The following is a 56,914-nucleotide window of genomic DNA, read 5'->3' as shown; positions in this document are numbered from 1 at the left end:
CGTCGGAGAAGACGGTGAATGATGCTGCAGTAGCGCAGATGCGGCGGCAGAATCCGGATAAGATCGAGCGGTGTTAAAGAATGTGGTTATATTCAATGCGGTGGCACGGCAATAGCAGATGAATTCACTGATTCAGGTAAGACTCAAGCCACTCCACTACATCTTCTGCATCAGAAACAAGAAAATAACTTAACGTTTCCACTCTCCCTTTCGCTGGAGAGGTTGATAGAACCTGCTCCACTGCCTGCAAAGCACGTGGTTCCATACGCTTAAACGGCGTATAAACCAATAAAATTTCGTTATCAAATCCATATGATTCTTTAAAGTGATCTTCAGGAGATAGAAAATAGACATAAATATCAGTATTATATTCTTTTCTTTTACGCCCCCAAGTAACATAAAAGCCGCTAAGAAACGGGATCAAGAAATCCCTTTGCTCCGGATAGTCATTCAGCAATCCATCTCTTACATCCGCCTTTATTTGACCCACACTCAACTTCCTTATAAATATTAAACAAACACCAAGAACTAAAACCCCTAAAAAACAGAACCCGGATATACTTAAGCACTAACTCAAAAGCCCCCAATGTATAACATTCGGCCATAAAAATTTTAGGAATTTTTATACGTTATTAAGAGCTCCCTTTTATCATTGTTCCTCAAATATAGCGAGCGCTCAAAAACTCACTGCCTACTCTTTGAACAAATCCGGCATGCCCGCTTCAATATTGATGCGGACATGCCTTCAATTTACCTACATCAGGTTGTAAACAAACACCACCAGTACTGCAGCCGGAGTCACGAAGCGCAGGATAAACATAAACAGTTTAAACGCTGCGCCGTTACCGATAGACAGTTCGTTTTCAGTTGCCTGCTTGGACATAAACCAGCCCATAAACAGTGCGATGAACAGACCGCCCAGAGGCATCATCAGGTTCGCGGTTACGTAGTCCAGCAGATCGAAGATGGTTTTACCTTCGAAGCGCTCGAACATACCCAGTGGGTGGAAGCCGGACCATTCGTTCAGGGACAGGATGGTCAGTACACCCAGTGCCCAGATGCTCCAACCACCGATCAGTGCACCCTTGGTACGGTCGATGCCCTTCTGCTCTTCAAACCACTCTACAACCGGCTCCAGCAGGGAGATTGCGGAGGTTACCGCTGCAACTACCAGCAGTACAAAGAACAGGGTGCCGAACAGTACACCACCCGGCATCTGGCCGAAGGCGATTGGCAGGGTCTGGAAGATCAGGCCCGGACCTGCACCCGGCTCCATGCCGTTAGCGAATACCAGTGGGAAAATCGCCAGACCGGCCAGCAGCGCAACCAGAGTATCGACGATGGATACGGTGAACGCGGTTTTTACGATGGATACATTTTTCGGCAGGTAGGAGCCGTACGCCATCATCACACCCATACCCAGGCTGAGGGTGAAGAACGCGTGACCCAGTGCGGTCAGTACACCTTCTGTGGTCAGCTTGGAGAAGTCCGGGCTGAACAGGAAGCTGAAGCCCGCACCAAAGCTGTCGGTGCTCATGGCGTAACCCACCATCACCAGAATCAGCGCAAACAGGATCGGCATCAGGATGTTGATCGCTTTCTCCATACCGGAGCTGACACCACGTGCCACGATCATCACTACCAGCACCATGAACAGGGAGTGCCACATCAACAGGGTGTACGGATCAGACAGCAGACCACCGAACATCTCACCGATGGACTCGGAGCTCGCGCCCACAAACAGGCCACCGGCAGAGTTACCCACATACGCCAGCGCCCAACCGCCGATTACGGAGTAGAACGACAGGATCAGGAACGAGGCGATCATGCCCATACCGCCGAGCCATACCCAGCGTTTTGATAGACCATCCCGCGCAGCCAGTTTACGCATGCTGTTGATCGGGCTGGAACCACCGCGGCGACCGATCGCCACCTCGGCCACCATAATCGGGATACCGATCAGGGCGATACACAGCAGGTAGACCAGCACAAACGCACCACCACCGTTCTCACCGGTGATGTATGGGAATTTCCAGATATTCCCCAGGCCAACGGCGGAACCACTGGCCGCCAGGATAAAGGCCAGTCGGGAAGACCACATTGGGTGGCCAGCATTTGAGTCATCAGACGCTGCAGATCCGGCAGCCGGATTCTGAGTCAATTCAGTCATTTGAAGTCTCCATCTTATTTTTATCTTCAGAGAGGTTTAGTTTTTTAATAAATACGCAGCCCACAAACGGCCCGCAGGCTGCGTATTCTTGGATCAGAATGGGTTAGTTCATGAAGTGCTATTTCATGAAGCGCTCTTCAGCCAGCTCATCTGCGATCTGGCCAGTAGGACGACCGCTCGCATCGGAACGTTTGAAGATCTCTTCCAGGGTGTCTGCAATGGTTTCGATGTGCGCACGCACTTTCTCGTGCTCGTGTCCCACGCGCTCGTAGTAGACGTCGATGATGCCACCGGCATTCAGCACGTAATCCGGTGCGTACAGGATGCCGTGATCCATCAGCAGCTGGTCGTGGCGCGGATGCGCCAGCTGGTTGTTAGATGCACCGGCCACCACTTTTGCCTTGATTTGTGGGATGCTCACGTCGTTCAATACCGCACCCAAAGCACACGGTGCCAGCACGTCCACATCCAGAGACAGGATCTCGCTCTGCGGTACCGCGGTTGCGCCCAGCTCGGTCACGGCCAGCTGCACGGACTCTTCGTGGATATCGGTCACGAACAGCTCCGCACCGGCGTATTTCAGGTGTTTAGCCAGACGGTAACCCACGTTGCCCACCCCCTGGATCGCCACTTTCAGACCGGTCAGGTCATCACGGCCCAGCTTGTGTTTCACCGCAGTTTTCAGACCGATGAAGGTGCCGTACGCGGTTGCTGGAGACGGGTCACCGTTACATGGCAGACCATCAATACCGGTACGCTCGGTCACACCCGCTACGTTTTCAGTGAAGCGGTTCATCACCTGCAGATCCGGTACGCTGGTGCCGGAGTCTTCCGCCGCGATGTACTGACCGCCGGTACGTTCCAGGAAACGGCCCATCGCCGCCAGCAGCTCTTCGGTCTTGTGCTTGCGTGGGTCACCGATGATCACGGACTTGCCGCCGCCCAGCTTCAGGTTGGCCAGCGCGGATTTATAGGTCATGCCCTTGGACAGACGCAGCACGTCACACAGTGCTTCCTCGTCGCTGGCGTATTCCCACATACGGCAGCCGCCCAGCGCCGGACCCAGGTTGGTGTTGTGTACGGCGATGATCGCTTTCAAGCCGGTCTCTTCGTCGCAGAAAAACGCCAGCTGTTCGTGGTTATCAAATTCCGGATGGCTAAAAACAGACATGTTGGATGTTTCCTTCGTGTTCAGTGCTTCTTTCATCAATGCATTCATACCCCAACCTCCTGCAGGTTGCTGGTGTTGTGGGAGGTTTGGGTAACTCGGCTCAGCAGATCCTGACGCTGCGGCTGGGCTTTTTCGTAAGCCGCATCTTTCACCGGGCCGTAACCGCGGATAGAGCCCGCCAATGCTGCCAACGCACAGGCATCGTCATAGGTAACAGAACTCAGGTTGCTGAGGATTGTGTTGATATCGCTTTCGTATTCGCTGATCAGGCGGCGTTCCAGACGGCGGTCAGCGGAGTAGCCGAAGATATCCAGCGGCGTGCCACGCAGGTTGCGCATCTTTGCCAGTTTCTGCAGCATCGGCAGCATCTTGCTGGAGAACTTACGCTTACGCGGACGACCGGTGGCCGGGTTGATCTTGGAGATCAGTGGCGGCGCCAGGTTGAACTCCAGCTCAAACTCACCTTCGAACTGAGCTTCCAACTGCTGCTGGAACTTCTCGGAGGTGAGCTGACGGGCCACTTCGTACTCGTCTTTGTAGGCCAGCACTTTGCTGTAGTTCTCGGCAACGGCCATGGTCAGGCGATTGCCCTTGGTAAGTGCTTGCTGCCCTTGTAACGCTTTCTCGCTTGCCTGCACCTTGTCCACCAGCGCCTTGTAACGCTGTGCCAGCGCGTCGTTCTGGTATTCACGCAGGTGCTGCATCTCACGCTCGGTAACGTCACCCAGGCTTGGGATCATCTTCACCACCTGAACCGCGCTGTCTGGTGTTACCAGCGCCTCAACAGCTGGCAGATCAAAGGCTGCACGACGGCCCCAGAGGAACGCCTGCTTATTGGCATCCACGGACACACCGTTCAACTCGATCGCTTTTTCGATCGCTTCTCGGGTCAGTGGGATCAGGCCTTTCTGCCAGGCATAACCGATGCAGAACAGGTTCACCGCCATGCCGTCACCCAGCAGTTTGGTTGCCAGTTTGGTAGCATCCAGGCAGTGACTGCCGCCTTCGATCGCGGTATCCACGATCACCTGCTGCATGTCGGTGGTAGGTACTTTCAGGTCTGGATCGCGAGTAAAAGCCGCCGGCATGGTTTCGTGGTTGTTCACCACCACACGACTGCGGTTCCGGTCCAGTTTGCCCAGCGCTTCTTCGCTGGCGCCCACCATCAGGTCAAAGCCGATCATCAGGTCGGACTCGCCTGCCGGGATACGCACGGTATGGATCTGGTCCTGGGAGTTGGCGATACGGATGTGGCTCATCACGGCGCCGAATTTCTGCGCCAGACCGATCTGATCGAGTACCGCCGCGCCCTTGCCTTCAACGTGGGCCGCCATGCCCAGCAGTGCACTCACGGTTACCACACCGGTACCACCTACGCCGGTCAGCATGATGTTGTACGGCTGGTCGCTGGTTGGCAGATGAGGTTCCGGCAGTTCCGGGAAGGTGACATTTTTTGCCAGTGCTTCCGGCTTACGCAGCTTGCCACCTTTTACGGTGACAAAGCTTGGGCAGAAACCACGCACACAGCTGAAGTCTTTGTTACAGGCGGACTGGTCGATGCTGCGTTTGCGACCGCGTTCGGTCTCTTCCGGCAGCAGGGATAGACAGTTGGACTGCACACCGCAGTCACCACAGCCTTCGCAGACTTCGGTGTTGATAACTACGCGCTGATCCGGGTCGACCATGCTGCCGCGCTTGCGGCGACGGCGTTTCTCAGCCGCACAGGTCTGGTCGAAGATCATCACGGTACAACCCGGAATGTCACGCAGCTCCAGCTGAACGGCATTCAGGTCGTCACGGTGGTGGAACGTTACTCCGTCAGCAAAGTCGGCGCGGCTTGGATATTTGTCCGGCTCATCACTCACCAACGCGATGCGGCGAATACCTTCGCCGTAGAGTTGATGGGTAATCTGCTGCACGGTCAGGGTGCCGTCGATCGGCTGACCACCGGTCATCGCCACGGCATCGTTGTACAGCACCTTGTAGGTGATATTTACACCCGCCGCCACAGAGGCACGGATTGCCAGCAGACCGGAGTGGAAGTAGGTACCGTCACCCAGGTTCTGGAACACGTGACCGTTGTCGGTAAACGGTGCCTGACCAATCCAGGTTGCACCCTCGCCGCCCATCTGGGTGAAGGTGTCGGTGCCACGGTCCATCCAGGTCGCCATGTAGTGACAACCGATACCACCCAGCGCACGGCTACCGTCCGGCAGTGTGGTGGAGGTGTTGTGCGGGCAACCGGAACAGAAGTGTGGCGTGCGCTCCAGCAGTGCACGCGGCTGTGCCAGCTCTGCCTCTTTGTCATCCAGGAAGCTCAGACGGTGTTTCATCTGCTCGCTGCTGTAGAACGCTTTGATACGGGATGCGATCGCACGGGCTATCATCGCCGGGGTCAGTTCACCCAGGGAGGTCACCAGTTCGCTCTGGTTTTCATCACGTTTGCCGACCACGCGTGGACGTTTATCATCCTGCCAGCTGAACAGTTGCTCTTTCAGCTGATCTTCAATCAGGCCACGCTTCTCTTCGATCACCAGCACTTCGTCGAGGCCCTGGGCAAATTCGCGGATGCCTTCCGGCTCCAGCGGCCAAGGCATTGCCACCTTGTAAAGGCGGATACCCAGAGATGCAGCCAGCTCGTGGCTGATGCCCAGATCTTCCAGCGCCTGCAGTACGTCGAGGTAGGACTTACCGGTGGTAACGATACCGAAACGTGGCTGTTCCGGCTCGATGATCACACGGTCCAGTCGGTTAGCTCGGCAGAAAGCCTGTGCAGCGCGGATCTTATACTTCTGCAGACGCTCTTCCTGCTGCATCGGTTTATCCGGCCAGCGGGCGTTAACCCCATCTTCCGGCATCTCGAAATCGGTTGGAATCTTGATCTCCAGACGGTCCTGATCCAGGTTGGCGGAGATCGCAGAATCCATCACCTCAGCCAGTGCCTTGAAGCCTACCCAGCAGCCGCTGTAACGGGACATCGCCCAGCCGTACAGACCGTAATCCAGCATCTCTTGAATGCCGGACGGGTACAGTACCGGGATCATCGCGTCCATAAACGCGAAGTCACTCTGGTGAGGTAAGGTGGAGGATTTGGAGGCGTGGTCATCACCCGCTACGGCGAGTACACCACCGTGTGGCGTGGTGCCAAAGGCATTAGCGTGTTTGAGTACGTCACCGGTGCGATCGACACCCGGTCCTTTGCCGTACCAGAGGCCAAAAACGCCGTCGTATTTCGCGCCTTCGAAGATGTTGACCTGCTGTGAACCCCAGACGGCGGTGGCGCCCAGATCTTCGTTCACACCTGGCTGAAAGGTGATGTTGTGTTCTTTGAGGTAATCGCGAATCTGCCACAGGGTCTTATCGAAATTGCCCAGTGGAGAGCCACGGTAACCGGAGATAAATCCGGCGGTGTTCAAACCGGCCGCACGGTCGCGCTCGGCCTGCAACATGGGTAGACGTGCCAACGCCTGACTGCCGGTGATATATACCCGACCTGACGTTTTTTCCCACTTATCCTGGAGGGTTATTTCTTCTTGCATGCGTATCGCTCCCAGCCCCGATCAGGTGCACAGATGCCGCCTGGAGTCAGGACAAATCAGTGAAGAATTTGAATGAACGGAGGTGCGGACGGGTTACAGTCGCGCCGTGAGTTCAATCTGGGAGTGTGGAGAAATTCCGGTGACTACCGGTTGTTGTGCAGAGACACACGCAGGATGCGCGCAAACAGCGAATAGAGATAGCATCATAACAAATTACCTTCAAACCGCAGCTGGATCGCAGCGTTGGTCGCATATTGTTTTTATTGTGTCCGGCGGGTTTTGTGGCCGGTCAGTAATTCTTGCGAACGCCTTTTTGGGGCGATTCGGCGATCAACATTATCGGTGGGGCCAAATCAAGTCAAGGCTACAAATTGCACAAAAGTGACCTGAAAATTTAGATTTTGTGATCGGGGTTTGAACGGGATAACACGACACAGTTTGTGATTACGCATTCATAAAAAGCGTAATATTTTGAAATATAAGGGATATTACCTAGGAGGGGCTGTTGACTTGGGCAGCGCACAAACCAACAGTTTTTACGAACAAGCAGATCGATAATTTATATAATTTTTTGAAGCTTTAGGTGAAATTTCCCACCACCTCTCTTGGCATTGGATCGGTCGCCCTCAGAGCGGGCTGCTACGGAGTGTCAAATCTCGTAGCAGCGGGCTCCGACCGCGACAAACCTCGTCGCAAGGAAAAGTCGCCCTCGGAGCGGGCTGCTACGAATGATCGGGTTATACCAATGCCTCCGCCATCTCACGTGCTGCGCTGAAGTTGGTTTTACCACTACCCAACACCGGCACGGTCTCCACCGCATGCACCGCCGCAGGGATCATCAAACCTGGCATTCCACCTTTGATCAGCTGATCACGCAGGTCTTCGGTTTGTGCACTTTCCACCAGCAGCACAACCTTCTCGCCCTTCTTGGCGTCCGGCATGTTCACCGCCACCAACGGTAGTTCCGGCTGGTTGAGGATACGGCGCACCTCCCCTTCCACCGCGGTCAGACTCACCATCTCACCACCCAACTTAGCGAAGCGAGAATAGCGATCAACGATGGTTAGGAAGCCGTCTTCATCCAAATGCCCCTTGTCACCAGACTTGTACCAACGGATGCCATCCAGCTCGACAATGGTCTCGGCGGTTTTCTCAGGATTGTTCAGATACCCTTTCATGATCTGGGTACCACCGATCAGTATCAGGCCGTCTTCACCCGTTGGCAGCTCTTCCAGCGTATCCGGATCAACGATGCGGAAGGTAGAACCCGGCAGCGCCAGTCCGACCGTACCCTGTTTGGTGCCGACCTGCACATGCCACTCACCCACAACCAGATGATCCGGCAGGTTCACACCAGCCACCGGCGTGGTCTCGGTACAGCCGTAACCTTCCTGGATCGGCACACGGAAGCGGGCTTCAAAGGCTTCACGTACTTTCGGATCCAGCTTCTCGGCACCGGCCACGACCACACGCAGGGAGTCCAGCATCATCGGATGCAGCTTGCTGTTGCGGGTGTAGATGCGCAGGAAAGTGGAGGTTGCACACATGATGGTTGCACGGAAACGGGCCACCCCTTTACCGATATTCGGCGCATCGGTCGGGTCCGGATGGCAGACCACCGGAATGCCTTCGATCAGCGGCATAAAGCAGGTGACTGTGAGGCCAAATGCGTGGAACAGCGGCAAAGTTGCCATGATCTTGTCGTAATCGCGTACATTCAGCACATCGGAGGTCTGGCGCAGGTTACCCATGATATTGCGGTGGCTGAGCATCACACCTTTTGGCGCACCTTCGCTGCCTGATGAGAACAAGATCGCCGCAGTATCCTCCAAGTTCGTGCGTTTACATAGAATCCACTGCAGCATAAAGGTTGGCAGCAGCTTCACCATCAACAGCGTGCGCAGGCCTTCGGCTTTGCTCACACCCGCTTTGATATCTTCCATGTACAACACGTTGCGGCCTTCAAACAGCGGCTCAACATCGATGCCACGGAGCTTCAGCTTGGCCACAAACTTGTGCGCCGTAACGATGGTTTCAACGTCAGACTGTTCCAGCGCCGACAGCATCGATTCAACCGCCGCGGTGAAGTTGATGTTTACCACGGTCTTACCCGCCATCAGAGACGCCATGTTGGCGATGGCACCGGCGTTGGTAGTCGGCACCAGCAGCCCGATATTCTTACCGGCGGTCTTCTTGATACGACGGGCAAAGATGGCACAACCGGTCAGCAGACGTGCGTGGGTCAGCGGCGTGTCTTTTACCTCAGTGATCGCCCACTCGGTTGGCTCCTGCTTGGCGGTACGGATAAATGCCTGCGGCAAGGTTTCCATGCCTTTGGTGTGTTCCTCCCAGGCGCTGATCGACATCTCTGCCACACGCTTTTTCACGGTCTCAGCATTGCTGTCGATCGGCATCTGCTTACCAAATGCCACAATCACATCACGCTGGATACCGCTGTTACGCAGGTCCTTCATACGTTCGGTAGAACGGGAGAATTTGCTGCCCCACAGGCCACGCAGGTAGAACGGAACGATCACACCTTCTGCACCTTCACAGGCACGCTCAAATCCACGCTTGAACTCGGCAATTTGACCGGTGTGGCTGATGGAGCCCTCAGGGAACAGGCACACCACCTTGCCTTGGTTCAGCAGTTCAGTGACTTTCTTCAGTGCGGTACGGCTCTTGCCACCGGAGATCGGGATCACACCGTAGATATCCAGGAACCACTTCAGGTACCAGCGCTCGTAGATGCTACGGTCCATTACAAAGTGGATATGGCGTGGGCAGGCCATCTGGATAATCGCCCAGTCCAGCCAGCTGATATGATTACCCAGCAGCAACATGCCTTTGCCGTCTTCCGCCAGGTTCTCAAAACCCAGCACCTGCAGTTTGTACTTGCGCTTCAACAGGCCCAGCACGATCAGGCGCAGGAACGCTTCCGGTACGGTGGTGATCGCCATTACGGTACCCGCAATCGCCACAACCGCCAGTGTCCACAGCAGATACACACCATCCACGCCCTGGTAGGCACTCAATACGGTGATCACCAGGAAGCCGAACATCATCAGGTTCTGGATAAAGTTGCTGCCGGCCAGCACACGGCCGTTCTCGTTCTCACCGGCGTTAAACTGGATCAGTGCATTCAGCGGTACGTTCAGCATCGCACCAAACATACCGATCATCAGGAACACTGCCCCTAGCAGCCACATGCTAGGCATCTGCGGCAGCAGGATCAGGCCTGCCGCGACGCCCGCTGCACCCAGCGGAATCAAGCCCACGTTGATGTATTTGTGCGACAGACGTCCCGCAATGATCGAACCGATCATGATGCCGATACCCGCCAGCGCCATCACCCCCTGAATCACAAAAGTGTTGTGCTGATCCAGATGCTCTTCGGCAAAGGCCGGGAATACCGCCAGCATCACCTGGCTAATCGACCAGAACAGGGAGAGGCCAATGATCGCCAGGAAGATCGGACGATGGCCCAGGATCATACCCATATTGGCTTTTAGGGTTTTACCCTTGGCGTATTCACCCCAATCAAAGCGGGATTCGGTATTGGTTTCCTGTGTGCGTGGCAAGCGATACGCCATCAGCAGTTCCAGCACGGCACCGGCCACCAGCACCCACCCCAGTGGCGCCACACGCAGCAGACTCTCTTCCGGACTCATCTGCGCCGCCCCTTCCAGGCGGATCTCAAACATCAGCGAGAACACCACGATACCGCTCAGAATGGCGATCATGGTGGTCGCCTGCACCCAGCCGTTACCCTCACTGAGGTTGTCGGCACCCAGCAGCTCCTTGATGTAGCCATACTTCGCCGGTGAGTAGAACGCACTCTGCACCGCCAGGATAAAGGTGAGACCGAACGCCACAATAAACAGGCCCTGGTAGTAACAGAAGGTAATCAGCAAAGTGATCGCCACCGCCGCCCAGGCGGACTTCCGCATCACCTCGTTTTTGGAGTACTTATCCGCAACATAACCACAGGGCGTGAAAAGCATAAAAAACGGCAACAGGATCAGACCGTTTACCACTGCGGTCAGCAGGATCTGTACGTCACCGTCATAGGCTTTAAACAGCGTGTTCTGAATAACGATCTTGTGGCCAAGATCCACAAACGCGTTGATAAACGCCATCAAAATAAAGGCAATGAATCCTTTCTGTTTAAGCAAACCAATCATGCTGCATCTCCTTTTGCATTTCCTTTGGTTTGTCCTTTGGTATAGGCCCAACCATCCAGATAACGATCGATCAGGCTATCGGTCATCAACTGTGCCGCCGAATCGCCACCAAAGAACAGTTTGTCGCGCATCTTCAATTGGGTAATTCCGTGTACACCACCCCACAGCGTGCGGGCCGCCAGGGTAATATCTTCCGGTGTTTCATCTGGGTATAGCTCAGCCAAGTCAACTTCAACACGCCCGAACAGTGTTGCGATCTTATCCTGCAGCCATTCCGGGGCATCGCCCTCATCGGTGCTGTGATCAAACAGCAACGCCCAACGGTGGGACCACTCGCGGGCGTAATCGAGGTAGGCATTGGCATAGGCTTTGAGGCGATCGCGCGGAGGCTGGTCAGCAGACTGTTGCTCCAGCGTATGCATCAGACCTTCGAGGGTACGGGCGTTAATCTGCCAGCAGAGGTCATCCAGGTTTTTAAATACCAGATAAAGAGAACCCACCGAATAGCCGATTGCTGAAGCCACTTTACGGGTACTCAGTGCCGCCCCACCCTGCTCGTCCAACAGAGTTTCAGCGGCAGTGAGCGCCATCTCCTGCAGCTCTTCGCGGGTGTGATCGCTGCGTCTTGCCATGGTTACCTACCCTTGATGAAAAGATGAAAAACCGAACTGAACAAGCTGTTCCTAAACCAACCTACTGAACACTGTTCAATTAACTTGAAACCAAGAATAGTGAACAGTGTTCAGTTTGTAAAGACAGAGCACAAAAGAAATCCAAATCGGGCTATTTAATAGCCAATTATCTGTTGCTTATGCATCTGGGAAATATCAGAGTGAAATATCATTCTAAAGTGGTAAGACCAGTACTCAGATTGGGGTTTGAAGCCATTGTGAAAATCTGGGCACAATATGACATCCTGTAGTTATTCGAACGGCAAAATAAAAATGACAAGTTCGATAAGGTATCTCGCCTCGTTTATTGCACTTCTGTTCTCATCCTCCGTCTGGGCGATGAGTGTTACTTTCGTTAACCCTGGCAAAGAGGGTGAACGTTTTTGGGATATGGTCACCGAGACCATGCGCGCTGCAGCGACAGATTTCGGCATCGAGCTGGAGGTGATCTATGCGCAGCGCAACCGTGTCCGCATGGCGGAACAAGGGGTCGCTGTCACACAGCGGCAAACGCCGCCCGATTACCTGATTTTGGTGAATGAAGAGCAGGCCGCCGAAAAGATTCTGCTAGCCGCCAGTCAAAAACAGATACGTACCCTGATGCTGCTGAACGATTTCCTGCCGGAACAAAGAACGCGGGTTGGTCTTCCCGGTGGCGTTCATAAGAACCTGCTCGGCGCCATTACACCGGATAACTTTGGCGCCGGTGAACGCATGATGACGGCGCTACACCGTTGTGTCGAACAATCAAAAATGCAACCGCCCTACCACTTCCTGGCGATTGGTGGGGACAAACTCACCCCTGCCTCCATCGACCGAAACGGTGGCGCCCTATCGGTAGTGGACAATCACAAAAACGAGATCAAACTCGATCGCTTCCTGTACGCCAACTGGAACCGATCCGAAGCCAAAGCCCTAACCCACAGCTATCTGCAGTGGGCGGAACGCAACCAGATCACACCGGCCGCCATCTGGTCTGCAAACGACCCAATCGCCTTTGGTGCCCGGGACGCCTTGCAGGAGAATGGTCTGCAGGCCGGCAAAGATGTGTGCATGGTCGGCCTTAACTGGTCCGCCGAAGCGCTGCAATTGGTCAGGTCTGGTGAGTTGTTGCTCTCTGATGGCGGCCACTTTCTGGCAGGCGCCTGGTCGATGGTGGCGCTAAAAGACTACCACGCACGCTTACAACAAGGTGACGACCAACCGATCGGATCGGTGCGCTTCCAGATGCAGAGCATTGATGCCACAAATGTCGATCAGTACCTAAACCGGTTAGGTGATGAGAACTGGGGAAAGATCGATTTTAATCGTTTCTTGCTTGGCGACAGTTCGAAAAATCATGACTATGATTTCTCATTGAAACATGTGTTTAACTCCATCAATCACTGACGGCCAGATACTTGATGCATAACCGGTTTCAATCGCTGCGCGTTAAACTCCTGCTGGTACTGCTGCCCTCAGTGCTATTAGCGTTGGGTCTGTCATTCAGCTACTCAGCGCAGAATGCTAAGGAGCAGTTCAACCTCAACCTCGAACAGAAGCGTGAAAGCCTCACCCAATACTCGACCGTCCTCGTCGATCCACTCTGGAACTTCAACACCAGCGCTCTGGAAAGTATCACCCACACCATGATGCTGGATCCGGATGTATTGCAGGTAACGATCTGGGACGAAGGCAACAACATCGTTCATCAGGCAAGCTCGCCTTTAATAGGCGATGTAGAAGTTGCGTTCTCGTTGGAAGAACCGCTGATCTACCAGAATGCCCACATTACACAACGTGCCGGTACCTTGCGTGTGAAAGTTGGCAACCTGAGGCTTAAGCAAGCAGAGCAGCACGATCTACGCGAATCGCTTCTCTCACTGCTGCTGATTGTTGTAACCATGTCATTGGCGATTTATCTGGTCTACGAGAAACTCCTTGGTGGGCCAATTCAGTCGCTACTCAGTGCAATCAAAAGTAGCCAGGGAGAGCAGAACTTTGTTCGCGTAAAGCACTGCGCGAACGATGAGCTGGGTGAAATCACCCGCGCCTTTAACGAGATGCAGGGTCGCATTGAGCAGCATCACTCACGCCTGAAAAGCAGCGAAGACCACCTTAAAAACCTCTATCACTCCACACCGTCCCTGCTCTTCAGCTTTGATGAAAAGGGCATTATTTGTGACGCAAGCGATTATTTTGTCAAAGCACTCGGCTACCACCGCGAGCAGATCATCAATCAACCCCTGGCTGCTTTGACGCGGGACGCCAACTCACCCGAAACAGTGCAACGACTGATCAACATGCTGTGGAAATACGGATTGGTCTCCAAATTTCCGCTGGTGATTCTTGACGCTGCAGGTACGCCACATGACATGCTGATCAACGCGACGCTATCTGCCAGCGATACCTTCCCGGGCGCGTTGGCCGTGATGTCCGACGTGACCAGCCTCAAGCAAGCCCACCGTGAACTGAACCACCAAGCCAATACCGATATGCTGTCAGGCCTGCCTAACCGCAACCAGTTCCAAAGCTATCTGGAATCACTGGTTGAAGAGCGCCAGCATTCACAACAACCGTTTGCAGTGCTGTTTATCGACCTGGACCGCTTTAAATCGGTTAACGATACCTTTGGCCATCACGTTGGTGACGAGCTAATCCGGGCGGCGGCGCAACGTATCGATCAGGAGCTGCAAAGCTCTGATAAGGTTGCCCGACTGGGTGGCGATGAGTTTGCCGTTATTCTGGAGCAGATCGCTTCACCTGACGACGCCGCTGCGACCGCGCAGCGCATCCTGCAGGCACTGGAAGCCTCATTCAGGCTGCCAAACTGCAAGGTGTATGCTTCGGCGTCTATTGGTATTGCGTGCTATCCGATCGACGCTGATAGCCCCGCCGCCTTGCTACAAAATGCCGACATTGCGATGTACAGCGCAAAAGATGAGGGCCGTAGCCGCATCGCTTTTTACTCTCCGGAACATGTGCAGAATGCGCAGGCAAGAGCTCACACCGAAGTCTTGCTGCGCCGGGCGATCCGCGATGATCTGCTGGAGCTTCACTACCAGCCCATCGTCAACATGAAGGATGGCACAATTACCGGTGCCGAAGCCCTGCTACGTCTGAAGGACGGCGACCGCTTCATATCACCGTTCCACTTCATTCCGATCGCAGAAGAGACAGGTCTGATCATCCCAATCGGGGTTTGGTGTATCGAGCAGACCTGTGCCCAACTGGCGCATTGGCGCAAACATCTGAACGACGACTTCTATCTCTCGGTAAACGTATCTACCCGTCAGTTCCAGTCGGAGCATCTGGTGGAAACCCTGGAGCAATCACTTGCGCAGCACCAGCTGCCACCCGAAAGCCTGCTGATTGAGATCACTGAAAGTCTGCTGTTGCACGACAACCAGAACAACCAGGCGGTAATCTCCCAGCTCGATAAACTCGGCTGTCGGATTGCGATCGATGACTTTGGTACCGGCTATTCCGCGTTGAGCTATCTGATGAAGTTCCCACTGGATGTGCTGAAGATCGACCGATCATTCATCATCAACTGCACCAACAAGGAAGACGGCAAGTACAGCGGCCTGGTGGAAGCGATCATCCAGATGAGCCACAGCATGCGTCTGAAAGTGATCACAGAGGGGATCGAAACACGCGAGCAGATGGAGTTTATCCTGGCGCGTGGCGGGCGTTGTGCGCAGGGATACTACTTTGCCAAACCGATGAGGGCTGATGCCCTCGAATCGGATTGGGAACTGCTTTCAGAAGAGATAGCAGCGAAGTGCGCCTCGCCGGAACGAGCCCTTCTGGCTGAAGCGCTGGTTTAACGACGAGTCAGGTACACACCACACTCCAGGTGGTGGGTGTACGGAAACTGATCGAAGATGGCGAAACGCTCAATCTTGTGGGTTTCGGTGATCACCTTCAGGTTGTCGTTCAGAGTCTCCGGGTTACAGGAGATGTAGATGATGTTGTTGTACTCCTGCACCTGTTTCACGGTGTCATCATCCAGGCCGGCACGCGGTGGATCGACCAATACGGTGGTGAAATCGCAACTCTCCAGATCCAGGTCCTTGGTGCGGCGCTTCTGCACCTGACCGCTGAGTACCTGCGAAAACTCCTCAGAACTGATACGCACCACATCCACGTTATCGATATTGTTCGCCTGAATGTTGTACTGGGCCGCGTAAACAGAGGTTTTTGAGATCTCGGTGGCCACCACACGGCGGAAGTTCTGCGCCAATGGCAGGGTAAAGTTACCGTTACCGCAGTACAGCTCCACCATATCGCCACCTGCATCCTGGCTGGCATCCAACGCCCACTTGATCATGGAACGGCACACTTCACCGTTTGGCTGGCTGAAGGCGTTTTCCACCTGTTTGTAGATGTATTCGCGACCGTTGATATTCATCTTTTCGATGACGAAATCCTGGTCCAGCACCACCTTCTTCTTACGGGAACGGCCCACAATGTTGATGCCGAATTTCTCACGCAGTTTGCGCGCTTCCTCTTCCCATACCTCGTCGATCGGACGGTGGTACAGCAGGCTTACCAGCACCTCACCACTCAGGGTGCTGAGGAAGTCCACCTGGAACAGGCGACGACGCAACGCTTCAATGCTGCGGATTTCGTCCAGCAGGGTGAACATCAGGTTGTGGATGGTTTCAGACACCATCGGACAGCTGGTCAGCTTGGTGTGCTGGTACTTGTTGCCTGGCTCGAACATGATGTAATCCAGATCATCACCGTCGTGCCAGGTACGGAATTCAGCACGCAGGCGGTAGTGTTCCTTCGGCGATTCAAACACTTCGATCTCAGGCAGCGCAAACGCCGAGAACTCGTTCTCAACCCAGGCTTTTTTCTCTGCCAGCAGTTCGTCGTACTTTTCCGGTTCCACCTTGGGAATCGCCATTGCTACCTCACCTGTTCGTGCATACTTTAGAAAGACGCGCGATTCTACCAGCCACGCGGGTTATGGAATAGCGGGGAGAAGGTGAAAATCCCTTATATATTTCGTTTCGAGGTCGGCTATCTGTTCATAAACCGTTGTAAACAGCGTAAAATTGCGCGTTTTAATGCGTATATAACAATTCAGGTTTGACTTCCCATCATGACTGACCAGCGTAAGATTCTCGTTACAAGCGCTCTGCCCTACGCCAACGGCCCGATCCATCTGGGTCACCTGGTAGAGTACATTCAGACTGATATCTGGGTTCGTTTCCAGAAACAGCGCGGCCACAGCTGCACCTACGTTTGCGCCGACGACGCTCACGGCACACCAATCATGCTGAAGGCAGATCAGATGGGGATCGAGCCACAGGCACTGATCGATCAGGTGAGTGTTGAACACCAGCGCGACTTCAGCGGTTTCAGGGTGGGTTTCGACAACTACTACTCCACTCACTCGGAAGAGAACCAGCACTTCGCGTCGCTGATCTACACCCGTCTGCGTGACAAGGGCCACATCGCCCAGAAAACCATCACCCAGGCGTTCGACCCTGAGAAAGAGATGTTCCTGCCGGACCGCTTCGTTAAGGGTGACTGCCCGAAATGTGGTGCGGAAGACCAGTATGGCGACTCCTGTGAAAAATGCGGTGCGACCTACAGCCCGGTAGAGCTGAAAAATGCCTACTCCGCTGTATCCGGTGCCAAGCCGATCGAAAAAGAGTCCGAGCATTACTTCTTCAAGCTGGGTGACTTCGAACGCTTCCTGCGCGGCTGGGTAAACGAGTGCGTACAGGATCAGATGATCCACAAGCTGAACGAGTGGTTCGAATCCGGTCTGCAGAACTGGGACATCTCCCGTGACGCACCGTACTGGGGTTTCGAGATTCCGGATGCACCGGGCAAATACTTCTACGTATGGCTGGACGCACCAATCGGTTACATGGCCAGCTTCAAGAACTGGTGTGACAAGAACGGCGTAGACTTTGACGAGTACTGGAACGAGTCCTCCGACACCGAGCTGTACCACTTCATCGGTAAAGATATCGCGTACTTCCACACCCTGTTCTGGCCAGCGATGCTGGAAGGCGCAGGTTTCCGTAAGCCGAATAAAGTGTTCTGCCACGGTTTCCTGACCGTCGACGGTCAGAAGATGTCCAAGTCCCGCGGCACCTTTATCATGGCGGAAACCTACCTGAACCACCTGCGTCCAGAATACCTGCGTTACTACTTCGCAGCGAAACTGGGTTCCGGCATCGACGATATCGACCTGAACCTGGAAGACTTCCGCATGCGTGTAAACGCAGACCTGGTGAATAAGGTTGTAAACATCGCATCCCGTTGCGCCGGTTTCATCAAGAAGAAGTTTGACGGCGAGTTGGCAGCAGAACTGGCAGTTCCCGCCCTATACGAAGAAGCGGTTGCAGCGGGCGACTCCATCGCAGACGCCTTCGAAAACCGTGAATTCTCCCGCGCGATGCGTGAAATCATGGCGATTGCTGACAAAGCTAACCAGTACATCGATGCGGCTGAACCTTGGGTTCTGGCAAAACAGGAAGGCAAAGAACAGGAAGTACAGGATTGCTGCTCCATGGGCATCAACCTGTTTCGTGTGATCGTGACCTACTTGGCGCCAGTGCTGCCACAGGTTGCAGAAGACGTGAAAGCGTTCCTGAACATCGAAGATCTGTCCTGGGATTCGGTTAAACAGCCACTGCTGTCTCACAAGATCAACAAGTTCAAACCTCTGATGCAGCGCATCGAAGAGGACAAAGTGAACGCGATGATCGAAGACAGCAAAGCAACGCTGGCTGCATTGGCGGCTTCCACCGCGGGTCACAAACAGAAGGCCCAGACCGAACTCGACAACAAAGATGATATCCGCGAGCTGGATAAAGATCCAATCGCTGACACCATCACGTTCGACGATTTCGCTAAAGTGGACCTGCGTGTTGCACGTATCGCAAAAGCGGAACATGTGGATGGCGCCAAGAAACTGCTGCAGCTGACCCTGGACCTGGGCGGCGAAACCCGCAATGTCTTCGCCGGCATCAAGTCCGCGTACTCCCCAGAAGACCTGGAAGGCAAGCTGACCGTGATGGTGGCTAACCTGGCACCGCGTAAGATGAAGTTCGGCATGTCCGAAGGTATGGTGCTGGCAGCTGGTCCTGGCGGTAAGGATCTGTGGATTCTGGAGCCGCACGAAGGCGCCAAGCCTGGCATGCGTATCATGTAATCTGACCTGATCAGAACCCCGTAAAAAGCCCGGTATCAGTACCGGGCTTTTTTGTGGCTGTGCGGTCGGAAAAAGCCCCGTTGATACAAGCTGCTATGCTGAAAACAACCTCTATAAACCGGACTCGCCTATGAAATACATTCTCATCCTGATTGCACTTGGGGCTGCCGGCATCCTGTTAGCGCTGTTTATGATGGGACAGCTATCCAAATCAGGCACCGCACCAGGCTTGGTTGAAGGCAAACTCAGCACCTGCCCTCAATCACCCAACTGCATCTGCACCGAGTACCCCGAAGACGTTGAGCACTACATCAAACCGGTTGATTACGGCAGTGCCAATATCAAGGTCGTCCGCAGTTTGATTCGCAAGTCGATTGATGCGACAGGCGGAAGCATGGTTCGGGAGAAAGACAACTACTTCGCTGCCACCTACCGATCGGGTACCTTTGGCTTTGTAGATGACCTGGAAGTGCGAATTGATGAGACAACCAAACAGATTCATATCCGCTCGGCATCACGTATCGGCTACAGTGATTTGGGTGTGAACAAAGCGCGTGCCCTGCAGCTACGCACGCGCTTGCAGAAGTTATAGCGGCTGGCTCCTCAATCGGAGTCTTTGTTTTGCTTACGCGCGGCGGCTTTGCGCTCCTGGGCCGCAATATATTCCCGATCCATTGCACCGTATTGGCGCTCGTATGCATCCGGATCGGAACGCCACAACCGGTAAAGCTTGCGATCATTTTTCGCCATGGGCGGCGGGGTTTCACGGTAACGGCGAATGGCATTGAGTGTAACCGGCGTAAACACCAGAGCCACAAACAGCAACACCCAAAGAACTTTGTACTCTTCCAGCATCAGAACCACTTAATTTGCTTAGATAATTAGCCAGGCTTTTAGCCCACCCAGCTTTTTATCCATGGTAATAGCAATGCCAGGCTAAGCAAAGACAACATCGTGGTGGCAAGTACGGTACTTGATGCCAGTTCCACGCGGGTATCATATTGCTGTGCCAGCACGTACACCATGGAACCTGCCGGAAGCGCGGCCAACAGCACCGCCGATGCCGCCCAGAACGGATCCATGCCGATCACCAGTACCACCAACAACGTCGCCAGCGGCTGCACCAGCAGCTTCATCGCAGTCATCCAGCTCAACTGCAACATGTTCCCTTTAAACGACAGGCCATACAGCGACAATCCCATCGCAAACAGCGCAACCGGCGCCGCCGACGGGGCGATCATGTTCAGCAGGTTTTCCAGCGGTGTTGGCACGGCAACAGAGAAGTAAGAGACCAACATGCCCAGAATGGGCGCCAGCATAACGGGATTCTTCAGAAACACATTGTTGAACATCGCCAGCATGGAACCGCGCTCCTGCCCTTCTGCATCCAGGTGTGCACACAGGGCCAGCACAAAGATCATCGCCATGTTGGTGCTCAGCGTTACGATCACCACCGGCAAGGTCCCGTCATCACCAAACAGGAAGTAGAAGAGCGGCACGCCCATGTAGACCGTATTGCCCCAGCTGGCGATCAGCGCCACCACGGCCCGGTCCAACGCACCCTTGAGGTTAAGCCAGCGCGCACCTGCCAGCGCCGCCAGGATTACAGCAGCGGTGCCTGCGAAGTAGGCACCAAGGAACGGCCAGTTTATGATTTCAGCCAGTGAAACCCGGGCAGTCGAAAGGAACAGCAGGGGTGGGATAGCGATATAGAATACGTACTGGTTAAGCGCCTTGGCGGCACCCGCATCCAGCATCCCCGACTTACGACACCCCCACCCTATCGCCATCAGGGCAAACACGGGGATCACGGTTTCCAGCAGCAGTTGCATCTTTTTCTCCGGTTCGCTTGCAACGAACCCTTTCACAAAAGATGAAATTCTATCTACTGGAAACCGATCGGACTATCTCAGAAAACGCACATCACTGTTGCGCGTCGCTAAGACGGTTATGACCAATGCCCCACCAGCACACTGTAAAGCGGAATCCCCACCAACACATTAAACGGGAAGGTGATCGCCAGGGATGCCGTGATCGACAGGCTCTGGTTGGCTTTTGGCAGCGCGACCGCCATCGCCGCCGGTACTGCAATATAGGAGGCACTGCCACCCAGGGTCGCCAACAGAATCACACCGCCGGTAGATAACTCTAAAGCATACGCCAGCAGCGCCCCCAAACCGGCACCCACTAACGGCATCAGCACACCAAAGCTGGCGATAAATGAGCCGAAGCTGCGCAATACACCCAACTGAGATGATGCAATGCGCCCCATCTCCAGCAGGAACAGCGCCAGCACACCGTGGAACAGGGTGCCAAAGAACGGCATCAACGAATCGGCACGAGAGCCTGCCCACCAGCCGATCAATAATCCACCCACCAGCAACAGTACACCCTGGTTCAGGAAGATTTCATGGGCTGCCTTTTTCAGGTCCAACGCCTGATCGCGGTCTCGCGCCAACCACAGACCCACTGCGATTGCCGGCACCTCCAGCAGGGCCACAAAGAGTGGGAAGTACGGTTCGTATTCAATGCCGTTGGCTTCCACTACCGCCATCGCCACAGCAAAGGTCGCCACACTCACCGAGCCATAATGCGCAGCAACCGAGGCCGAATCGATACGGGACAAGCCACCCACTTTATACAGAATAGGGAAGGCGATCAGTGGCAGCACCAAGCCAAAGCCAATGATCGCCGCCGCCTGGATCAGAAGATCATCGGAAGCGTGGCTGTTCAACGCCACGCCACCTTTCAGGCCGATCGCGATCAACAGGAACAGGGTCAGGGATTGATATAACCCCTTTGGCATTTTGATTGGCGCCTTCAGTAACTGGGCCACCATGCCCAAAAGAAAGAAACCAACAACCACATCCAGCTGCATCAGTTAGAACCCCGGTTGCGAGCTGCTACTTTAACGTTTGCAGTCTGCGCCACCCACTTGCGGGTTAAAAACGACAGCCCCATCAGGATCGCAGCAACCACAACCAGTCCATAGCCTGGCAGGCCCAGTTGCACCAGTACCAAACCCAATGCCATCAGCACCAGGGACACCGCCATCTCAAATGCAAACGCTCGCTTTTTCATCTACTCTCTTCTCTCCTGTAAGGGGTATGTCAACGGAGAGGAATTCTGAGGGATTTAAAGAATAGATAAAAATCGATATTATTTATTTTTTACATAGATATTAATCTATATATGACTCAATCACGCCTGCACGCCCATATTGGCACAGTCAGACAGCTGGAAATCCTGCTCGCGGTCTACCAACAAGGTTCCGTCACCGCCGCTGCCGAACAGTTGCACCTGACACAACCTACCGTCTCCATGCAGCTGAAAAAGCTGGCTAGCGCCGTGGACGCCAGACTGTACGACCAGGTCGGTCGTAAGCTGATCTTTACCGAAGCGGGCCTGGCGGTTGTGTCTACTGCCCGCGAGGTGTTGCAAAGCTTCGATCGTCTGGATATGACCCTGTCTCAACTCAAGGGTATGAAAGCGGGTACGTTGAAGCTGGCGGTGGTGACAACCGCCAAGTACTTTATCCCCCACCTACTGGGTGATTTCTGTAAGTTGTATCCAGAGATTGATATCGACTTTAAGGTGGGCAACCGACAGCAAATTATCGACCGTATGGAGACCGGCGAAGATGATCTCTACGTGTTCAGTCATCCACCCAGGGATCACGCGCTGCAAACCTATAACTTCCTGCCCAACCCGTTAGTGGCAATTGCCCCCGAAGACCATCCGCTGGCAAACGTAGCCGCAATTCCTCTGGAAACCTTTGCTGAAGAACCTTTCCTGATGCGGGAAAACGGATCGGGCACCCGTCATGCCATCGAACAGCACATGGCCGACCGTGAGATCAAACTCAACGTGCGCATGACGATTGAGAGTAACGAAGCGATCAAACACGCGGTGATGTCGGGACTAGGGGTATCAATCCTCTCCAGCCATACCCTCTCCTTTGGTGGCCGCACCGGTTTGGCTGAATTGAATGTGCAACAGCTGCCGATTACGCCCACCTGGTATCTTGTGCATCTGAAGTCAAAGAGCCTGTCCGTGGTTGCGCAGACATTTCTGGATTATGTCAGTGACACCGGTCGGGATAGCTTGCTGGAAGAGCTGAACAGCCAGACATAAAAAAGGCAGCCGATTGGGGCTGCCTTTTTCGATACCTGCAGGACATTGCTTAAGTCATCGGTACGCCGTTAACCACGATCTTACCTTTGTTAACAGACACCTCCGTGCTGATCTTACCGCCCTCTTTCTTCATCAGGCCCTGCGCCGCCAAGCCGTCCAGCTCACGGTACGGGTTTTGATCCGGCAACGCCTGCAGCAGGGATTCATCCACGCTGAACTGGAAGTTACCATCCAGTTTCTGCAGCAACGCATTCGGGTTCTGCATCCCCTGCATCACGTCAAAACCAGCCATCTGCACATCACCATCAGCCTTCAGGATGCCCTTGTCGGTCTGTACGTCAAAGGTGCTCAGGTTCAGGTTGATCCCTTTGTGGGTCAGGCCGCTGAACAATCCCATTAATACGAACGGGTTCTCACGTTGTGCCCGTGGCAGCTCGTTAAACTGTTTGGCAAACGTCAGGAACGCCTCTTTATCAAAGTCGAAGGTCATATCCAGTTTTGCACTGTTCAGGTTAACCGGCTCTTCATAATCAGATTCAACAGCCACTGCGCCCATGCTGTACACAAAATCCAGCAAGGTGCGATCGGCTTTTTCAGCCTGAGACATTGTTAAACCGATGTCGTTGAGGGTGACCACCTTGTTCGCTGACTGATTGTTCAGCCAAATTTCCCCAAATTGGGCATCAACCTCAAAGCTGGACAGCAAGCCATCAAAATAGCTGGTGCCAGGCAACATGGTGCCGCTTTGCACTACAGTCATGCCTGACATTTTCATCACCTGCTCACCGTTTTGGGTGATCACGGTATCAGCCATGGTGCCAGTACCCGTGATTTCATTGCCAACAAATGTGCCTTGGCTCTCAAATGCGCCAATTCGGAACTCGTTGTTCTCTTCTTTTACGGAAAAGGTATCGGACTTGAAGATCTGATCAATCACCAGTTCCTGGGATACCGGATTGAAGCTGGCGTCAGTCAGGAGCTGCAGAGGCGGCTGGGATGGATTGGCCTGCGTGGCTTTTAGGGTGTCCAGCAGTTCACCCGGTGCCAGACGGAGATCGTAGTTTGCGGTCATAAAGCCGTTCTTGGTGTTAACCACAAACGGGATACGCTCGATCTTCAGCATCTCGACAATGTTCGGGTCTTCGATGATCAGGTCAACCTTGTAGCTGCTTTCCATATAGCCTGGGGTAGACTGCAGCTCGACTTTCATCATGCCTTCATACTGCGGCGCTGTGTTGATCTGCTCAACCACATGCACAACAGACGCATGTGCCTGATCACCGGTATATTTGATACCACCAGCCGCTACTGCTGCCGCGCCTACTAATACTACGGGAAGGACGACTTTGTTCATCCATAATCTCCTGATCACTCCATTAATGATGCAGCGCAGTCTAGCACAAATATGGGTAGCAGCTCTGACACCCTGAATTTCTTTCAGGCACAAAAAAGCCGCACTCGATGGCGCGGCTTTTTCGGAAGTAACTAACTTATTTTACAGAGCAAGTCAGTTCTTCTTCGATCTTCATCATGCCAGCTTCAACAGCAGCGATCGCCTTAGCGTCGTGGTCGTTTACTGGGCAGCCGCATTTGTGGTCGCCGTTAGTAGCGTGCAGACGAGCCTGTTCCAGGTGCCACTGTGCAACTTTCAGGTGCTGATCAACGTTCATTATAATATTCCTTATCAAACCGCGAGTTTGTGAAAATTTTCGCGCGTGACTTTACCACAAAATTTCTAAAAGTTGTCCTAGATCAATAAAAAAATTTTCGCACTCAATAATGAGAGACTTTCTCATCAATAATTTGCCTCTACGTTACGGCTAATTTTGTTCTAATATCCATCCCATAACCCTGTAAACCCTACGTAGGACGCCATCAATGGAAGACGTATTGCAAAAATTGCGTGAGAGCAACGCTCGGGTCGTTGTACCTCTGGAACTGCCAACAGAAGATCAGTTGGTCGAAGTAGAGGAGGAGATCCTGATCTCAATCCCATTTGAGATGCGCGAATTTATGCTGAAAACCGGTGACGTTATCTACGGTAGCATCGAACCGGTCACGGCTGCCGATCCTCAGTCCCACACCTACCTGCCGGAAGTGGCAGCGAATGCTTGGGCTGACGGCGTGCCACGTGAGTATGTGCCGATCTGCGTGGATGGCGATCAATACTACGTGATCACCCAGGAAGGTGAAGTACTGCTCTGGTCGATCGATGAGGATGCGGCTACCGAAGAGTGGAGCTCGATCTGGCACTGGGCCCGGGATGTGTGGCTGGAAAGCTAAGTCCACAAGAAAGGAAGCACGATGCACAAACGCCAACTTGGCCCTTTTGCGGTTTCGGCCATCGGCCTGGGCTGTATGATCCTCTCCCATGGCTATGGTCATTGCGAACCAGCGCAGGCGGAGAGACTCCTGTTACGCGCTTTGGATTTGGGGTACGACCTGTTTGATACCGCAGCCGTATATGGAATCGGTAACAATGAAACCCTGCTTGGGCGGGTACTGAAACCCTATCGTAACCAGATCACCCTCGCCTCCAAATGCGCATTGGATGGAGATAGCTCGGGTAACCGGATTATCGATGGCAGCCGGAAGAACATTCACCGAATGTGCGAAACCAGCCTGCAACGCCTGCAGACCGATGTGATTGACCTCTATTACCTGCACCGCAAAGACCCTAATACCGGCATTGAGGAGAGTATGGGCGCCCTCGCCGACCTCAAAGCCCAGGGTAAAATCCGGGCGATCGGGCTGTCGGAAGTGTCCGCCGACACCATCCAACGAGCTCACGCCGTGCACCCGGTCGACGCCGTGCAATCGGAATATTCGCTCTGGAGCCGCGGTGCTGAAAGGGAGGTGCTGGCCACCTGCCAGGAACTGGGGATCACCTTTGTACCGTTCAGTCCCGTTGGTCGCGGGATGCTAACGGGCACCTTAACGTCGCGGACAGAGTTATCGGATAGCGATCTGCGCAGTGGTATGCCGCGCTTTCAACCCGACAACTTCGCTCATAACCTGGATGTGGTGCGCAATTTCTCAGCGCTCGCTGCAGAGATGGGTTACAGCCCAGCTCAACTCTCGCTGGCCTGGTTACTGAACAAAGGTACGGGCCATATCCCAATTCCAGGAACGCGCGACACTGCGCATCTGGCAGAGAATGCTTCGGCCAGTGAAATTGTGCTGTCGGCTGAAGAGCTGGAACAGATTGAAAAGACGATCAATCCAAGCCTGATCAAAGGCGAGCGTTACCCACCGGCAGCCATGCGCGAAGTCGATAGCGAAAACTGAGGGTTTCATTAACCTCTTAATAGGATGCGAGCAGCTCCGACGAGAGCTGTTCGCGTTGCCCTTCCAGGCTGTAGGCGTTGTGCTCGTGAAACAGCCAGCGATGCAACTCAGCAGCATTCTTTACGTCACCGCTTCGCGCAAGAAAGCGTTGCAGACTCTCAGCCTCTCGCTTACGCCGTTCAGCAATTACCTGCTCGTTTAGCCCCTTATCGGACACCACCTCAAAGTCCAGCTCATAGTCCAGCGTCGAGAAACGCTCACTGAAGATAAATTCAAAGATCGCCTGGGTGCGTGGCATATGGAATTCGGAAGTAATCACCTTCAGCCGGCGCAACTGCATCGGCTCGGTGTGAATTGTACGGAGATAGTATGCATTTCCGATCGTATCGTAAGAGCAGGTCTCGAACAGTACTTGCGAGGAATCTACACCCGCACGTTGCAGGTACTGGGCTGCCACAACAGATTCAAAGACAGGAAACCCAGCCGCATCAACGGGCAGTGGCTTGTGAAAAGTACCGGCACTGAGGGTAATAAAATAACGGGTCGAGTCCACTGCAAGGGCAGCATCCAAGCGCCGTAGAGTCCAGGGTGGCAATTCACCGTCGGCAGACACTCCTCCGCCGGGTATGATCACCGCATCCCACTCGAAGCCTTCGCTCATTACGCACCCCATCTTTAGTCAACGGCCGTCATCATAGCAAAATTTCTGCAACAGATTGATGCAGCACTGATCTGGCGCTTTAAGCGCCAACGGGAAATAATCGATTCACAATAAAAAGCTCAAGGATTGCCCATGCGTTTTCTGATGATCGGTGCCGGCGGGATCGGCGCCTATTACGCCGCCCGCCTGCGAGCAGCCGGACACGACCTGACTCTGACCGCCCGTGGTGAACATCTCCGGGCACTCAACGAAAACGGCCTTAAGGTACAACACCCCGAGTTTCAGTTTGACCAACCGGTGACTGCACTCGATCACGCAACGTTGATCAAAACACTAAGCGCCGACCAGTTCGACCTGATCATCATCTCCCTCAAGAGCGGCGCCACCCACGCCTTGCTGACTGAACTGGGAGCCTGGCTGGGTGGTAGTGACACGCCGGTCCTGTCGCTCCAGAACGGTGTCGACAACGAAACTCAGATCGCAGTCCAGATCGGTGACAACCGCACGGTTGGCGGTTTAGCGGTACGCATAGGCGGCCACATTATCGAACCCGGTATCGTTGAAGCGAAAGGCCCGGCGCAGGTGGTGATGGGTGCATGGCCCAATGCCAACAGCACGCCAGAGCTGCAAAGCCATCTACAGCCGTTGGTTGACGCCTTTAACACGGCCGGTATTCCAACCACCCTGAGCGACGATATTCAGTACCAGTTGTGGCGCAAGCTGCTGATCAACAACGGTGTCAATCCGTTATCGGCACTCACGATGCTCGATACCCGCGCGCTCACTCAACACCCGGCCTACGGCAAGGCGGTCTACCGAATGATGGAGGAGACGGCACTGGCGGCCGAAGCAGACGGCATTAGCCTCTCTAAGACGGATGTGGATGAGATGTACAACCTGATCTGCAACTTTGACGCAATTAAAACCTCGATGTTGGTCGACAAAGAAAAGGGACGCCCCCTTGAACTGGAGGAGATCTGTGGTGCAGTATTGCGTCGTTGCGCAGCACTTGGCAAAGAGGCGCCAACAACCGAACTGATACAGGCCTTGTTAAAACAGGACATCAACACATGACACTGAACGATTTTGTTAGCCGCATCGGCAACGACAGCACTCTGGACTTCGAAGACACCATGCAGGTGATCGCAGATAACTACAGCTACACGGCTACCGGTTTTAACAACGGCGATGTACGCAACGATGCAGGCCAGAACGAAGGCAGCTGCAAGATCTTCGCCTTTGCCAAACTGAACAACCTGGACAAAGACCAGACCCTGGCATGCTTCGGTCGCTTCTACCAGGACGTACTGAATACCCCTGAAGGTACCGATCACGGCAACATCCGCTCCTTTATGGTTAACGGTTGGGACGGCATCCGCTTCGACGGCGAAGCACTGGCCTGATCCCTAACCGGGCTTACCGGCCACTTTCCTATCGGTAAGCCCGCTCCTTTATATCTCCTTCTCTGTCACAACCAAAACCCTACTCTCCCGCAGATAATTGCACTGATCCTTTCCCGTCCTACGTCGTATAACCCTGCAAACAACGGGCATACGGGAACCGCTTCATGTTCAGCAACGCAACACCCACAGCTTTCAGGCTTACGGCCCTATTCACCTTTTTACTTGTTCTGACAGGCTGCAGCAGCATGAAAATTGAAGACTTTAAGGATCAGACACCCACCCTGGTGCTGGAGGAGTATTTCCTGGGTGACACAACTGCATGGGGCATTTTTGAGGACCGCTTCGGCAACCTCAAACGCTCTTTTAAGGTTGAGATCACCGGCACCCTGGAAGACGGTGTACTTACCCTCGACGAACACTTTGAGTACAACGACGGCGAGACGGATCGCCGCGTATGGCGTATTACCCCTAAAGGCGATGGCTACTATGAAGGCGAAGCGGGTGACGTGGTCGGTATCGCTTCCGGACAAGTCGCCGGGAATGCCCTTAACTGGGAATACGATCTGGATCTACCTGTCGGAGATTCAGTCTGGCGGGTGCACTTCAACGACTGGATGTTTCTGCTGCCTGACGGCGTACTGATCAACAAAGCCAAAGTCACCAAGTGGGGGCTTCATCTTGGTACCGTGACCCTCTTCTTCAACAAACCCAAAAGCTAACGAGGGAGACAGGCATGATTCACGTATCCGACCTCAACCCAGCCCAGCCTATCCAGAAAGTGATCGTGTACTCACTCGCACCGATGCTCTATCAGATCAGCATCGAAGACGAACTGGGTGAGCATCTGGTCTACACCGAAGACAACACGCCATACCGCACAACCTGTATCGAAAAGGTAAAAGAGCTGTTCGAGCCCTTCTCGGTCAAAGCAATGGTCCTGAGGCAACAAAGCGCTTACGACGAGATGATCGGTCATCCCTCCAAGCAGGCCGATAACACACTCGAAGTGATGCTGTCACCGACCCGCGCAGGCTATTAGGTGCCTGCACCATCTCACTGACACAAAAAAGCCCCTGACGTTTCCGACAGTGGCTGGTTCAGGTTAGCTCCGTTTACGCCAGGGTATCGGTAGCCACCTTGTATTTCGGATCTTCGATCACGTTCACTTCGACCAGGTTGCCAGCCTTGCGCAGCAGGTCACGGCATTCCGGGCTCAGGTGACGGAAGTGCAGCTCTTTACCCGCCTTCAGGTAACGATCCGCCAGGGAATCAATCGCCTCAAGACCGGAATGGTCCATTACGCGGGAGTTCGCGAAATCAACGATCACTTCCTGCGGATCGTTGTGTGGATCAAAGTGGTCACGGAAGGTCTGGATGGAGCCAAAGAACAGCGGACCGTGTGGCAGGTATACCTTCACATTGTCCTCTTCTTTCACTTCAAAGTGCATGTTCTTCGCGTGCTTCCAGGCAAAGACCAGCGCAGACATGATCACACCCACTATTACGGCAATCGCCAGGTCGGTCAGGACAGTAACCACCGTCACGGTAATTCCCACCAGCGTATCGGACAGCGGGATACGGCCCAGCAGACGGAAGCTTGCCCACTCAAAGGTACCCAGCACCACCATGAACATCACACCCACCAGCGCCGCTACCGGGATCATCTCGATCAGGGACGAGCCAACCAGAATAAAGGCCAGCAGGAACAGCGCGGCAGAGATACCGGACGCACGTCCACGACCACCGGAGTTGATGTTGATCATACTCTGACCGATCATCGCGCAACCGCCCATACCACCAAAGAAGCCGGTCGCTACGTTTGCAACGCCCTGGCCGATACACTCTTTGTTACCACGGCCACGGGTCTCGGTAACTTCATCGATCAGCGTCAGGGTCAGCAGGGACTCGATCAGACCAATCGCCGCCAGAATCAGCGCGTAAGGCACGATGATCTGCAGGGTTTCCAGGTTGATCGGCACCATTGGGATGTGGAACTGCGGCAGGCCACCGGCGATGGTTGCCAGCGGATTGCCGGTCATATCACGCAGCACATCCTGTACGTTACGTGCATCCAGATCCAGACTGATTACCAGACCCGCAACCACAACGATCGCCACCAGAGAGGATGGCAACGCTTTGGTTAGCTTAGGCAGGAAGTGGATGATCGCCATGGTCAACGCCACCAGGCCCAGCATCAGGTACATCTGATAGCCCTGCAGCCATGCCAGCTCGCCGGTGCTCTCGTCCATAAACTGGAACTGTTTCATCTGTGCCAGGAAGATTACGATCGCCAGACCGTTCACAAAGCCGAGCATTACCGGGTGCGGCACCAGACGGATAAACTTACCCAGTCGGAACACCCCGGCCAGAATCTGGAAGATACCCATCAGGACAACCGTCGCGAACAGGTATTCCACCCCGTGCAGGGCAACCAGACTCACCATTACCACCGCCAGGGCACCGGTTGCACCGGAGATCATACCTGGACGACCACCAATCGCGGCGGTAATCAGGCCAACCATGAAGGCAGCGTAAAGTCCGACCAGTGGCTCAACACCGGCAACAAAGGCGAATGCAACCGCCTCGGGAACCAGCGCCAGCGCCACAGTCAGACCGGAAAGCACGTCGGCTTTCAGGCTTTGTGTGCGTGAAGCAATCAGTTGAAACATTGAGACTCTCTGCGCAAATTTTAAGCAGGTTGGAAAAAGTGCGCGAGTATAGCAGAACACCTTTGCACTCGCAGCATATCAGCCGCGGATTTGGGAAATAAGTCGTTTTCTTTTATCAGAAAGGCCCGATTCGGCGAGTTTCGCGGCAAAATCGCGCAAGGCATGACTCGCGTCTGCAACGCCATAGTCACCTACACTGGCCAGATTTCGCCAGGCGGGAGGCAGGTGTCGGGCCTTGTGAATCATTCCGCCATCGGCATCCGCGGCCAGGTAACGCACGCGACCGATACCACTGGCCAGAATACGGGTAAAACACATGGGACAGGGTTCCAGCGACACAATCATGGTCAGCTCACTGCGGTCACCATAGTCGGGGAAACGTTGCTCAAACTCGTCCAGCAGCTCCATCTCTGCATGGGCCGCCGCACGGTAGTTCTCTTCAAAGACCCGGTTATAGCCTTCCGCCAGGATGTCGCCGTTGCCGTCGATCAACACCGCGCCAATGCCGTAACAGTCGTTACGCAGCGCTTCCAGCGCCAGAACACAGCAGCGCCGCCCTATTCGCTCATCCCGATGGTCCAGCGAAATTGGCAGGTCATCATATTCCCGCTCCAGTTGATCGACATTCATCCATCCAACTCCTTTCCATCACGGCAATCACAGCAATCGGAGCTGCTCGCCCTGTTTTGGCTGGTACTGCCCCAACCGGTAACCTACTCCGAGCAGGCGCACTGGTTTATGTCCACGTTCCCAGGCCTCCCGCAAGAGCGCGGCAAATAGCTCCATATCAGGCTGCTCAGCGGCGTGTTCGGCTGTGGTCTGGGTAAAGTCGGCAAACTTCACCTTCACCACGGCCCCGGTTACCGTACGTTTGTCCCGATGTTTTTCAAAGCGCCTTGCGAGGCTCTCCATCAACATCGGCAGTTGTTGCAGACACTGGTTAAGGTCATGCAGATCTTCCGGATAGGTGTGCTCCACACTGATCGACTTACGTTCCCGGCTCACTTTCACCGGGCGATCATCGATCCCCCGGCACAGTTCATACAGCCGCTTACCGAAGCTGCCAAAGTGATCCACTAATTGCGCGAGCGTGTACCCGCGCAGGTCACCGCAGGTCTTAATTCCCAGTTTATGCAGCCGGGCAGCGGTTTTCTCGCCCACACCAAAAATCTTTTCCACCGGCAAAACTTCAACAAAGGACTCCACATCCTGCGGCCGGATCACATACAGACCATCCGGCTTATCCCAGTCACTCGCAATTTTGGCCAAAAACTTGGACGGTGCCACACCGGCGGACACGGTAATGCCCACCTCCTTTTTGATCCGCTCACGGATCTCCTGGGCAATCAGCGTGGCGCTGCCCTTGCAGTGATCGCAATCGGTAACATCAAGGTAAGCTTCATCGAGGGAGAGCGGTTCAATCAGGTCGGTGTAGTCACGGTATATCGCCATGATCTGCTGGGAAACCTGCCGGTACTTCTCCATATTGCCCGGTATCACGGTCAGGTTTGGGCAAAGCTTGATTGCCCGTGCGGTAGCCATTGCCGAACGCACACCAAACTCACGGGCAAGGTAGTTGCAGGTAGAGATCACACCACGCCGGTCGGAGCTGCCGCCTATCGCCAGAGGAATCTCGGCCAACGCAGGGTTGTCCCGCATCTCAACAGCCGCGTAAAAGCAGTCACAATCGCAGTGGATGATTTTTCGTTGGCCCATGCCCCTCAGTTCCACAACTTAGGAATAAACAAGGTTCTAGCTTTTAAGCCCAAGAACGATGGATCAACGATCAGTATACAAACAGATCAGATCATGGGACCAATAATACTGTATAAACATACAGACCAACAGTGCTCAGTCAAAATTATCACACACCACCTGTACTAAACTGACCTGAAAGGACCGTTCATTCGGTACGATGATGTGAAATTAGGATGCATCCCAATGAACCAACAATGGACCAGTTTCCGGAATACCTTCATATGTAGCCTAGTCTGGTTATTAGTCGCTACGGCTCCATATGCCTATAGTGAACAAACTGAAGCTATCCCCCTCATCTCATCCCCTCCTCAAACCCCTGATACATCTCCAACCGGATACGACTGGTGGATCGAGCAACACGATAACTGGACCGAATCTTTCTATGACATGGTTTCGTCCATCGACAGCTTCTTCGCTGGCGACAACTACGAGCTGTTAGAGCACAACAGCTACCTGCGATTACGCCTCGGCGCGCGCTGGGAAGAAGATGACGGATTGAGTGAAGATGGAGATCTGAAGGTACGCTTAGACTTGCCTTCTATGAAGCAGCGCTGGAACCTGTTTATCGAAAACCAGCTAGACGAGAGGGAAACGTTGGAGAGTACCAACCGGGAAGATGATATCAGCCCCAGCAGTGATGATGACAGCTTCTACGGCGGCATTAGCCAGGAGCAAGACTTGGAAGACTGGTACCTGCGCCCTGAACTGGGGCTGAGGTTAAGGGCTTCACTTGATCCGTTTGCCCGCCTGAAAGCCCGGCGAGAACTGGATATCGATTCTGCGTGGCACGGCCAATTCCAGCAGTCGATCTACTACTTCCATTCGGATGGGTTTGGTACACGACTACAACTGTTGTTTTCACGGCCAGCGGGCGAACGCTTCCTATGGCAAGTTAAATCAGAAGCCCAATGGCAAGAAAATACCCATAACACAGACCTGGCACAGATATTTACTCTGAAACAGTATTTGGCAAACCGCACCACCCTCACCTATGAGCTTGGTTTTCTGGGTGAAACCAAACCATCCCTGCGCTCCAGCGAGCACTATATTAACCTGCGCTATAGACAACCGCTTTATAAAGATAAGCTCTACCTGGATGTGGTGCCCGCAGTAAGCTGGCCACGCGATGAAGACTTCGACCCTGAGTTCTCTATCACAACCCGTCTTGAGATCCTGTTTAGCAAATAGTGCAGACAGGCATCCGCGGCCCAGCTCAACTTAGTCAGTAGAGATAATCACCTCGTGCATCTCCAACCCACCCTTCTGGCTGAACGCCTCTTTCGGTAGAGGATTTGAGTGGGACCGTTTGAAGTCTTCACTCCCGACCCACCCATCAAAACTGGTTTTATCCACCCAGTGCGTCTGCACGATGTAAGGCATCCCCTCTTTCGCCGGACGCAGAACTTCCATACGCACAAACCCAGGCTGCTTGTCGATCTCACCCGCCCGCTTCCGGAAGCGCTCTTCAAAGGTCTCCTGCCAGCCATCTGCCACGTAGATTCGATTTGCCACCACAAATTGCATCAGTCCTGCTCCTGCTATTAAACATTGTTGCCTTGATTAAACCCGTTTTCAGCCGCCCCGCCAACCGTCATCAAAGCGTAAGATTTGCGTCAACGGTCAGTCACAAATCTTCCATATATTTTTCACACGACACGAACAAACGAAGGTGTACAACGTGATCAACGTTGAAAAAGCTCTGACCAATAAATACCCAGCGTTTGTGCAGAAGCCTGCACCGGTAAAACGCTCCACTCTGTTTATGCTGCGCCGCCTGATCCGTGAAGACGAGATCAACTCTTTCCTGGTGCAGAACGATGATGCGACCGGCTTCGAATTTATTGACCGTGTACTGGAGTACTTCAACTTCAGTTACACCATGAGCAACAAAGACCGCATGAACATTCCATCGAGCGGTCGCGTTCTGATTGTTGCTAACCACCCACTGGGCGCCCTCGACGGCCTGGCCCTGCTGAAGGCAATCGGCGAAGTGCGTCGTGACGTAAAAATCGTTGCCAACGATCTGCTGATGAACTTCGATCCGCTGAAATCGCTCTTTCTGCCTGTGGACAACATGGGCAAAAGCACCCGCAAGCGTGATATCGCCCGCATCGTGGAAGCACTGCAGAACGAAGAAGCAGTGATTGTCTTCCCGGCGGGGGAAGTATCCCGTGCAGGCGTGACTGGCATTAAAGACGGTAAGTGGAACAGCGGCTTTATCCGATTTGCCCGCAAGGCCAACGCACCAATTCTGCCGACCTTCATCGGTGGTAAGAACTCTTCCCTGTTTTATGGTGCGTCGTACATCAACCGCAACCTCTCCACGCTGCTGCTGGCGCGTGAGATGTTCAATAAAAAATCCGTATCCATTCCGATGAAGGTGGGTGAACCAATCCCGTTCAGCCAACTGGACGCGGTACCGGTTTCCACCCAGGAAAAGTGCAAGTTGCTGAAAAAGCACCTGTACCGCATCGCCAAGGGTCGTAAGCCGCTCTTTATTACGGAAAAAACCATCGCTCACCCGGAAGACCGCCAGATCATCAAGCAGGAGCTGAAAGAATCTGAGCTGCTGGGGGAAACCTCCGATGGAAAAAAGATCTACTTATTCGACTACCGCGCCGATTCCGCAGTCATCAATGAAGTGGGGCGTCTGCGTGAAATCGCTTTCCGTTGTGTGGGTGAAGGCACCGGTGAGAAGAAAGATCTGGATAAATACGACAACTACTACCGCCACCTGATCCTGTGGGACGAAGAAGAACTGGAGATCGCGGGCGCCTATCGCCTGGCGGAAGCGTTTAAGCTGCGCGAAAACCAAGACCAGGGCCTCTACAGTGCCACGCTGTTCAACTACACCGAACAGATGGAGCCGTATTTCGACAAGGGTATCGAGCTAGGCCGCAGTTTCGTCCAGCCCAAGTACTGGGGCAAACGCAGCCTGGACTACCTCTGGTACGGTATCGGGGCATACCTTCGCAAGAACCCGGATGTTCGCTACATGTTCGGCCCCGTTAGCCTCAGCAATTCCTACCCGAAAGCGGCCAAGGACATGCTGATCTGGTTCTACAGCCACTACTTCCGCGATAACGAATATCTGGGTCGCTCCTTCTCTCCCTACCAGTTTGACGATGCCACCGTGCAGAACATGGAACGTATGTTTGACGGCGACGACTACAAAGCAGATTTCCGCCTGATGAAGGAACAGATGGAGTTCCTCGGCGTGAGCGTACCAACCCTGTATAAGCAATACAGCGAGTTGTGTGAAGACGGCGGCGTGCGTTTCCTGGACTTCGGTGTGGATGCCGACTTCAACTACTGCGTAGACGGCCTGGTACTGGTCGACCTGGAGTACGTTAAGCCCAAAAAACGTACCCGCTACATGGGTGAATAACCCGGACAACAAGTAACCCCTTGCCGGGCCGTACACGGATGTATCACAGGCGGCCCGGCACTTTTCCCGCCGCCTAAGCCCCCACTCTCTGCAATACCCGTTGCTCGGCCGCCTCGCTATACTCATAAGGATCAACGAAGGAATCGTCTATGAGCAGCAACGATAAACACCCGGTTAAAGTGTCATCCAAACATGAACTGGATGCATTTCTGGAGCAGGTATCCAACGCCCCCGCCACACTCAACACGGGTGCCGAAGGCCGCCTGCTGTTCGCGCTGGATGCCACCGCCAGTCGGCAGCGCACCTGGGATCAAGCCTGTCACCTGCAAAGCGAAATGTTTCTGGAAGCCGGCAAGATCGGCGGCCTGCAGGTCCAGCTTTGCTACTACCAAGGATACGGTCTGTTCGAGCACACCGGCTGGTTTAACAATACCCGCGCTCTACTCGACCGGATGAACCGGGTCAGCTGTGTTGCTGGGCAAACCCAGCTGTTACGGGTACTCAATCACGCCCTGCTGGAAACACGCACCCGTAAGATTCAGGCGGTGATCTTTATCGGAGACTGCCTCGAAGAACCGGCTGACAAGCTCGCACGCCTGGCCGGTGAACTGGGCTTGTTGAGCACGCCCGTCTTTATCTTTCAGGAAGGCAATGAGCTGGTCGCTAAACGCGCCTTCAAAGAGATTGCCCGCCTCTCCGGTGGTGCTTACTGCAGCTTTAATGCTGGCAGCGCACAGATCCTTCGGCAGTTGCTTGCAGCGGTGGCGGTGTACGCAGCCGGTGGCCCTAAGGCACTGGAAAACTTCGCGAAAGACAAAAGCGGCGAAGTGCTGCAACTCACCCATCAACTCAAAGGCCACTGAACTACATAGCCTTTGGCCACACTCAATTGATCTGAACTCCGGTAAAAAACGATATACTAACCTGTAAGATCTGTTCTGCATTTATAGGGAGTAAATTGTGCATCCATTGGGTCTGGTACTACTGGGCATTGTTGCCGTGGTTGGCATGCTTTGGGTTAAGTCTCAACCGGTCAAACAGCAACGGGCCGCAGTGATCAAAGTGGTGACCACGCTGGTGATCATGGCACTGGTGTATCTGGCGGTGACCGGCAGATTGCACTGGCTCGGCGTACTGATCGCCGGTGTACTGCCATTTATGCGCAAACTCCTGCCCCTGATTATCCGTTTCCTGCCATTTTTGAAAAATCTCTATGATCAGCGCCAGGCCGGACAACACAGCGGCGGCAATCACTCCGAAGTTCAGACGGCCATCATCAAGATGACGCTGGATCATGACTCTGGCGTCATGTACGGCACGGTACTGAATGGCCCTCTGCAGGGCCGGGAGCTGGGCGATCTGAGCGAACAGGAGTTTATCCAGCTACTGACCTACTGCCGTCAGAAAGACACTGAGTCGGCACGACTGCTGGAGGCGTACCTGGATAAACGCTTTGGTGATAGCTGGCGGGAAGATGATCCCGGCACTCATTCCCAGCACAACCATGCCGGCGACAGCAGTGGCCCCATGAGTCGCGACGAAGCCTATAGCATTCTGGGTCTCACGCCTGATGCGGATGAAAAGAGCATTATCGAAGCGCACCGCCGCCTGATGCAGAAGGTACACCCGGATCGCGGAGGTAGCGACTACCTGGCCGCCAAGATCAACCAAGCCAAGGATCTGTTGTTAAACGGGTAGATAGTTCAATCAGGTATCAAGCGTTGGGGCGTTACTGTCGATGCAGCAACAGCCCCTCACGATACGTTTTGTGACCGAACTTAAGACGCAGTGCTCCGTCACTTTCGCGCTCAAAGAACAGCACTTGCCGTGTACCGGATTCCCGCTCCAGTTCCAACTGAACACGGCCACTCTCCAGTAAGCGCCAGTGCCCTTTGAGATAACTCGCTATGCTGCCGGATTCACCCTGGCGCAGATCGGTAAAGGCGAGGTTACCGTCCGGCTCCAACACCGCCATCAAAGACAAGATACCGTCACTGTAGGTATAGGTTGCTGCGATACTGCTGCGCGCCAAGTTGCCCCGGCGGCCACAGCCATCAAATGTCATATCGTATACAGAGATATTCGCAGTATAGGGGTAAAGGGTCCCGAAGCGGTCATAACACGCTTCGCGCGTAAGTTTCAGCTCAACGGAATAGCCTTCCTGAACCTCCAGTGTGCTACTCCAGGACATAGTTCTTCCGGTCTCTTCCGGCTCCACCAACGGAAAAAGCAGTTGCCGTAACGAACCGCGCACATGCACCCGAATACCTTCGTCCCGTATATCGGCGATCCACAGCGGATTTTCGCCCGCCGCACGGTAGTGGTTGCCATGCAGTTCGAACTCACAGCCCCGTGGCTGAGGGCCCACCAACAGTAGCTCATCAATCCGTGATCTATCCGGGTTCATTGGATCCGGCGCCACCATCATTTCGGCATACACCTGTTCGAATTCAACCGGTGCTTGTTTGAACCAGCGCGCCAGCTCACCGCTTTCATCCAGTAATAGCTGCTCTTTGGAAACGTAGCAGGGGCGCAGCACAAACTGGTCACCGCTACGCACCACGATTCCACGCTGAAAATCAGCTACAGCGGGCTTCTGCGACGTGTCGGCGCAACCGGCAATTGCCACAATCAGCATCGTCACTACAAGAAATCTGAGCACGTAATTACCAAAACCTTTATTTAGATCAAATATTCAACAAAAGCCGTACTGCGTTTTATTGATCGTTCTACAAAGAGTGGGAATAATAGGCAAATCAATCAAGGAGGGAAAGACGATGGCGAGACCTGCCGAATTTGTTCGTCAAGACGTGTTAGAAAAAGCAATGGAAGTGTTCTGGCGTACCGGATTCACCGGAACGTCTGTAACCGATCTGGTAAAAGCAACCAACCTGAAACCCGGCTCGCTGTACGGCGCCTTTCAGAGCAAACGCGGACTGTTTATGGAGGTGATCGACACCTACGCCCAGAACAGCCTGACCCGCGTATCAACGTGCCTGCTCAACAACGATAGTCCGATTGCCGCAATTCAGGAATTCTTCAAACGTTTCAGCCAGGATATCGCGATGGACGACATCGGTCGCGGCTGTCTGATGGTGAACACCATGCTGGAACTGGCCACGGAAGATGATGAGATCAGGGAGAAGATCACAAACTATCTGGATCAGATTGAGTCGATGTTTGCGCAAACACTGACTCGCGCACAGGAAAAAGGTGAACTGGCGGCGCAAGCGTCACCGGAAGAGCTGGCGAAGTTCCTGATGGCCAATATCTGGGGTATGCGCGTAATGAGCAGCACCCGTCCGGATACAACAACGTACACCGCAATTATCAACAACACGCTAAACGCGCTGCCGATCGTCAAGCACTGATTGCAAACCGCGTAGTCGTTCGAAAGGCTCATGTGCAGGCATGGGCCTTTTTATTTGCCTGCCGTTGCTGGCATGTCCTTTTTGCCTGTCCATTGTGTGCATTCTCAGTGCCCTTGTTTCGCGCCATAATGGGGAAAAAGAACGCGCAAGGAGTCACTATGAAGCTCGCCCGCTTCCGCCATCAGGACAAAGTCCAGACCGGTGTTATTGCCAACGAACAGGTCTACCCAACATCTCAGGATCCCGCCCTGCCAACAGATATGCTGGCCCTGCTTCCCGCACTGGAAGACCTGAGCCACAACCTGCAGGTACTTACGGAAAAAGGCCAGGGCATTCCACTGGCCGATGTTCAGTTGCTAGCCCCGATTGCCCAGCCTGAGAAGTTTCTTGGCGTGGGCCTGAACTATGCAGACCACATCGAAGAAACCGGACTGGATACGCCGGAATTTCCAACCATCTTCAACAAGCAGAGCAGCTGTGTGATCGGCCCTGACGATGCGATCCACCGCCCAAGGGTGTCGGAAAAGCTGGACTACGAAGGTGAACTGGCACTGGTCATCGGAAAAGAGTGCCGCCATGTGCCCTACGACCAGGCCCACAAGGTGATCGCTGGTTACACCATCGTCAACGACGTGTCCGTGCGTGACTGGCAGATCAAAGCGCCTACATGGACCTTGGGCAAATCATTCGACACCCACGGCCCGATGGGGCCGTGGATCGTCACGGCCGATGCGATTGATCCACACAACCTGGAGCTGAAAACCTGGGTGAACAACGAACTCCGTCAGCACTCCAACACCGAGCACCTGATCTTCGATTGCTACAAACTGGTCGAGACCCTCTCCACCGTCTGTACATTGAAGCCGGGTGATGTAATCGCCACCGGCACCTGCTCCGGCGTGGGCGTCAAGATGAAGCCACGTGGCTACATGAAACCCGGCGACACCGTCACCATCAAGATTGAAGGGATTGGGCAACTTAGCAACCCGGTGGTTGAGGAACCGGAAGATAACGCACGCTTTTAAGCCCTGCGTTCATCACCTGCCTGCAGACCTTGGTTATCAGGCAGGTGATATTGCTATCTCGAAACAACCTGTTTCACATTAGATCCAGACAACAATCTCTCTCAAACTCACCGCTTAAGCATCACCGTCGCCCCTTTTGTCGCCAAATCCGAGACACACCATTTTCGCTGTCGCATTTTCGCTACAACGCCAGAGCCCTTTAAAACTGGGCTTCTCCGGGAACACCCCAAACCCTGTCGCCAGATACAGACACAAATAGCGTGAATTTCAGGATTATTGCGCTGCTTTTTTTCTTCTTCAGCGTAAAGCCTTTACACAAAGACCCATAAGCAATTGTTTTAAAACGACTTTTAAAAAGTTGGCACACCACTTGATATATACATTGTGATTTAAAACTACAGCCAACTCAAAATTTGAAGGAATCAAGTATGAAGAAGACGTCTGCGATCGCTCTGGCTGCGGTACTGTTTGCATCCCCTGTTGCGGTGATGGCAACCGATACTACTGCAGAAGAGAAACCAACTGCATTCGAGCAGCTGGACCAGAACAAAGATGGCAAGATCAGTGCTATTGAAGCGAAAGATACCGCTCCACTGGCACAGCAATTTGAAGAACTGGACATCAACAAAGATGGCTACCTGACAGAGGCCGAGTTTTCCCTTATCCAGACGGATACAGAAACGACTGCACGTCTATTTTCTAAAAACGCTGTATTTACTCTCTAAGTCACAGCATTAGCGCCCCGAGTCATATCCCTCCCAACTGATGACTCGGATGCGCCCCTAACAGGCCATATTACCTACCCTACCCTACCCAATATGGCCTGTCCCCTTTCATAATGGACTTAACCTCATGGACGCTTTGGTAGATAATTTTCGTTATTGCATTCACATTTTCCGGCCGTTCATGACTCAGTCCCGCTTCGCCAACTGGCGTCCTAATTCACTCAAGCAGCTGGTCCTCCTGGCGTTTATCCTGGTGGTCATGCCACTGGGCATCCTGCTGTTCCAAGCCAGCAACGCACTGGTTGAACAATCGGCAATGGGACGCGACCTGGCCAGACAATCCCTGGAAATCAGCCGTCGCGGCCAAACCATGCAGCTGCTTGCCGAAGACATCACCCGCGCAGCCCGCCAATATAAGATTCTTGCGAAGGAAGAGATCAGACTCCGCCTTGTTGATCAGCTCAACGATTACCGTCAGCTGTTGACCATTCAAAGCTTTGCGCTCGATGAGAGCAGCCATATTCGACTGATTTACGAACACCTGGACAAACTGGCGGATGACCACTTTGATCCCGACAAGCTGATACTGATCAGCCTGACCCGTGAACTGAACGTCCGCCTGGATCAGGCCCTGGATATCCGCCTGAAAGAGCTGAATACCGTTGCCCACAACACCCAGAACGAACTGGTAATCGAGGCATCCATACTGATCGCCATGTCAGCTATTTTAATGGCATTCTTCAGCCGTCGAATCAGCCGCCCGGTCTTACGCCTTGGCAGCCGCATTCGCGCGCTCGGACGCGGTGAGCGCAGCTTTGGTACCCGTATCGGCGGCCCTCGCGAACTGGTTGAGCTGGACGAGCAGCTGGATTGGCTCAGTCAGCAACTGGAGCAGCTGGAAAGCGAAAAACAACGCTTCCTGCGCCACATGTCACACGAACTGAAAACACCACTGACCACATTGCGCGAAGGCTCTGACCTGCTGGCAGAAGAGGTGGCGGGCAACTTGAACGATTCGCAACGGGAAATTGTTGGCCTGCTGCAGACAAACGCCGTTCAGCTTCAGTCTCTGATTGAGCAGTTGCTGGACTACAACCGACTGGGCCAGCAGGAGCCGGTGCAGGCGCAAGAACTTGACCTCAGCATGCTGATCAACGAAGCGCTGACACCCCACCAGCTGTTGCTGGAGCAGAAAAAGATTCAGGTCTACACCCCGGTAAACAAGGTATACTGGCACACAGACCGGGCCATGCTGCTGCGTATTCTCAGCAATCTGATCTCGAATGCCGCCCATTACGGCTCCAAGGGTGGCGAACTCGCCATCACCGTCTCTGAAGCATCAGACGCCATGCTGATTGATGTGGAAAACAGCGGCCCCGTCATTCCGGATGAAGATGTCCCGCATCTGTTCGAACCGTTTTACCAGGGTAGTCACAAGCGTGCAGGCGCCATTAAAGGCTCAGGTATTGGTCTGAGCATTGCCCAGGATGCGGCCCATGCCCTGAAATCTGAACTAAGCCTGCACAACAACCGACAGAACAAAGTGTGTTTTCGCCTGGCTTTAAGTGAATTGAGTACCTGAACATGCGTATAGGAATCGTGTTACTGCTGAGTATGCTGATCACAGGCTGTGAGTTTCAGCGTCAGCTAAAAGAGATCTACGAAGAGACACCCAACGTGGTCACGGGCTGTCATATCGGCGATGAACGTCTGAGTGGCCTGCTCTATCAGGAGCGCAACTTTCTGTCCGCCAAAGCGTCCCAACGATCTACCATGTTGAATCAGGCGATCAGTGCCGGAGACCATCCGCAAACCGCATTGCTGCTATCACAGCCTTCGGCCAGCGCCAGCGATTTGCAGAAGTCCCTGCAATACTTCAGTAAGCAGGGGATCAATCCGACGCGGGACTGCCCGGGTGATCGCTACCTGCTGTTGCGTTTTACACAAGCCAAACTGATGCTGGAGATCAACCAGCAGCGCGGCCAACTGCAACAGGAGAATCAGGAGCTGCGTAAGAAGATTGAAGCGCTGACTCAGATCGAACAGGAGATCAGCCGCGACCGGGAGATTGCCCAGTGAGTGCCCATATTCTGCTTGTCGATGACGATACCAGCCTGCTGAAACTGCTCAGCCTGCGCCTGACCTCCAGCGGTTACACCGTGACCTGCGCGGAAAGTGGTCCACAGGCCCTGCAACTGCTGAACGATAATATCGACCTGATGCTCACCGACCTACGCATGGAAGGGATGGACGGCCTGGAGCTGTTTAATCAGGTGCAGAAGCGCCGCCCCGAACTGCCGGTGGTGATTATCACCGCACACGGCTCCATTCCCGAAGCCGTGAAAGCCACTCAGGATGGTGTGTTTGGTTTCCTGACCAAGCCGATCAACCGCGAACAGCTGCTTGAGACCATCGAAAGCGCCCTCTCCGGCACCCCATCCAGTCCCGACGACTGGAGCCAGGAGATCGTTACCCGCAGCGATACGATGGCCGATCTGCTGGCACAAGCCGAACGTGTCGCCCACTCTGCGGTAAGCGTACTGGTCAGCGGTCCAAGCGGTAGTGGTAAAGAACTGCTTGCTCGCGCCATCCACAAGGCCAGCCCGCGTCGTAACCATCCGTTTGTGGCAATCAACTGTGGTGCCCTGCCCGAACAGTTGCTGGAATCCGAACTCTTTGGCCACGTCAAAGGCGCGTTTACCGGTGCGGTAAGCCGTCACGAAGGTCTGTTCCAGGCCGCTAACGGTGGCACCCTGTTCCTCGATGAGATCGGTGATATGCCGATGCCACTGCAGGTGAAACTGCTGCGAGCATTGCAGGAACGCCAGATCCGTCCGGTCGGCAGCACCGAAAGCATCCCGGTAGATGTGCGGGTAATCTCCGCGACCCACCGTGACCTGGACAAGGCGATGCAGGAGAATGACTTTCGTGAAGACCTTTACTACCGTCTGAACGTGGTTAACCTCTGCCTGCCGCCCTTGCGCGAACGTCCGGAAGATATTCCGTTGCTGGCCCGCTACTTTGTTGAGCGTGCCGCCGAGCGCCATAACAGCAAGGTAAAAGGACTGTCTCCGGCCGCTCTGACGCTGCTGGCACAGATGGCCTGGCCCGGTAACGTACGGCAGCTGGAAAACGTGATTGAACAGGTCACCGCCCTCAGCACCACACCGATCATCTCCGAAGGAGCTATCGCCCAGGCACTATCCAACCAAGATCACGTCCTGCCGACCTTCAACGATGCCCGTGCTGAGTTCGAGAAACGCTATCTGATCAAGGTGATGCAGATCACCGAGGGCAACGCGAGCCAAGCCGCCCGCATCGCGGGACGAAACCGCACTGACTTCTATAAGCTGCTCAACAAGTACGATCTGGAACCTGCTCAGTTCAAGTCATCGAACGGAAACCTGAAAGCGGGCTAACGTATTTGCCCTAATCCTCCGTAGTCAGGTAATACCGGGCTAAGGCAGCAAGGTATTACCTCTACATTCACCTATCCTTTTATTAACGGCCATTTATGACCTGAGTGGCAATAAAGGATCGAAACTCTGACTCAACCTAAATGTCAGATGCGGTAACCGAATCGTTTTTCTGACACAAGGTATATTCAGCACAGGCCGATGACGTATGCGCCACTTAGCCCTATTGCTTGTGGTAGGCATCTTCATTACCGGATGTTCATCGATCGTGTCGAAGGAGACCAGCCGCTTGGCTGAAAACCTGGCGGCTGCGATCGAAGATAATAATGACCCCGAAACCGTGCGCGCCGGGGCTCCCGCCTACCTGCTTATGATCGACGGCCTCATTCATGGAGCGCCCGAAGATCAGGGGTTACTGCGTGCGGGTGCAGGCATCTACAGCGCATACGCCAATGTGTTTATCACCTCTCCCCAGCGACAACAACGCCTGACAGAAACCGCAATCAGCTACGCGGGGCGCGCATTATGCGTTCAACACGGTCATCTCTGTCAGCCACAGCAGATCCCGTTCAAGACGTTCCAGCAACACCTTCAGCACACCTCACAGGAGAGTGTGGCCAACCTCTATACCCTGGGGGCCAGTTGGTCTGGCTGGATTCAGGCGCGCAATACCGACTGGGAGGCCATTGCTCAACTCCCTTACGTTAAAGCATTGCTACAGCGCGTGGTGGAACTGGATGAAAGCCATCGACAAGGGGGCGCACATCTCTATCTGGGGGCACTCAATGCATTGCTGCCACCAGCGATGGGAGGAAAACCGGAAGTGAGTCGTAAACACTTTGAACGGGCCATCACACTCTCCCAGGGGCGTAACCTGATGGCCAAAGTGATGTTTGCCCAACGCTATGCGCGCCTGGTTTTCAATCAATCCCTGCATGACAGACTGCTGAGGGAAGTACTGGACAGTACTCCAACCAGCAAGGGGTATACGTTGATGAACACTCTGGCACAGCAGCAAGCACGCAAGTTGCTGGAGGAATCGGACGAATACTTCTGAGGAGATTACCTTACTCAACTATCCCGACTATCGGACATGGAGGATTGTGGTCGGCAAACTCGAAACCCGGAGGCGTCATGCGAATCAACACCCTGCTCTCGCTAGCCCTGCTGATCCTAATGCAGTTTACGGCAGCGCCACTAACCGAAGCCGCGGTTTTCAAAATTGCCACTGTGTCTCCTGACGGCTCCAGCTGGATGATCAAAATGCGTCAGGGTGCCCGAGAAATTGCGGACCTGACCGAGGGACGCGTGAAGTTTAAGTTTTATCCCGGTGGCGTCATGGGCGGCGACAAGACAGTCCTTCGTAAGATTCGCTTGGGTCAGTTACAGGGGGGCGCGCTACCCGGTGGGAGCCTCGCCACCTATGCGCGTAATAGCACGCTCTACAACCTGCCGCTGTTGTTTCGTTCCTATAACGAAGTCGATGCTGTCCGCCCCCATATGGATGCGCTGATCATCAAGGAACTTGAGCAGGGAGGTTTTGTGACGTTCGGCCTGGCCGAAGGCGGACTGGCTTATCTAATGAGCAACTCACGCATTACCGACGTTCGCCAACTCAAAAACAAAAAGGTCTGGGTACCAGACACCGATGCCAACTCACAAAATACCGCAGACTCCTTTAACCTCAATCCGATACCGCTGAGCATTGGCGACGTATTGCCGGGTTTGCAAACCGGCATGATCGACACGATAGCCACCTCCCCTATTGTGGCGATCGCCCTGCAGTGGCATACGCAATTCAGCCACATGACCGACCTGCCTCTGACCTACTTTTATGCAGTTCTGGCCATCGATAAAAAAGCGTTCCAGAGGATCAGCCAGGACGACCAGGCTCGGGTCAGGCAGGTGATGCAGCGTGTTTTTCGGGATATTGACCGCCAGAATCGCAAGGACAACCTCGCTGCGCTAAACGCACTACAGAAACAGGGGATTCAACTAAGCAGTCCCACTGATCAGGAAATCTCGGAGTGGCAACGCCGTGCTCAACAGGCGATTGACGGCGTACTGCAGGATGGCAGGGTGTCCCCCCTGTTATACAAACAGCTGAATGCCCATCTGTCGGCCTTCCGTAACGGCAGATCTCAGCCCCAGCCGGAGCAGGACGGTGTGGAGTAAGCTGCTCCAGCTCACCCACTGGCTGGAGAACGCCATACTGTCGGGCCTGCTGTTATTGGTGATCGTCGCGGCAAACGGACAGATCATTCTACGTAACCTTCTGGAACTGCCTATCGTCTGGCTGGACCCTTTCCTCAGGGTTACCATACTCTGGCTTGCGCTGTTTGGTGCAATGGTCGCCACACGGCAGCAGTCACATATCGCCATCGACCTGCTCAACCGTTACCTGCCGCTGCACTGGTGCTTGCGGGCAGAACGCGGTGTCCATGCGTTTTCCGCCGTCATCTGTGCGCTTTTGGCCTGGTACAGCCTGCTCCTGGTGTTACTGGAATACGAGGATGGCTTGATCGCCTTTGCCCAGGTCCCGGTCTGGCTCTGCGAAAGCATCATGCCGTTTGCCTTTACCGTTATGGCACTGCGTTTCCTTTGGCAGTCGCTACGGGGCAGTCACCGGTTGGACAGCAGTGTCCACCATGATGGAGAGCCCCTGTGAACCTCGCCGCGATGATTGGCATTATGATGCTGGCGATGATGCGAGCACCGATCTTTATCGTTATAGCCACGGCGGCTCTGTACGGCTTTTACCAACAGGAGATCCATCTCTCTGTTGTTGCTGTGGAGATCTACCGCATCACAGAAACACCGGTGCTGCTCGCCCTGCCGTTATTTAGCTTCGCCGGGTATCTGCTGGCGGCAACCCGTGCCTCAGAACGGCTCTTGCGCCTCAGCCGCGCCCTACTGGGCTGGTTGCCAGCAGGCCTGCCGGTCATCGCCTTTTTCACCTGCGCCCTCTTCACCGCGCTGACCGGTGCGTCTGGTGTCACCATCGTTGCTATCGGCGCACTGCTTTATCCGGCCCTGCTGCAAAGTGGATATGAGCAGCGTTTTAGCCTGGGTTTGGTAACTGCCTCTGGCAGTCTCGGCTTATTGCTGGCCCCATCAATGCCGCTGATTCTTTACGGCGTGGTTGTACAACAGATGGACCTCCCGATCAGCCTGGACCTGTCGGACCTGTTTCTTGCCGGGCTGGCCCCTGCTCTGTTAATGATCTTGTTGCTGAGCCTGTGGAGTGCCTGGAGCACCCGCGGGCAACCCCGTCTGATCACACCGTTTTCCACGATGGAACTCAAGGCTGCACTCTGGGAAGCCCGGGCCGAACTCCCCTTGCCGCTGGTCGTACTGGGCGGTATCTACAGTGGACTGATCAGCATCTCGGAAGCGGCGGCAGTCGCCGCGTTGTACGTTCTGGTGGTGGAGGTGTTTTTTTACCGGGAGCTGCCTCTGCGGACACTGCCAAAGGTACTGATTCAAAGCAGCATTCTCGTCGGTGAGATTATTCTGATCCTGGCGCTCTCCCTGGCCTTCAGCAACGTTCTTATCGATGCGGAGATACCCATCAAAACATTTGAGTTGATCCGCAGCCAGGTGGATAACCAGATTACCTTCTTATTGCTTTTAAACGGGCTGCTCCTGCTGCTAGGCGCCTTTCTGGATATATTCTCGGCAATTGTGATTATGGTGCCGCTGCTGCTGCCGTTGGCCCTGGCCTACGACATCCATCCGATCCATCTGGGGATAATTTTCCTGGCTAATATGCAGCTGGGTTACTTTACTCCCCCCGTTGGGATCAACCTGTTTATCGCCAGCGCACGTTTCAAGCAACCGATCACCACCCTCTACCGCGCCAGCCTGCCATTTTTTATAGTACTGTTAATTTCAGTGCTAATAATCACCTACATCCCGGCGCTCAGTATGACGTGGATTGAGTGAGTATATTTAAAGTCGCTAAGTTTTTTAATGAATTTTTTCTAATATATTTCCACAAGACACCTATGTATATTGTTTGATCACTTGTACACAAGAAGAGTGTCTTTATGGAAAGCCAAAAGGAAATTTGTTCGCGCTGTATTGCATTGAAAAACACGGAGGCAGGACACCGGACCCTCACGGTCCTAGCCTTGATAGGGCACAGCGAACTTAGAGAGATCGCTAAATTCGAAACCCTCACCCTTCACACCTGCGAAACCTGTGGCACCAATTGGAGTTTCGATCCTGGCCTAGGCTGGCGGATACTTAGAGAGTCTGATATCAGGGAAAATCTCATGGCGAGCTATGGGGTATGATCACAACGCCGCATTTTTCAAACCGGCAAAGTGAGAATATTTCCTGTAGTAATCGATAGTCGCTCAACTACGCTTAAAACTCGGACACTGTAAATTTGGACATTCTCCACGGAGGGATAATTCACAGAATAACGTAAAACCAGCAGTCGAAGTGCTTCCGAGCCTTCAGGGGTATACGCGAGGCAACAAGATGATTTATTTTCTGCTCGTTGTACCTGTATTTATGTTTTTACTGCTCGCTGTAATGAAGTCCGCGAAAAGTGCAGATGACCAAATAGAACAAATGCTCGCTGAAGAGGGCATTCGAAAGTCTGGCAGGCGAATCTTTCGCCCTAAGGGTGCACGGGCTCTATCTCCCCAAGTGATACCAATCACTAAACACCGTATTCGTTGAACGTCGAGTAGCTTTTGCCTCGACTAAACATCTTCGGCGAACATTTAAATACGGTCCATGCCTTTATACTCGTTTGAGATCAGAGTGCTTTCCGCACCCAATCACTGTGTGGCCGATACAGCACAATGTTCATCCCTAAAAAGCAACCCAGTTGAACTAAACGGCTGAACACTTATCTCTTTTGGTAACCGTTTATGAAAACCAGGAGGGTGAGTTTATGGAGTTCGTCACAGATGATGCCACCGTTCAATGCATCCGAATCGTTCCTGGCCATGAGGGCAGCCAAGACACCCGTGTGGTTGTCGCTACTTTTGATGCAGCCGTAGAAACGATCGCCCCTCACGTAGCAGCCAAGCTCAGCGAGATAGAAATTCGAGAATTGGAACTCTGGCTGGAAGATCGGGCACAGCTTCACGCCGAATTGAGTGAAATACCAACCGAAATTGCCGCTCTACAGGCGTTACCACAGATGATCACTCAAGCGTGTGATTCACTCGGTAGCTTGAAAGAATTAGATAGAGACACCTATCAAGCCCTTATGAACGCCGTTTCCCAGCTATCGGACGCACTGGCTCAGGTTCAAAATATAACCGAACACGACAGAACCAAACTGAATCATTTACAAGACAGTGAAGAACTAAAAGAAAAACTGGATGCCTTCAAACAAAACCTGGGGGATTAAACGCTTCAACGCCCTATCGGTGCCAAGATAGCCCCGGTAAGCTTCATCAGATCAGCGGCAGACATCTCAATCTCCAGGCCCCGGCGCCCCGCACTCATGCAGATGGCGTCGTAGCTTTCAGCACTGCTGTCGATCACCATCGGCAGGCGCTTCTTCTGACCCAGTGGACTGATCCCACCAACCACGTAGCCGGTGGCCCGCTCAGCATCAGCCGGATTGGCCATGGAGACTTTCTTGGCTTTGAGTGCGGATGCCATCGCTTTCAGGTCCAACTGGCCTGAGACCGGCACAACACCCACAGCGAGCTTCCGATTGTCGCCATTTATCTCCACCAGCAGGGTTTTGAATACACGGCCGTACTCCATACCCAACGCGTCGGCAGCTTCCTCACCATAAGACGCCGCCGATGGATCGTGGCTGTACTCATGGATTGCGTATTTCACTTTGCCCTTTTTGGCCGCGTTAATTGCCGGTGTCATCGTCAGCTCCTTAAACAACAGAGCGGCCATTATAGGCCGCTCTGTTTTAATCCTCTAATATCACCGGTGTCTGGTCTTACCACACCCTATGCTTCACCTACTCGCTACGAATCCCTCGTCCCACCAGTACGTCGGCAATGTCGATGACATCGATGATGGTCCCTTCGCCTTTACTCATCCGGATCACTTTATCCTGTACACGGATAATCTCTTCGGTCGCGGCATCGTAAGGCAACCGTTCGGCTAACTGTTCCGGTATTGGGTGCGATGCTGCACGCACTTCGCGGTCAACCACATCCCCCCGCTCCAGTTTACGCTGCCAACCTGGGGGCAAATCGCCACCACGATCCAGTTTTTTCTGCAGGCCGGGTGGAAGGTCTTTTACCTTGCCGCCTTTATGTCCCTTGTCGCCGTGATCGGCATAATACTCTCGGATAACGTCGTGTTCATGGGCTGAGAAGTAGCGCTTGTGTTCGGCTTTATCTTTAGCTTTTTCAGCCTTGGCCTTTTTGCTCTCTTTCTGCTGATGCTTCTCAGCCTTCTTGTCATTACCGGCCCACTCGGGCTTACCGGCCAGTGCAGGACTGGAGGCCAGTGCCAGACAAATCAATCCTATCAATATACGCATAGCAACTTACCTATCGATCTTGCTGATTTTGGCCCCTTCGAGCGTAAGGTTGTACATCAGCCCTTTGTTGGAAAAGATAAAACCGATGATTGGCTGCTGGGCAGTATTGCTGTCGATCTCCCCGCCTGCGCCCAGGGTTGCAACCGCCACACTGCCGTCTACACCTGCTTCCCAACCATCGCTGTTGAGGAATTTATTCATCGCGTCTTTGGTCATGAATAGAATGACCTCTGCCTTCAACTGTGCGCCAAACTGCAGCCCGACTGAAGCTGACACCACGTTGTAGTATCCACTCGTTTTACCGCCACGCAGCAGCGCCCCCTCGCCATACTCACCACCGATACCAAAGCCCGCTTTGATCACTTCCGGGAACACCAATACTCCCGCCGCTTTCTGGGACAGGCGTTTGGCGGAAGAAGAGGTTTTATAGAGGCTGCTCAGCGCTTCCTGGACCTTGGCGTCGATCTCTGCCCTTGAAGCCGCCTGAACCTGTGGTACAACCAGCAGCATGCTGATCATCAACAGAAATGCACATTGAAGTTTCCGTAACATCATCAATCTCCCCCGTCACTGGGACTGTTGCTGTGTTACTTACCTGTAAAGGCCCGAGAACGAAAACGGCAAGACTGTTCAGTTTCCGATCTGGGGTGTCCTGAACTTCAGCGTAGTGCGATAACCGGGTTCTGGCAAAAAGATCACGTCAATATGAGCGCAACTGTCGGGAAAAGTTCGCAAAAGCAGGGAATTTAAACGATTGTTGGTCATTGCTGCGCAATGGCCAACCTACGGGCATGACGTGAAATGTAGGTTGGCCACCACGCAGTGATGCCCAACACAAATAACACAAATAAAGAAATCCGGGGCCCCGCAAACTATTAGAGTGCGTTGGGCATTGCTGCGCAATGGCCAACCTACGGGCATGGCGTGAAATGTAGGTTGGCCACCACTCAGTGATGCCCAACACAAATCATGCAGAAAGAGAGAGGTGTTCAAAGGTGTTCATGTTTACCAAACACTGGGCGTGGTTTTCCACTTCCACTGTCTGGATCGGGAACTGTTTGTACCACTTGAATACTGCGCGTTGACCGCTTTCCAACGTGGTATTGAGATTGGCGTGATACTGCACCGGGATTACCGCGTGCAAAAACTGCGGACGGCCATCGGCATGCAGCAATGTAATCGCATCCGGCTGCTGCTTTGCCTTGTTGATCAACAGATCAATCAGCTCTTCGCTGATCAGCGGTGTATCACAGGGCAACACCAACAGATGGGAATGGCGCCCGTCCAGGTGATTCATCGCAGCCTGTACACCGGCCAGTGGGCCAACAAAACCTTGGGTATCGTCAGTCACCGTTGCCAGACCAAAGCGATCGTAGGTCTCGCGGTTACGGTTGCAGCTGATCACAAGTTCATCCACCTGCGCTTGCACCCGCTCCAAGGTCCAACGAATCATGGGCCCCTGTCGGAACGGTACGAGGCCTTTGTCCTCACCGCCCATACGGCTGCCCTGACCACCGGCCAGGATAACGGCTGCGATCGAGCTGAAGGGTTCACTCATCGCCGTAACTCCTCAGCCCAGCAATCCGTTGAACGGAATAAACTCAAGCGGATCACCCACCGCCACAGCCTGTTCGGCAGGAATCACCAAAAGACCATCGGACATCACCGATGAACTCAGTACACCTGAACTCTGGCTATGGGCAGGTGCAGCGACCAGCTCTCCATCCTGTACACTGAGCGCAGCCCGCAGAAACTCTTCGCGCGCTACCACTTTGGTGCGCTCGTAACCGCTCTTCACGGTATAACGCTTCGGCAGCACGTCGCTGCAGCCCTGCATGGTTTTGATGTACGGGCTGGCCAGCATCAGGAAGGTCACCAGCACTGCTGCAGGATTGCCCGGCAGGCCGATAAACGGGGTCTGACCGACACGACCGTATGCCAGCGGTTTACCCGGCTTGATCGCCAGACGCCAGAGCATCAGTTCACCCAGGCTCTCTACAGCCGCTTTGACGTGATCCTCTTCACCCACGGATACGCCACCACTGCTGATCACCAGATCGGCATCTTCGGCCGCTGCAGCCAGTGCATCCTGGGTCACCTGTGGGTCATCTTCGATAATACCGGGGAACACCACTTCAATCCCCATGCGCTCCAGCAACCCTTTCAGGGTGAAGTAGTTGGAGTTGTAGATCTTGCCTGGACCTGCCTCTTCACCCGGCAATACCAGTTCATCACCGGTGGTCAGGATCGCCACTTTGATGCGTCGATACACAGTGACTTCAGCAACACCCACGGAGGCAATAACACCCAGGTGACGGCCATCCAGTTTCGTGCCCTTCGCGACAACGCATCGACCAGGTTGAATATCCTGTCCAGCCGGGCGGATATGGTCTCCTGCCTTAGGGTGGATCAGTAGCTGGATATCTTCACCCACATGACGGGTTTGTTCCTGCATGATCACAGCATCAGCACCCGGCGGGATCTCTGAGCCGGTAAAGATGCGTGCAGCAGTGCCTGGTTCCAGAAGTGTACCCTGCTGACCGGCGGCAATACGCTGGCTAATTGGAACCAGCAAGCTTTCCGGCAATGAGCGGGTATTTACCGCATAACCATCCATCGCACTGTTGGCGGCCGGTGGCACTGCAATCGTTGATAATACATCCGCAGCCAAAACACGCCCCGCAGCGTCCTCCAGCGAAACAGTTTCTGTTTCAGTTACAGGTTTTGCAGAATCCAGCAGGCGCTGCAGGCCCACATCAAAAGACATCAGGCGATCATAGTCGCAGCTACACGCAGTCATAGTAGATCTCTCGGCAAACTCGAACTTGTGGATAGCAGATCAGGAACGGGAGCCGCAGGCGGTATCCACGTTCGGCATAACCATCTCAACAAAATTACACGGACGGTGGCGGGCATCCAGCTGCTCGCGGATCACCTTCTCCCAGGCGGTTTTACACGCTTTAGGCGAGCCCGGCATGGCGAAGATCACCGTACGGTTGGCGACCCCAGCTACGGCGCGGGACTGGACGGTTGACGTGCCGATCTCCTCATAAGAGACCTGCCTGAACAACTCGCCGTAGCCTTCGATCTGTTTATCAAAGAGCGGGGTCAATGCTTCGGGGGTGGTGTCGCGGGCGGTAAAGCCGGTTCCGCCGGTCACCAGTACCACATGTACATCAGGATGGGCGATCCACTGGGATACCACGGAACGCAACTGATAGATGCAATCCGGTTTGATGTCACGCCACCACAGGGCATGGCCGGTATCGGTAATACACTGCTGCAGGGTATCGCCGGAGGTATCGGTCTCCAGTGTGCGGGTATCTGAAACGGTTAATACCGCAATGTTGAGCGGCTGAAATACCGCGTCTTTTTTTGCGTGTCCCATCTGGAGTCTCCATCAAAATCTAGCTGTTCGCTGGCCGGTTGATCTGGCTTTTCCGTCAACCCTGTCAGCAATTGTTCAACATGAGCGACCACTGCTTCGAAATCCGCATCGGACGCTTTTTCGCCTATGCGCTTTTTGTGGCCATACTCGTATAACTTCACATGTTCTGCGGGCTGTACGCCGCATTTGGCAAGGCAGGCTTCGGTGCAATGTAGCTGACAGCCGTCGATGGCTATAATGTCGCGCCCGGAACGGGCGACCTTCACCAAGGCCTCTACACCGCCGCCCACACCGGAGATACAGGACATCTCCGCTTTGGATTGATGATCAAGGTGCACCGCCACGTCATTGGCGAGCTGAGCAACGCTGGAGCAACCGGAGCAGGCGTAAACCAGCGGCAGCTCTCTGCGCTTTACCCTCTTCCCATTGCCCTGCTCGCTCATGCCATCATCCCCCTCAGGCCCTGCACGCTGAGGATGGTCAGATGACAGCCATCCACCAGCAATAAACCACGGCTTTTCAGATCACGCATCACGCGGGAAAAGGTTTCCGGCTGCATCGCCAAACGTGCGGCGATCAGCTGTTTCGCCACCGGCAACTTCACCTCGGCGCGCTCTGCACCTTCAGGTACCAGTCCCAGCAGGAAGCGGACCACCCGGTGAGAGGCACTCTGCAAAGTCAGCGTTTCGATCTCCGCCATACTGTTCTGCAGACGGCAGGCCATCGCGGCCAGCACGCCAAAGCAGCTATCGGTCGATTCGCGCAGCAGGCGCTGATAGACGTTGCTGCTCAGCGAGATCACCTGGCTGCGCTCGATCGCGCTCGCGTTCACCGGATAGTGGTGTTCGGCCATAAACATCGCCGCTTCGCCCACGGCCTGATCCCGGGTCAGCACATTCATCACAATCTCACGCCCCTCAGCGGTGAGACGGAACATCTTGATGCTGCCCTGAATCACGATAAAGAAACGCTCTGCTTCATCGTCCTGCAGGAACAGGGTCTGATCCGGTTTCAAATCAATCAGGCGGGAGTGCGCGGTCAGCGCTTGAAACTGTTCGTCGTTCAGTGAGGACAGCAACGTATGGTTGCGGATCTGACTCAGGGCTTCCGCCATCTGAGCCTCTTTGTCACAAACCTTATTCATTGCTCGCTTAACCTCCGGTCATGTTCATAAACCGCAGCACCTGAGGCGCGTCATCCTCGGCAAACTGATGACCTTCCGGACGGCGGCTGATCGCATCGCGAATAAGTGATTCAATGCGGTGCGCTTCGCCGGGGTAACGGCGCAGCACCGCGCGTAGATCTACGGAATTCTCCTGTCCCAAACACAGCAACAAACGCCCCTCTGCCGTCACCCGCAGGCGGTTGCAGCTGGAGCAGAAATTGTGGCTGTGTGGTGAGATAAACCCGATCCGTCCTTTTGCATCGGGAATACGGTAGTACCGGGAAGGTCCACCGGTGGAATCTGTACTTGGCAACAGCGCATAGCGGCTTTCAATTACCTGACGCACGTCATCGCTGGAACAATATGCCTGCTGGCGATCATGATGCTGAATCTGCCCCAGCGGCATCTCTTCGATAAAGCTGATATCGATACCCCGCTGCTGGGCATAATCCACCAGCGGCAGGATCTCATCGTCGTTGTGGTTCTTCATCACCACAGCGTTGAGTTTGATCTTCTCGAATCCATCCGCCACGGCGGCATCCACACCCGCCAACACCTGGTGCAACATGTCGCGGCGAGTCATACGGGCGAAGCGTTCCGGATTCAGGCTATCCAGGCTGATGTTGATCCGCTTCAGTCCCGCCTCTTTCAGCGGTTTGGCAAACTTGCTCAGCTGTGATCCGTTGGTGGTGAGTGTGACCTCATCCAACCCAGGCAGTGCCGACAGCTTGGCGATCAGGTCAATCACACCACGACGCACCAGCGGCTCACCGCCGGTCAGACGGATACGCTTGATACCCAAATTGACAAAGGATTCACCCAGAGTGGCCAGCTCCTCCAGCGACAGCACCTTGGCGCGTGGCAGGAACTCCATATCTTCCGCCATACAGTAAACACAGCGAAAATCACAACGGTCAGTCACCGACAAGCGGATGTAATCGATCTTGCGACCAAAACCGTCAATCAACTGTGTTTCAGATGTGTTCATGGCGAACTCCCGGGAATCTAATTGCCATCGATTATCGCAACGGCACCCCAGGCCCTGTATACCTCACAGGTGGTAACTGCACGGGGTATTAGTGTTAGAAAAACACCGGAATATGGGCGTTTGCGCCCTGTTTACAGGGGATTGAGGGCTACCCCCT

54 protein-coding genes are annotated in these 56,914 nt (G+C 54.1%); 26 read left to right on the top strand and 28 right to left on the bottom strand.

The genetic code is table 11. The features are described from left to right. Positions 1-124: 124 nt before the first annotated feature. From ACEQ15_RS11815 to ACEQ15_RS11790, 6 genes are all read right to left on the bottom strand, one after another. Positions 125-490: a hypothetical protein gene (locus ACEQ15_RS11815; protein WP_370279392.1), complete on the bottom strand. Its 366-nt coding sequence runs from the start codon at positions 488-490 to the stop codon at positions 125-127. Between the two features lie 264 nt (positions 491-754). Then, entirely contained in the window at positions 755-2,170 is a 1,416-nt protein-coding gene (locus tag ACEQ15_RS11810; protein ID WP_370279391.1) for a sodium-dependent transporter, read from the bottom strand. A gap of 118 nt (positions 2,171-2,288) precedes the next feature. Further along, positions 2,289-3,341, bottom strand: a complete 1,053-nt coding sequence (locus ACEQ15_RS11805; protein ID WP_370279393.1) for a Leu/Phe/Val dehydrogenase — start codon at positions 3,339-3,341, stop codon at positions 2,289-2,291. A 44-nt stretch (positions 3,342-3,385) separates the two neighbouring features. Beyond that, the gene (locus ACEQ15_RS11800) at positions 3,386-6,880 is read right to left on the bottom strand and encodes an indolepyruvate ferredoxin oxidoreductase family protein (protein WP_370279390.1); all 3,495 of its coding nucleotides are present in this window, start codon (positions 6,878-6,880) and stop codon (positions 3,386-3,388) included. A gap of 737 nt (positions 6,881-7,617) precedes the next feature. After that, the gene (locus ACEQ15_RS11795) at positions 7,618-11,064 is read right to left on the bottom strand and encodes an acyl-[ACP]--phospholipid O-acyltransferase (RefSeq protein ID WP_370279389.1); all 3,447 of its coding nucleotides are present in this window, start codon (positions 11,062-11,064) and stop codon (positions 7,618-7,620) included. Continuing rightward, entirely contained in the window at positions 11,061-11,696 is a 636-nt protein-coding gene (locus tag ACEQ15_RS11790) for a TetR/AcrR family transcriptional regulator (protein WP_370279388.1), read from the bottom strand. Before ACEQ15_RS11790 ends, ACEQ15_RS11795 begins: the two co-directional genes overlap by 4 nt. Positions 11,697-11,972: 276 nt before the next feature. Between ACEQ15_RS11790 and ACEQ15_RS11785 the strand changes: the two genes are divergently transcribed. Together ACEQ15_RS11785 and ACEQ15_RS11780 are read left to right on the top strand one after the other, a co-directional pair. Further along, entirely contained in the window at positions 11,973-13,124 is a 1,152-nt protein-coding gene (locus ACEQ15_RS11785; RefSeq protein ID WP_370279387.1) for an ABC transporter substrate-binding protein, read from the top strand. Positions 13,125-13,138: 14 nt separating this feature from the next. Further along, the gene (locus ACEQ15_RS11780; protein ID WP_370279386.1) at positions 13,139-15,544 is read left to right on the top strand and encodes an EAL domain-containing protein; all 2,406 of its coding nucleotides are present in this window, start codon (positions 13,139-13,141) and stop codon (positions 15,542-15,544) included. Here ACEQ15_RS11780 and trmA read toward each other — a convergent pair. Then, positions 15,541-16,629 carry a tRNA (uridine(54)-C5)-methyltransferase TrmA gene (trmA, locus tag ACEQ15_RS11775; RefSeq protein WP_370279385.1) on the bottom strand — a complete coding sequence of 363 codons (1,089 nt, stop codon included), beginning with the start codon at positions 16,627-16,629 and terminating at the stop codon, positions 15,541-15,543. The two genes, ACEQ15_RS11780 and trmA, sit on opposite strands and share 4 nt — an antisense overlap. 198 nt (positions 16,630-16,827) lie before the next feature. Between trmA and metG the strand changes: the two genes are divergently transcribed. Both metG and ACEQ15_RS11765 read left to right on the top strand, forming a co-directional pair. After that, positions 16,828-18,897, top strand: coding sequence for a methionine--tRNA ligase (gene metG, locus ACEQ15_RS11770; RefSeq protein ID WP_370279384.1), 2,070 nt, complete (start codon positions 16,828-16,830; stop codon positions 18,895-18,897). 130 nt (positions 18,898-19,027) lie between these two features. Continuing rightward, positions 19,028-19,489 carry a DUF1499 domain-containing protein gene (locus ACEQ15_RS11765; protein ID WP_370279383.1) on the top strand — a complete coding sequence of 154 codons (462 nt, stop codon included), beginning with the start codon at positions 19,028-19,030 and terminating at the stop codon, positions 19,487-19,489. Between the two features lie 11 nt (positions 19,490-19,500). Here ACEQ15_RS11765 and ACEQ15_RS11760 read toward each other — a convergent pair whose 3' ends face one another. The 4 genes from ACEQ15_RS11760 to ACEQ15_RS11745 all read right to left on the bottom strand — a co-directional run bounded on the left by ACEQ15_RS11760 (position 19,501) and on the right by ACEQ15_RS11745 (position 21,978). Continuing rightward, positions 19,501-19,752 (bottom strand): hypothetical protein, encoded by a 252-nt coding sequence (locus tag ACEQ15_RS11760; RefSeq protein WP_370279382.1) that lies wholly within the window; start codon positions 19,750-19,752, stop codon positions 19,501-19,503. Positions 19,753-19,790: 38 nt separating this feature from the next. Then, positions 19,791-20,729, bottom strand: a complete 939-nt coding sequence (locus ACEQ15_RS11755; RefSeq protein WP_370279381.1) for an AEC family transporter — start codon at positions 20,727-20,729, stop codon at positions 19,791-19,793. A 116-nt stretch (positions 20,730-20,845) separates the two neighbouring features. Continuing rightward, complete coding sequence (locus tag ACEQ15_RS11750; RefSeq protein ID WP_370279380.1) at positions 20,846-21,775, bottom strand: sodium-dependent bicarbonate transport family permease; 930 nt, start codon at positions 21,773-21,775, stop codon at positions 20,846-20,848. Then, positions 21,775-21,978, bottom strand: coding sequence for a hypothetical protein (locus tag ACEQ15_RS11745; RefSeq protein ID WP_370279379.1), 204 nt, complete (start codon positions 21,976-21,978; stop codon positions 21,775-21,777). The genes ACEQ15_RS11750 and ACEQ15_RS11745 overlap by 1 nt, the downstream gene beginning before the upstream one ends. 111 nt (positions 21,979-22,089) lie before the next feature. On the opposite strand from ACEQ15_RS11745, the gene ACEQ15_RS11740 reads away from it, so the two are divergent. Continuing rightward, positions 22,090-23,031, top strand: coding sequence for a LysR family transcriptional regulator (locus ACEQ15_RS11740; protein WP_370279378.1), 942 nt, complete (start codon positions 22,090-22,092; stop codon positions 23,029-23,031). Positions 23,032-23,080: 49 nt separating this feature from the next. Here the strand turns inward: ACEQ15_RS11740 and ACEQ15_RS11735 are convergent, their stop codons facing one another. Both ACEQ15_RS11735 and ACEQ15_RS11730 read right to left on the bottom strand, forming a co-directional pair. Then, positions 23,081-24,385 carry a DUF945 family protein gene (locus ACEQ15_RS11735; protein WP_370279377.1) on the bottom strand — a complete coding sequence of 435 codons (1,305 nt, stop codon included), beginning with the start codon at positions 24,383-24,385 and terminating at the stop codon, positions 23,081-23,083. Positions 24,386-24,521: 136 nt separating this feature from the next. Then, positions 24,522-24,701 (bottom strand): hypothetical protein, encoded by a 180-nt coding sequence (locus ACEQ15_RS11730; RefSeq protein WP_282354256.1) that lies wholly within the window; start codon positions 24,699-24,701, stop codon positions 24,522-24,524. Positions 24,702-24,909: 208 nt separating this feature from the next. Here ACEQ15_RS11730 and ACEQ15_RS11725 point away from each other — a divergent pair, with 208 nt between their 5' ends. Both ACEQ15_RS11725 and ACEQ15_RS11720 read left to right on the top strand, forming a co-directional pair. After that, complete coding sequence (locus ACEQ15_RS11725) at positions 24,910-25,314, top strand: SMI1/KNR4 family protein (RefSeq protein WP_370279376.1); 405 nt, start codon at positions 24,910-24,912, stop codon at positions 25,312-25,314. A 21-nt stretch (positions 25,315-25,335) separates the two neighbouring features. Beyond that, the gene (locus ACEQ15_RS11720; RefSeq protein WP_370279375.1) at positions 25,336-26,319 is read left to right on the top strand and encodes an aldo/keto reductase; all 984 of its coding nucleotides are present in this window, start codon (positions 25,336-25,338) and stop codon (positions 26,317-26,319) included. A 16-nt stretch (positions 26,320-26,335) separates the two neighbouring features. Here ACEQ15_RS11720 and ACEQ15_RS11715 read toward each other — a convergent pair whose 3' ends face one another. Then, positions 26,336-26,980, bottom strand: a complete 645-nt coding sequence (locus ACEQ15_RS11715; RefSeq protein WP_370279374.1) for a YdcF family protein — start codon at positions 26,978-26,980, stop codon at positions 26,336-26,338. A gap of 132 nt (positions 26,981-27,112) precedes the next feature. On the opposite strand from ACEQ15_RS11715, the gene ACEQ15_RS11710 reads away from it, so the two are divergent. The 4 genes from ACEQ15_RS11710 (at position 27,113) to ACEQ15_RS11695 (ending at position 29,422) form a co-directional block, all read left to right on the top strand. Beyond that, a complete protein-coding gene (locus tag ACEQ15_RS11710; RefSeq protein ID WP_370279373.1) occupies positions 27,113-28,054 on the top strand; it encodes a ketopantoate reductase family protein in 942 nt (313 codons plus the stop codon). Beyond that, entirely contained in the window at positions 28,051-28,383 is a 333-nt protein-coding gene (locus ACEQ15_RS11705) for a HopJ type III effector protein (protein ID WP_370279372.1), read from the top strand. Before ACEQ15_RS11710 ends, ACEQ15_RS11705 begins: the two co-directional genes overlap by 4 nt. 164 nt (positions 28,384-28,547) lie before the next feature. Further along, positions 28,548-29,102, top strand: coding sequence for a DUF3833 domain-containing protein (locus tag ACEQ15_RS11700; protein ID WP_370279371.1), 555 nt, complete (start codon positions 28,548-28,550; stop codon positions 29,100-29,102). 14 nt (positions 29,103-29,116) lie between these two features. After that, entirely contained in the window at positions 29,117-29,422 is a 306-nt protein-coding gene (locus tag ACEQ15_RS11695) for a DUF6482 family protein (RefSeq protein ID WP_370279370.1), read from the top strand. A 73-nt stretch (positions 29,423-29,495) separates the two neighbouring features. On the opposite strand, the gene ACEQ15_RS11690 is transcribed toward ACEQ15_RS11695, so the two are convergent. The 3 genes from ACEQ15_RS11690 to dinB all read right to left on the bottom strand — a co-directional run bounded on the left by ACEQ15_RS11690 (position 29,496) and on the right by dinB (position 32,768). After that, on the bottom strand, positions 29,496-31,052 hold the full coding sequence (locus tag ACEQ15_RS11690) for a SulP family inorganic anion transporter (RefSeq protein ID WP_370279369.1): 1,557 nt from the start codon (positions 31,050-31,052) through the stop codon (positions 29,496-29,498). Positions 31,053-31,130: 78 nt separating this feature from the next. Further along, a complete protein-coding gene (locus ACEQ15_RS11685) occupies positions 31,131-31,682 on the bottom strand; it encodes a nucleoside deaminase (RefSeq protein ID WP_370279368.1) in 552 nt (183 codons plus the stop codon). 27 nt (positions 31,683-31,709) lie between these two features. Then, on the bottom strand, positions 31,710-32,768 hold the full coding sequence (gene dinB / locus ACEQ15_RS11680) for a DNA polymerase IV (RefSeq protein ID WP_370279367.1): 1,059 nt from the start codon (positions 32,766-32,768) through the stop codon (positions 31,710-31,712). 225 nt (positions 32,769-32,993) lie between these two features. Between dinB and ACEQ15_RS11675 the strand changes: the two genes are divergently transcribed. Then, a complete protein-coding gene (locus ACEQ15_RS11675; RefSeq protein ID WP_370279366.1) occupies positions 32,994-33,998 on the top strand; it encodes a hypothetical protein in 1,005 nt (334 codons plus the stop codon). A 30-nt stretch (positions 33,999-34,028) separates the two neighbouring features. Here the strand turns inward: ACEQ15_RS11675 and ACEQ15_RS11670 are convergent, their stop codons facing one another. Continuing rightward, entirely contained in the window at positions 34,029-34,334 is a 306-nt protein-coding gene (locus tag ACEQ15_RS11670) for an antibiotic biosynthesis monooxygenase (protein WP_370279365.1), read from the bottom strand. A 154-nt stretch (positions 34,335-34,488) separates the two neighbouring features. Here ACEQ15_RS11670 and ACEQ15_RS11665 point away from each other — a divergent pair, with 154 nt between their 5' ends. From ACEQ15_RS11665 to ACEQ15_RS11655, 3 genes are all read left to right on the top strand, one after another. Next, positions 34,489-36,198 (top strand): GNAT family N-acyltransferase, encoded by a 1,710-nt coding sequence (locus ACEQ15_RS11665; RefSeq protein ID WP_370279364.1) that lies wholly within the window; start codon positions 34,489-34,491, stop codon positions 36,196-36,198. 149 nt (positions 36,199-36,347) lie between these two features. Further along, complete coding sequence (locus ACEQ15_RS11660) at positions 36,348-37,061, top strand: VWA domain-containing protein (protein WP_370279363.1); 714 nt, start codon at positions 36,348-36,350, stop codon at positions 37,059-37,061. A gap of 97 nt (positions 37,062-37,158) precedes the next feature. Further along, a complete protein-coding gene (locus ACEQ15_RS11655; protein ID WP_370279362.1) occupies positions 37,159-37,896 on the top strand; it encodes a DnaJ domain-containing protein in 738 nt (245 codons plus the stop codon). 31 nt (positions 37,897-37,927) lie between these two features. On the opposite strand, the gene ACEQ15_RS11650 is transcribed toward ACEQ15_RS11655, so the two are convergent. Further along, positions 37,928-38,860 (bottom strand): hypothetical protein, encoded by a 933-nt coding sequence (locus ACEQ15_RS11650; protein ID WP_370279361.1) that lies wholly within the window; start codon positions 38,858-38,860, stop codon positions 37,928-37,930. A 115-nt stretch (positions 38,861-38,975) separates the two neighbouring features. Here ACEQ15_RS11650 and ACEQ15_RS11645 point away from each other — a divergent pair, with 115 nt between their 5' ends. The 11 genes from ACEQ15_RS11645 (at position 38,976) to ACEQ15_RS11595 (ending at position 50,109) form a co-directional block, all read left to right on the top strand. After that, the gene (locus ACEQ15_RS11645; RefSeq protein ID WP_370279360.1) at positions 38,976-39,569 is read left to right on the top strand and encodes a TetR/AcrR family transcriptional regulator; all 594 of its coding nucleotides are present in this window, start codon (positions 38,976-38,978) and stop codon (positions 39,567-39,569) included. 158 nt (positions 39,570-39,727) lie between these two features. Further along, on the top strand, positions 39,728-40,594 hold the full coding sequence (locus ACEQ15_RS11640) for a fumarylacetoacetate hydrolase family protein (protein ID WP_370279359.1): 867 nt from the start codon (positions 39,728-39,730) through the stop codon (positions 40,592-40,594). A gap of 428 nt (positions 40,595-41,022) precedes the next feature. Then, on the top strand, positions 41,023-41,319 hold the full coding sequence (locus tag ACEQ15_RS11635; protein ID WP_370279358.1) for a hypothetical protein: 297 nt from the start codon (positions 41,023-41,025) through the stop codon (positions 41,317-41,319). 127 nt (positions 41,320-41,446) lie between these two features. Then, entirely contained in the window at positions 41,447-42,901 is a 1,455-nt protein-coding gene (locus ACEQ15_RS11630) for an ATP-binding protein (protein ID WP_370279357.1), read from the top strand. A 2-nt stretch (positions 42,902-42,903) separates the two neighbouring features. Further along, the gene (locus tag ACEQ15_RS11625) at positions 42,904-43,398 is read left to right on the top strand and encodes a hypothetical protein (protein WP_370279356.1); all 495 of its coding nucleotides are present in this window, start codon (positions 42,904-42,906) and stop codon (positions 43,396-43,398) included. After that, complete coding sequence (locus tag ACEQ15_RS11620; protein ID WP_370279355.1) at positions 43,395-44,738, top strand: sigma 54-interacting transcriptional regulator; 1,344 nt, start codon at positions 43,395-43,397, stop codon at positions 44,736-44,738. Before ACEQ15_RS11625 ends, ACEQ15_RS11620 begins: the two co-directional genes overlap by 4 nt. Before the next feature lie 265 nt (positions 44,739-45,003). Further along, positions 45,004-45,792 carry a TRAP transporter TatT component family protein gene (locus ACEQ15_RS11615; RefSeq protein ID WP_370279354.1) on the top strand — a complete coding sequence of 263 codons (789 nt, stop codon included), beginning with the start codon at positions 45,004-45,006 and terminating at the stop codon, positions 45,790-45,792. A gap of 77 nt (positions 45,793-45,869) precedes the next feature. Then, on the top strand, positions 45,870-46,910 hold the full coding sequence (gene dctP / locus ACEQ15_RS11610; RefSeq protein ID WP_370279353.1) for a TRAP transporter substrate-binding protein DctP: 1,041 nt from the start codon (positions 45,870-45,872) through the stop codon (positions 46,908-46,910). Next, positions 46,900-47,403, top strand: coding sequence for a TRAP transporter small permease (locus ACEQ15_RS11605; protein ID WP_370279352.1), 504 nt, complete (start codon positions 46,900-46,902; stop codon positions 47,401-47,403). Before dctP ends, ACEQ15_RS11605 begins: the two co-directional genes overlap by 11 nt. Beyond that, positions 47,400-48,680 (top strand): TRAP transporter large permease, encoded by a 1,281-nt coding sequence (locus ACEQ15_RS11600; RefSeq protein ID WP_370279351.1) that lies wholly within the window; start codon positions 47,400-47,402, stop codon positions 48,678-48,680. The genes ACEQ15_RS11605 and ACEQ15_RS11600 overlap by 4 nt, the downstream gene beginning before the upstream one ends. Positions 48,681-49,644: 964 nt before the next feature. Further along, positions 49,645-50,109, top strand: a complete 465-nt coding sequence (locus tag ACEQ15_RS11595) for a hypothetical protein (protein ID WP_370279350.1) — start codon at positions 49,645-49,647, stop codon at positions 50,107-50,109. 5 nt (positions 50,110-50,114) lie between these two features. On the opposite strand, the gene ybaK is transcribed toward ACEQ15_RS11595, so the two are convergent. From ybaK to moaA, 9 genes are all read right to left on the bottom strand, one after another. Beyond that, positions 50,115-50,588 (bottom strand): Cys-tRNA(Pro) deacylase, encoded by a 474-nt coding sequence (ybaK, locus tag ACEQ15_RS11590; protein ID WP_370279349.1) that lies wholly within the window; start codon positions 50,586-50,588, stop codon positions 50,115-50,117. Between the two features lie 97 nt (positions 50,589-50,685). Next, a complete protein-coding gene (locus tag ACEQ15_RS11585; protein ID WP_370279348.1) occupies positions 50,686-51,216 on the bottom strand; it encodes a hypothetical protein in 531 nt (176 codons plus the stop codon). 6 nt (positions 51,217-51,222) lie between these two features. Then, the gene (locus tag ACEQ15_RS11580; protein WP_372530379.1) at positions 51,223-51,771 is read right to left on the bottom strand and encodes a YSC84-related protein; all 549 of its coding nucleotides are present in this window, start codon (positions 51,769-51,771) and stop codon (positions 51,223-51,225) included. A 412-nt stretch (positions 51,772-52,183) separates the two neighbouring features. Beyond that, positions 52,184-52,774, bottom strand: coding sequence for a molybdenum cofactor guanylyltransferase MobA (mobA, locus tag ACEQ15_RS11575; protein ID WP_370279346.1), 591 nt, complete (start codon positions 52,772-52,774; stop codon positions 52,184-52,186). A gap of 12 nt (positions 52,775-52,786) precedes the next feature. Continuing rightward, entirely contained in the window at positions 52,787-54,016 is a 1,230-nt protein-coding gene (glp, locus tag ACEQ15_RS11570) for a gephyrin-like molybdotransferase Glp (RefSeq protein WP_370279345.1), read from the bottom strand. Between the two features lie 39 nt (positions 54,017-54,055). Further along, positions 54,056-54,604 (bottom strand): molybdenum cofactor biosynthesis protein B, encoded by a 549-nt coding sequence (gene moaB / locus ACEQ15_RS11565; RefSeq protein ID WP_282355623.1) that lies wholly within the window; start codon positions 54,602-54,604, stop codon positions 54,056-54,058. Beyond that, on the bottom strand, positions 54,550-55,047 hold the full coding sequence (locus tag ACEQ15_RS11560; protein ID WP_370279344.1) for a putative zinc-binding protein: 498 nt from the start codon (positions 55,045-55,047) through the stop codon (positions 54,550-54,552). The genes moaB and ACEQ15_RS11560 overlap by 55 nt, the downstream gene beginning before the upstream one ends. Continuing rightward, positions 55,044-55,748, bottom strand: coding sequence for a Crp/Fnr family transcriptional regulator (locus ACEQ15_RS11555; RefSeq protein ID WP_370279343.1), 705 nt, complete (start codon positions 55,746-55,748; stop codon positions 55,044-55,046). The genes ACEQ15_RS11560 and ACEQ15_RS11555 overlap by 4 nt, the downstream gene beginning before the upstream one ends. A 7-nt stretch (positions 55,749-55,755) precedes the next feature. Further along, positions 55,756-56,757 (bottom strand): GTP 3',8-cyclase MoaA, encoded by a 1,002-nt coding sequence (moaA, locus tag ACEQ15_RS11550; RefSeq protein WP_370279342.1) that lies wholly within the window; start codon positions 56,755-56,757, stop codon positions 55,756-55,758. Positions 56,758-56,914 lie beyond the last annotated feature (157 nt).

The sequence above is a fragment of the Pontibacterium sp. genome, assembly GCF_964228735.1.
Classification (GTDB): Bacteria; Pseudomonadota; Gammaproteobacteria; order Pseudomonadales; family Balneatricaceae; genus Pontibacterium.
This window is presented reverse-complemented; position numbering and strand designations above follow the sequence as displayed.

What these genes read in the sequence shown, in the direction of transcription:
- ACEQ15_RS11800 (WP_370279390.1), bottom strand. Translation starts at nt 6,880, where the DNA reads ATGCAAGAAGAAATAACCCTCCAGGATAAGTGGGAAAAAACGTCAGGT.
- ACEQ15_RS11555 (WP_370279343.1), bottom strand. Translation starts at nt 55,748, where the DNA reads ATGAATAAGGTTTGTGACAAAGAGGCTCAGATGGCGGAAGCCCTGAGT.
- ACEQ15_RS11745 (WP_370279379.1), bottom strand. Translation starts at nt 21,978, where the DNA reads ATGAAAAAGCGAGCGTTTGCATTTGAGATGGCGGTGTCCCTGGTGCTG.
- ACEQ15_RS11810 (WP_370279391.1), bottom strand. Translation starts at nt 2,170, where the DNA reads ATGACTGAATTGACTCAGAATCCGGCTGCCGGATCTGCAGCGTCTGAT.
- ACEQ15_RS11695 (WP_370279370.1), top strand. Translation starts at nt 29,117, where the DNA reads ATGATTCACGTATCCGACCTCAACCCAGCCCAGCCTATCCAGAAAGTG.
- ACEQ15_RS11685 (WP_370279368.1), bottom strand. Translation starts at nt 31,682, where the DNA reads ATGAATGTCGATCAACTGGAGCGGGAATATGATGACCTGCCAATTTCG.
- mobA (WP_370279346.1), bottom strand. Translation starts at nt 52,774, where the DNA reads ATGAGTGAACCCTTCAGCTCGATCGCAGCCGTTATCCTGGCCGGTGGT.
- ACEQ15_RS11730 (WP_282354256.1), bottom strand. Translation starts at nt 24,701, where the DNA reads ATGAACGTTGATCAGCACCTGAAAGTTGCACAGTGGCACCTGGAACAG.
- ACEQ15_RS11710 (WP_370279373.1), top strand. Translation starts at nt 27,113, where the DNA reads ATGCGTTTTCTGATGATCGGTGCCGGCGGGATCGGCGCCTATTACGCC.
- ACEQ15_RS11760 (WP_370279382.1), bottom strand. Translation starts at nt 19,752, where the DNA reads ATGCTGGAAGAGTACAAAGTTCTTTGGGTGTTGCTGTTTGTGGCTCTG.
- ACEQ15_RS11740 (WP_370279378.1), top strand. Translation starts at nt 22,090, where the DNA reads ATGACTCAATCACGCCTGCACGCCCATATTGGCACAGTCAGACAGCTG.
- ACEQ15_RS11585 (WP_370279348.1), bottom strand. Translation starts at nt 51,216, where the DNA reads ATGCGTATATTGATAGGATTGATTTGTCTGGCACTGGCCTCCAGTCCT.
- ACEQ15_RS11560 (WP_370279344.1), bottom strand. Translation starts at nt 55,047, where the DNA reads ATGAGCGAGCAGGGCAATGGGAAGAGGGTAAAGCGCAGAGAGCTGCCG.
- ybaK (WP_370279349.1), bottom strand. Translation starts at nt 50,588, where the DNA reads ATGACACCGGCAATTAACGCGGCCAAAAAGGGCAAAGTGAAATACGCA.
- ACEQ15_RS11630 (WP_370279357.1), top strand. Translation starts at nt 41,447, where the DNA reads ATGGACGCTTTGGTAGATAATTTTCGTTATTGCATTCACATTTTCCGG.
- ACEQ15_RS11735 (WP_370279377.1), bottom strand. Translation starts at nt 24,385, where the DNA reads ATGAACAAAGTCGTCCTTCCCGTAGTATTAGTAGGCGCGGCAGCAGTA.
- ACEQ15_RS11715 (WP_370279374.1), bottom strand. Translation starts at nt 26,980, where the DNA reads ATGAGCGAAGGCTTCGAGTGGGATGCGGTGATCATACCCGGCGGAGGA.
- metG (WP_370279384.1), top strand. Translation starts at nt 16,828, where the DNA reads ATGACTGACCAGCGTAAGATTCTCGTTACAAGCGCTCTGCCCTACGCC.
- ACEQ15_RS11580 (WP_372530379.1), bottom strand. Translation starts at nt 51,771, where the DNA reads ATGATGTTACGGAAACTTCAATGTGCATTTCTGTTGATGATCAGCATG.
- ACEQ15_RS11675 (WP_370279366.1), top strand. Translation starts at nt 32,994, where the DNA reads ATGAACCAACAATGGACCAGTTTCCGGAATACCTTCATATGTAGCCTA.
- ACEQ15_RS11755 (WP_370279381.1), bottom strand. Translation starts at nt 20,729, where the DNA reads ATGCAACTGCTGCTGGAAACCGTGATCCCCGTGTTTGCCCTGATGGCG.
- ACEQ15_RS11595 (WP_370279350.1), top strand. Translation starts at nt 49,645, where the DNA reads ATGGAGTTCGTCACAGATGATGCCACCGTTCAATGCATCCGAATCGTT.
- dctP (WP_370279353.1), top strand. Translation starts at nt 45,870, where the DNA reads ATGCGAATCAACACCCTGCTCTCGCTAGCCCTGCTGATCCTAATGCAG.
- ACEQ15_RS11785 (WP_370279387.1), top strand. Translation starts at nt 11,973, where the DNA reads ATGACATCCTGTAGTTATTCGAACGGCAAAATAAAAATGACAAGTTCG.
- ACEQ15_RS11720 (WP_370279375.1), top strand. Translation starts at nt 25,336, where the DNA reads ATGCACAAACGCCAACTTGGCCCTTTTGCGGTTTCGGCCATCGGCCTG.
- ACEQ15_RS11725 (WP_370279376.1), top strand. Translation starts at nt 24,910, where the DNA reads ATGGAAGACGTATTGCAAAAATTGCGTGAGAGCAACGCTCGGGTCGTT.
- trmA (WP_370279385.1), bottom strand. Translation starts at nt 16,629, where the DNA reads ATGGCGATTCCCAAGGTGGAACCGGAAAAGTACGACGAACTGCTGGCA.
- ACEQ15_RS11765 (WP_370279383.1), top strand. Translation starts at nt 19,028, where the DNA reads ATGAAATACATTCTCATCCTGATTGCACTTGGGGCTGCCGGCATCCTG.
- ACEQ15_RS11790 (WP_370279388.1), bottom strand. Translation starts at nt 11,696, where the DNA reads ATGGCAAGACGCAGCGATCACACCCGCGAAGAGCTGCAGGAGATGGCG.
- ACEQ15_RS11805 (WP_370279393.1), bottom strand. Translation starts at nt 3,341, where the DNA reads ATGTCTGTTTTTAGCCATCCGGAATTTGATAACCACGAACAGCTGGCG.
- ACEQ15_RS11660 (WP_370279363.1), top strand. Translation starts at nt 36,348, where the DNA reads ATGAGCAGCAACGATAAACACCCGGTTAAAGTGTCATCCAAACATGAA.
- moaA (WP_370279342.1), bottom strand. Translation starts at nt 56,757, where the DNA reads ATGAACACATCTGAAACACAGTTGATTGACGGTTTTGGTCGCAAGATC.
- ACEQ15_RS11690 (WP_370279369.1), bottom strand. Translation starts at nt 31,052, where the DNA reads ATGTTTCAACTGATTGCTTCACGCACACAAAGCCTGAAAGCCGACGTG.
- ACEQ15_RS11780 (WP_370279386.1), top strand. Translation starts at nt 13,139, where the DNA reads ATGCATAACCGGTTTCAATCGCTGCGCGTTAAACTCCTGCTGGTACTG.
- ACEQ15_RS11670 (WP_370279365.1), bottom strand. Translation starts at nt 34,334, where the DNA reads ATGCAATTTGTGGTGGCAAATCGAATCTACGTGGCAGATGGCTGGCAG.
- dinB (WP_370279367.1), bottom strand. Translation starts at nt 32,768, where the DNA reads ATGGGCCAACGAAAAATCATCCACTGCGATTGTGACTGCTTTTACGCG.
- ACEQ15_RS11705 (WP_370279372.1), top strand. Translation starts at nt 28,051, where the DNA reads ATGACACTGAACGATTTTGTTAGCCGCATCGGCAACGACAGCACTCTG.
- ACEQ15_RS11640 (WP_370279359.1), top strand. Translation starts at nt 39,728, where the DNA reads ATGAAGCTCGCCCGCTTCCGCCATCAGGACAAAGTCCAGACCGGTGTT.
- ACEQ15_RS11700 (WP_370279371.1), top strand. Translation starts at nt 28,548, where the DNA reads ATGTTCAGCAACGCAACACCCACAGCTTTCAGGCTTACGGCCCTATTC.
- glp (WP_370279345.1), bottom strand. Translation starts at nt 54,016, where the DNA reads ATGACTGCGTGTAGCTGCGACTATGATCGCCTGATGTCTTTTGATGTG.
- ACEQ15_RS11625 (WP_370279356.1), top strand. Translation starts at nt 42,904, where the DNA reads ATGCGTATAGGAATCGTGTTACTGCTGAGTATGCTGATCACAGGCTGT.
- moaB (WP_282355623.1), bottom strand. Translation starts at nt 54,604, where the DNA reads ATGGGACACGCAAAAAAAGACGCGGTATTTCAGCCGCTCAACATTGCG.
- ACEQ15_RS11645 (WP_370279360.1), top strand. Translation starts at nt 38,976, where the DNA reads ATGGCGAGACCTGCCGAATTTGTTCGTCAAGACGTGTTAGAAAAAGCA.
- ACEQ15_RS11795 (WP_370279389.1), bottom strand. Translation starts at nt 11,064, where the DNA reads ATGATTGGTTTGCTTAAACAGAAAGGATTCATTGCCTTTATTTTGATG.
- ACEQ15_RS11635 (WP_370279358.1), top strand. Translation starts at nt 41,023, where the DNA reads ATGAAGAAGACGTCTGCGATCGCTCTGGCTGCGGTACTGTTTGCATCC.
- ACEQ15_RS11750 (WP_370279380.1), bottom strand. Translation starts at nt 21,775, where the DNA reads ATGCAGCTGGATGTGGTTGTTGGTTTCTTTCTTTTGGGCATGGTGGCC.